The 56,988-nt window shown below is 63.5% G+C and carries 52 protein-coding genes (2 of these 52 running past the window's edge); 38 read left to right on the top strand and 14 right to left on the bottom strand.

The window, feature by feature from the left end:
- From AACH87_RS20740 to AACH87_RS20715, 6 genes are all read left to right on the top strand, one after another.
- Positions 1 to 897 carry the 3' portion of a DUF4178 domain-containing protein gene (locus AACH87_RS20740; protein ID WP_338796457.1) on the top strand. The gene continues 612 nt to the left of window position 1, outside the view, so only the last 897 of its 1,509 coding nucleotides appear in the window; the start codon falls outside the window, past its left edge; its stop codon occupies positions 895 to 897.
- A 56-nt stretch (positions 898 to 953) separates the two neighbouring features.
- Positions 954 to 1,175: a DUF350 domain-containing protein gene (locus AACH87_RS20735; protein WP_338796456.1), complete on the top strand. Its 222-nt coding sequence runs from the start codon at positions 954 to 956 to the stop codon at positions 1,173 to 1,175.
- A 152-nt stretch (positions 1,176 to 1,327) separates the two neighbouring features.
- Positions 1,328 to 3,496: a TonB-dependent siderophore receptor gene (locus AACH87_RS20730; protein ID WP_338796455.1), complete on the top strand. Its 2,169-nt coding sequence runs from the start codon at positions 1,328 to 1,330 to the stop codon at positions 3,494 to 3,496.
- Between the two features lie 183 nt (positions 3,497 to 3,679).
- A complete protein-coding gene (locus tag AACH87_RS20725; protein ID WP_338796454.1) occupies positions 3,680 to 5,248 on the top strand; it encodes a polyamine aminopropyltransferase in 1,569 nt (522 codons plus the stop codon).
- 159 nt (positions 5,249 to 5,407) lie between these two features.
- Positions 5,408 to 7,048, top strand: a complete 1,641-nt coding sequence (locus tag AACH87_RS20720) for an FAD-dependent oxidoreductase (protein ID WP_338799041.1) — start codon at positions 5,408 to 5,410, stop codon at positions 7,046 to 7,048.
- Between the two features lie 299 nt (positions 7,049 to 7,347).
- Positions 7,348 to 7,527 carry a hypothetical protein gene (locus AACH87_RS20715; protein ID WP_338796453.1) on the top strand — a complete coding sequence of 60 codons (180 nt, stop codon included), beginning with the start codon at positions 7,348 to 7,350 and terminating at the stop codon, positions 7,525 to 7,527.
- Here AACH87_RS20715 and AACH87_RS20710 read toward each other — a convergent pair.
- Complete coding sequence (locus AACH87_RS20710; RefSeq protein ID WP_338796452.1) at positions 7,497 to 8,495, bottom strand: LysR family transcriptional regulator; 999 nt, start codon at positions 8,493 to 8,495, stop codon at positions 7,497 to 7,499. The two genes, AACH87_RS20715 and AACH87_RS20710, sit on opposite strands and share 31 nt — an antisense overlap.
- A gap of 65 nt (positions 8,496 to 8,560) precedes the next feature.
- Between AACH87_RS20710 and AACH87_RS20705 the strand changes: the two genes are divergently transcribed.
- From AACH87_RS20705 to AACH87_RS20695, 3 genes are all read left to right on the top strand, one after another.
- Positions 8,561 to 9,535 (top strand): DMT family transporter, encoded by a 975-nt coding sequence (locus tag AACH87_RS20705; protein ID WP_338796451.1) that lies wholly within the window; start codon positions 8,561 to 8,563, stop codon positions 9,533 to 9,535.
- An 85-nt stretch (positions 9,536 to 9,620) separates the two neighbouring features.
- Positions 9,621 to 9,998, top strand: a complete 378-nt coding sequence (locus AACH87_RS20700) for a hypothetical protein (protein ID WP_338796450.1) — start codon at positions 9,621 to 9,623, stop codon at positions 9,996 to 9,998.
- Between the two features lie 473 nt (positions 9,999 to 10,471).
- The gene (locus tag AACH87_RS20695) at positions 10,472 to 11,845 is read left to right on the top strand and encodes an esterase-like activity of phytase family protein (RefSeq protein WP_338796449.1); all 1,374 of its coding nucleotides are present in this window, start codon (positions 10,472 to 10,474) and stop codon (positions 11,843 to 11,845) included.
- 27 nt (positions 11,846 to 11,872) lie between these two features.
- Here AACH87_RS20695 and AACH87_RS20690 read toward each other — a convergent pair whose 3' ends face one another.
- The 4 genes from AACH87_RS20690 to AACH87_RS20675 form a co-directional block, all read right to left on the bottom strand.
- Complete coding sequence (locus AACH87_RS20690; RefSeq protein WP_338796448.1) at positions 11,873 to 12,661, bottom strand: SOS response-associated peptidase family protein; 789 nt, start codon at positions 12,659 to 12,661, stop codon at positions 11,873 to 11,875.
- A 154-nt stretch (positions 12,662 to 12,815) separates the two neighbouring features.
- A complete protein-coding gene (locus AACH87_RS20685) occupies positions 12,816 to 13,547 on the bottom strand; it encodes an SPOR domain-containing protein (protein WP_338796447.1) in 732 nt (243 codons plus the stop codon).
- A gap of 55 nt (positions 13,548 to 13,602) precedes the next feature.
- Positions 13,603 to 14,454, bottom strand: coding sequence for a biotin--[acetyl-CoA-carboxylase] ligase (locus tag AACH87_RS20680; RefSeq protein ID WP_338796446.1), 852 nt, complete (start codon positions 14,452 to 14,454; stop codon positions 13,603 to 13,605).
- Positions 14,451 to 15,059 carry an SET domain-containing protein-lysine N-methyltransferase gene (locus AACH87_RS20675; RefSeq protein ID WP_338796445.1) on the bottom strand — a complete coding sequence of 203 codons (609 nt, stop codon included), beginning with the start codon at positions 15,057 to 15,059 and terminating at the stop codon, positions 14,451 to 14,453. The genes AACH87_RS20680 and AACH87_RS20675 overlap by 4 nt, the downstream gene beginning before the upstream one ends.
- A gap of 165 nt (positions 15,060 to 15,224) precedes the next feature.
- Between AACH87_RS20675 and AACH87_RS20670 the strand changes: the two genes are divergently transcribed.
- The 13 genes from AACH87_RS20670 (at position 15,225) to fosX (ending at position 33,646) form a co-directional block, all read left to right on the top strand.
- A complete protein-coding gene (locus tag AACH87_RS20670) occupies positions 15,225 to 18,140 on the top strand; it encodes a DNA topoisomerase III (RefSeq protein ID WP_338796444.1) in 2,916 nt (971 codons plus the stop codon).
- Positions 18,137 to 18,370 carry a hypothetical protein gene (locus tag AACH87_RS20665; RefSeq protein ID WP_338796443.1) on the top strand — a complete coding sequence of 78 codons (234 nt, stop codon included), beginning with the start codon at positions 18,137 to 18,139 and terminating at the stop codon, positions 18,368 to 18,370. Before AACH87_RS20670 ends, AACH87_RS20665 begins: the two co-directional genes overlap by 4 nt.
- Positions 18,371 to 18,441: 71 nt before the next feature.
- Positions 18,442 to 20,436: an ATP-dependent helicase gene (locus AACH87_RS20660; protein WP_338796442.1), complete on the top strand. Its 1,995-nt coding sequence runs from the start codon at positions 18,442 to 18,444 to the stop codon at positions 20,434 to 20,436.
- A gap of 89 nt (positions 20,437 to 20,525) precedes the next feature.
- The gene (locus AACH87_RS20655; RefSeq protein ID WP_338796441.1) at positions 20,526 to 20,879 is read left to right on the top strand and encodes a DUF4124 domain-containing protein; all 354 of its coding nucleotides are present in this window, start codon (positions 20,526 to 20,528) and stop codon (positions 20,877 to 20,879) included.
- 117 nt (positions 20,880 to 20,996) lie between these two features.
- Complete coding sequence (locus AACH87_RS20650; protein WP_338796440.1) at positions 20,997 to 21,980, top strand: glycerophosphodiester phosphodiesterase family protein; 984 nt, start codon at positions 20,997 to 20,999, stop codon at positions 21,978 to 21,980.
- A gap of 486 nt (positions 21,981 to 22,466) precedes the next feature.
- On the top strand, positions 22,467 to 24,092 hold the full coding sequence (locus AACH87_RS20645; protein ID WP_338796439.1) for a methyl-accepting chemotaxis protein: 1,626 nt from the start codon (positions 22,467 to 22,469) through the stop codon (positions 24,090 to 24,092).
- Positions 24,093 to 24,290: 198 nt separating this feature from the next.
- The gene (locus tag AACH87_RS20640) at positions 24,291 to 26,381 is read left to right on the top strand and encodes an alpha/beta hydrolase domain-containing protein (protein ID WP_338796438.1); all 2,091 of its coding nucleotides are present in this window, start codon (positions 24,291 to 24,293) and stop codon (positions 26,379 to 26,381) included.
- Positions 26,382 to 26,710: 329 nt separating this feature from the next.
- Complete coding sequence (locus tag AACH87_RS20635; RefSeq protein WP_338796437.1) at positions 26,711 to 27,565, top strand: DUF6216 family protein; 855 nt, start codon at positions 26,711 to 26,713, stop codon at positions 27,563 to 27,565.
- Positions 27,566 to 27,931: 366 nt separating this feature from the next.
- Positions 27,932 to 29,149, top strand: coding sequence for a hypothetical protein (locus tag AACH87_RS20630; protein ID WP_338796436.1), 1,218 nt, complete (start codon positions 27,932 to 27,934; stop codon positions 29,147 to 29,149).
- Positions 29,146 to 29,592, top strand: a complete 447-nt coding sequence (locus AACH87_RS20625; RefSeq protein ID WP_338796435.1) for a three component ABC system middle component — start codon at positions 29,146 to 29,148, stop codon at positions 29,590 to 29,592. The genes AACH87_RS20630 and AACH87_RS20625 overlap by 4 nt, the downstream gene beginning before the upstream one ends.
- Complete coding sequence (locus tag AACH87_RS20620; RefSeq protein WP_338796434.1) at positions 29,589 to 31,442, top strand: DUF3732 domain-containing protein; 1,854 nt, start codon at positions 29,589 to 29,591, stop codon at positions 31,440 to 31,442. The genes AACH87_RS20625 and AACH87_RS20620 overlap by 4 nt, the downstream gene beginning before the upstream one ends.
- Positions 31,443 to 31,721: 279 nt before the next feature.
- The gene (locus AACH87_RS20615) at positions 31,722 to 33,143 is read left to right on the top strand and encodes a DUF2130 domain-containing protein (RefSeq protein ID WP_338796433.1); all 1,422 of its coding nucleotides are present in this window, start codon (positions 31,722 to 31,724) and stop codon (positions 33,141 to 33,143) included.
- Positions 33,144 to 33,229: 86 nt separating this feature from the next.
- Positions 33,230 to 33,646: a FosX/FosE/FosI family fosfomycin resistance hydrolase gene (fosX, locus tag AACH87_RS20610; RefSeq protein WP_338796432.1), complete on the top strand. Its 417-nt coding sequence runs from the start codon at positions 33,230 to 33,232 to the stop codon at positions 33,644 to 33,646.
- 157 nt (positions 33,647 to 33,803) lie between these two features.
- Here fosX and AACH87_RS20605 read toward each other — a convergent pair whose 3' ends face one another.
- The 5 genes from AACH87_RS20605 to AACH87_RS20585 all read right to left on the bottom strand — a co-directional run bounded on the left by AACH87_RS20605 (position 33,804) and on the right by AACH87_RS20585 (position 39,158).
- On the bottom strand, positions 33,804 to 34,682 hold the full coding sequence (locus tag AACH87_RS20605; RefSeq protein ID WP_338796431.1) for an alpha/beta hydrolase-fold protein: 879 nt from the start codon (positions 34,680 to 34,682) through the stop codon (positions 33,804 to 33,806).
- Positions 34,683 to 34,921: 239 nt separating this feature from the next.
- Positions 34,922 to 35,827 (bottom strand): EamA family transporter RarD, encoded by a 906-nt coding sequence (gene rarD / locus AACH87_RS20600; RefSeq protein ID WP_338796430.1) that lies wholly within the window; start codon positions 35,825 to 35,827, stop codon positions 34,922 to 34,924.
- 362 nt (positions 35,828 to 36,189) lie between these two features.
- Entirely contained in the window at positions 36,190 to 37,278 is a 1,089-nt protein-coding gene (locus AACH87_RS20595) for an MBL fold metallo-hydrolase (protein ID WP_338796429.1), read from the bottom strand.
- A gap of 251 nt (positions 37,279 to 37,529) precedes the next feature.
- Positions 37,530 to 38,162 (bottom strand): flavin reductase family protein, encoded by a 633-nt coding sequence (locus AACH87_RS20590; protein ID WP_338796428.1) that lies wholly within the window; start codon positions 38,160 to 38,162, stop codon positions 37,530 to 37,532.
- Positions 38,163 to 38,237: 75 nt separating this feature from the next.
- A complete protein-coding gene (locus tag AACH87_RS20585) occupies positions 38,238 to 39,158 on the bottom strand; it encodes a LysR substrate-binding domain-containing protein (RefSeq protein WP_338796427.1) in 921 nt (306 codons plus the stop codon).
- Between the two features lie 193 nt (positions 39,159 to 39,351).
- Between AACH87_RS20585 and AACH87_RS20580 the strand changes: the two genes are divergently transcribed.
- The 10 genes from AACH87_RS20580 to AACH87_RS20535 all read left to right on the top strand — a co-directional run bounded on the left by AACH87_RS20580 (position 39,352) and on the right by AACH87_RS20535 (position 47,883).
- A complete protein-coding gene (locus AACH87_RS20580) occupies positions 39,352 to 40,101 on the top strand; it encodes a glucose 1-dehydrogenase (protein WP_338796426.1) in 750 nt (249 codons plus the stop codon).
- 213 nt (positions 40,102 to 40,314) lie between these two features.
- Positions 40,315 to 41,301 (top strand): TRAP transporter substrate-binding protein, encoded by a 987-nt coding sequence (locus tag AACH87_RS20575; RefSeq protein WP_338796425.1) that lies wholly within the window; start codon positions 40,315 to 40,317, stop codon positions 41,299 to 41,301.
- Positions 41,302 to 41,371: 70 nt separating this feature from the next.
- Positions 41,372 to 41,893, top strand: coding sequence for a TRAP transporter small permease (locus tag AACH87_RS20570; RefSeq protein ID WP_338796424.1), 522 nt, complete (start codon positions 41,372 to 41,374; stop codon positions 41,891 to 41,893).
- 43 nt (positions 41,894 to 41,936) lie between these two features.
- Positions 41,937 to 43,196, top strand: coding sequence for a TRAP transporter large permease subunit (locus AACH87_RS20565; protein WP_338796423.1), 1,260 nt, complete (start codon positions 41,937 to 41,939; stop codon positions 43,194 to 43,196).
- Positions 43,197 to 43,251: 55 nt separating this feature from the next.
- A complete protein-coding gene (locus AACH87_RS20560) occupies positions 43,252 to 44,106 on the top strand; it encodes a transketolase (protein WP_338796422.1) in 855 nt (284 codons plus the stop codon).
- A complete protein-coding gene (locus AACH87_RS20555; protein WP_338796421.1) occupies positions 44,103 to 45,122 on the top strand; it encodes a transketolase family protein in 1,020 nt (339 codons plus the stop codon). The genes AACH87_RS20560 and AACH87_RS20555 overlap by 4 nt, the downstream gene beginning before the upstream one ends.
- Positions 45,123 to 45,311: 189 nt before the next feature.
- A complete protein-coding gene (locus AACH87_RS20550) occupies positions 45,312 to 45,692 on the top strand; it encodes a VOC family protein (protein WP_338796420.1) in 381 nt (126 codons plus the stop codon).
- A gap of 111 nt (positions 45,693 to 45,803) precedes the next feature.
- Positions 45,804 to 46,409 (top strand): class I SAM-dependent methyltransferase, encoded by a 606-nt coding sequence (locus tag AACH87_RS20545; protein ID WP_338796419.1) that lies wholly within the window; start codon positions 45,804 to 45,806, stop codon positions 46,407 to 46,409.
- A 40-nt stretch (positions 46,410 to 46,449) separates the two neighbouring features.
- Positions 46,450 to 47,226, top strand: coding sequence for a tRNA-uridine aminocarboxypropyltransferase (locus tag AACH87_RS20540; protein ID WP_338799040.1), 777 nt, complete (start codon positions 46,450 to 46,452; stop codon positions 47,224 to 47,226).
- A gap of 240 nt (positions 47,227 to 47,466) precedes the next feature.
- Positions 47,467 to 47,883 (top strand): hypothetical protein, encoded by a 417-nt coding sequence (locus AACH87_RS20535; protein ID WP_338796418.1) that lies wholly within the window; start codon positions 47,467 to 47,469, stop codon positions 47,881 to 47,883.
- Here AACH87_RS20535 and AACH87_RS20530 read toward each other — a convergent pair.
- On the bottom strand, positions 47,841 to 48,590 hold the full coding sequence (locus AACH87_RS20530) for a DNA-3-methyladenine glycosylase (protein WP_338796417.1): 750 nt from the start codon (positions 48,588 to 48,590) through the stop codon (positions 47,841 to 47,843). The two genes, AACH87_RS20535 and AACH87_RS20530, sit on opposite strands and share 43 nt — an antisense overlap.
- Before the next feature lie 233 nt (positions 48,591 to 48,823).
- Here AACH87_RS20530 and AACH87_RS20525 point away from each other — a divergent pair, with 233 nt between their 5' ends.
- From AACH87_RS20525 to AACH87_RS20510, 4 genes are all read left to right on the top strand, one after another.
- Positions 48,824 to 49,075, top strand: coding sequence for a hypothetical protein (locus AACH87_RS20525; RefSeq protein WP_338796416.1), 252 nt, complete (start codon positions 48,824 to 48,826; stop codon positions 49,073 to 49,075).
- 187 nt (positions 49,076 to 49,262) lie between these two features.
- A complete protein-coding gene (locus AACH87_RS20520) occupies positions 49,263 to 49,766 on the top strand; it encodes a DUF1439 domain-containing protein (RefSeq protein WP_338799038.1) in 504 nt (167 codons plus the stop codon).
- A gap of 238 nt (positions 49,767 to 50,004) precedes the next feature.
- Complete coding sequence (locus tag AACH87_RS20515) at positions 50,005 to 50,988, top strand: SDR family oxidoreductase (protein ID WP_338799037.1); 984 nt, start codon at positions 50,005 to 50,007, stop codon at positions 50,986 to 50,988.
- Between the two features lie 67 nt (positions 50,989 to 51,055).
- Positions 51,056 to 51,424, top strand: a complete 369-nt coding sequence (locus tag AACH87_RS20510) for a hypothetical protein (protein WP_338796415.1) — start codon at positions 51,056 to 51,058, stop codon at positions 51,422 to 51,424.
- A 69-nt stretch (positions 51,425 to 51,493) separates the two neighbouring features.
- Here AACH87_RS20510 and AACH87_RS20505 read toward each other — a convergent pair whose 3' ends face one another.
- On the bottom strand, positions 51,494 to 53,107 hold the full coding sequence (locus tag AACH87_RS20505; protein WP_338796414.1) for a methyl-accepting chemotaxis protein: 1,614 nt from the start codon (positions 53,105 to 53,107) through the stop codon (positions 51,494 to 51,496).
- A gap of 428 nt (positions 53,108 to 53,535) precedes the next feature.
- On the opposite strand from AACH87_RS20505, the gene AACH87_RS20500 reads away from it, so the two are divergent.
- Both AACH87_RS20500 and AACH87_RS20495 read left to right on the top strand, forming a co-directional pair.
- Positions 53,536 to 54,600: a pirin family protein gene (locus AACH87_RS20500; protein ID WP_338796413.1), complete on the top strand. Its 1,065-nt coding sequence runs from the start codon at positions 53,536 to 53,538 to the stop codon at positions 54,598 to 54,600.
- Between the two features lie 148 nt (positions 54,601 to 54,748).
- On the top strand, positions 54,749 to 55,222 hold the full coding sequence (locus tag AACH87_RS20495; RefSeq protein ID WP_338796412.1) for a peptidylprolyl isomerase: 474 nt from the start codon (positions 54,749 to 54,751) through the stop codon (positions 55,220 to 55,222).
- An 83-nt stretch (positions 55,223 to 55,305) separates the two neighbouring features.
- Here the strand turns inward: AACH87_RS20495 and AACH87_RS20490 are convergent, their stop codons facing one another.
- Positions 55,306 to 56,166: a TIGR03915 family putative DNA repair protein gene (locus AACH87_RS20490; protein ID WP_338796411.1), complete on the bottom strand. Its 861-nt coding sequence runs from the start codon at positions 56,164 to 56,166 to the stop codon at positions 55,306 to 55,308.
- Between the two features lie 15 nt (positions 56,167 to 56,181).
- On the bottom strand, positions 56,182 to 56,988 hold the 3' portion of the coding sequence (locus tag AACH87_RS20485) for a putative DNA modification/repair radical SAM protein (protein ID WP_338796410.1). The gene runs 486 nt beyond the window's last position; only the last 807 of its 1,293 coding nucleotides appear in the window; its start codon lies beyond the right edge, outside the window; its stop codon occupies positions 56,182 to 56,184.

Below are 56,988 nucleotides of genomic sequence, written 5' to 3'. Positions count from 1 at the left end.
GTGCTGCTGGAAGACCTCAAGCTGCAGGGCCTGAAAGACGAATCCGCCAAGGAAGAAAAAGGCCGGCAGTTCAGCTGCCCCCATTGCGGCGCGCCGGTGCAGGTGCAGCTGTCCACCACCAAAAGCCTCACCTGCGGCTCATGCAACAGCCTGATCGACCTGGACAGCGGCGTGGGCGGCGAGTTGCGCGCCGCCGTGCAGGACGAGCCCGTGCAGCCCCTTATCCCGTTGGGTAGCAAGGGCCAGCTGCAAGGCGTGCAGTGGCAGGTGGTGGGCTTTCAGCACCGCATGGGCGTGGAGCCGGGTGACGACGAGCACTTTGGCTGGAGCGAATACCTGCTCTACAACCAGAAGCGCGGCTTCGCCTTTCTGGTCGATTCCGAAGAAGGCTGGAGCATGGTGCGCCCCACCACGGGCGCGCCACAACTCTCGTCCAACGGGCGCACGGCCACTTACCTGGGCACCAAATACGAGCTGAAATACAGCTACGAAGCCGAAACCACCTACGTGCTGGGCGAGTTCTACTGGCAGGTGAGCCGCGGGCAAAAAACCAGCAACCGCGACTTTGGCAGCGCCAAGGGCGTGCTCTCGCTGGAGCAAAGCCGCAATGAAGTGACCTGGTCGGCAGGCGACAAGATCGGCAGCGACGTGGTCGCCAAGGCCTTCAAGCTGGATGACAAGCAGGACCTGCTCAAGCGCGACGACCCGGGCCCGTTCGTGGCCAAGTCGGGCATGGGCTGCGGCACCATCATCCTTATCGCGGTGGTCATCATCATCCTGCTCATCCTCATGAGCCGCTGCTCCAGCTGCGACCCGCGGGTGGAGAACTGCTCATCCAGCTACCGCAGCTCAGGCGGCTCGTACGGAGGCTATTCCTCCGGCGGCGGCCACAAGTGATCAGCGCATGACATTGCAACGACATCGAAACAACCCGACTTTCACCGGAGAACAGCATGACCAAATTTGAATGGCTTCACCCCCTGTCCATCGGCGGCACGTTGCTCTACGCCCTGATGGGCATCGTCATCTTCTGGGTCGCCTTCATCATCATCGACAAGATCACGCCGTACGACCTGTGGCGCGAAATCGTCGAAAAGCAAAACCAGGCCTTGGGCCTGGTGGTGGCCGCCATGTGCCTGGGCATCAGCATCATCGTGGCGGCGGCGATTCACTGACCAGAAGGGCGCATACGTCCACTCCGTTCTGAACGTGAGTGTCAAACGTGTGTCCTTTTTGTAAATTTATAAATACAAACCATTCTCGTTTGCATTAACATGTGAAGTTTGTATCTGCTGCGCCATCCGGCGCATCTTTTCAGGACGTTCACATGATTTCGGATTTTGGTACGGGCGGCGTGGCTGCCCGTTTTCCTTTGGGCTGCCTGGTCGCAGCCATCTTGGTGGGTTGGGGCCACGGGGCAGGCAAGGCCCATGCGCAAGAGGCTCCGCTCCCCCACTCCACCGCAATGGAACTGCCTGCGGTGCAGGTCACGGGCGCGCAGTACGACCCCGATGATGTCCGGCCCGAGGGCGTGACCACCGCGACCAAGACCTACATGGCACCCAAGGACATTCCACAGACTGTAGATACGCTGGAGGTCAACAAGTACAAAAGCTACGGCATCAACGACCTGGCCACCATGCTCGATGGCGTGCCCGGCGTGAACACCAGCTACGACATGCGCGGCGAGGGCGTGATGATCCGCGGCTTTGCGGCAGATTCTGGCGACATCTACCGTGATGGCGTGCGCGAGAGCGGCCAAGTGCGCCGCAGCACCGCGAATGTGGAGCGGATCGAAATTCTCAAGGGGCCTGCGTCTGTCCTGTACGGTCGTAGCGCAGGCGGTGGGGTCATCAACCTGGTCAGCAAGCAGGCGCGTTTTGATGCCAAAAGCAGCGTGACCCTGCGTGGCGGCTCGTGGGACAACTACGGCGGCACGCTCGACATCAACAAGGTCATCAACCCCAATGTGGCCGTGCGTCTGACGGCCGACCGTGAGCAGGCGCACAGCTTTCGCAGTGGCATCCGCAACAAGAACGAGATGGTCTCGCCCAGCATCACTGTAGACACCCGCACCGGCTGGCGGTGGACCGGGCAATACACCTGGGACAACGTGTGGCGGGTGCCAGATCGGGGGCCTGCCTATGACCAGTTGCCTGCGGGTGTTTCCATACGTCAGGGCTTTGCCCAGGCGGGCGACTATGTGGAAGATCGTCTGCGCGTACTGCGATCCGACCTGAGCTATGACTTCAACCCGGCATGGAGCCTGCGTTGGGTCGCCAGCAAGCGTGAAGCGAGTCAGGACTTTGACCACTACTTTGCGGGCACCTACTGCAATGCGCAGGGGCGTACGTCTGCAGGCGCTACCTGTACCAATCCCGGGCTCATCCGCCAGAGCTACGCGTGGCAGCAGACCAGCAACAAAACGACAAGCCATACGCTGGATCTGACCGGGAGTACGGAGTTGGCTGGCATGCGGCACGAGTTGTTGATGGGGCTCGACTACAGCGAAGAGGTCCGCAATCCTCGTCTGTTCTCAACGGCCAGCAGCAACGGCTTTGTCAATCCGCTGCAACCTGTCTTCAACGCAGTTCGACCCGCTCAGGGCAACCCCTCGCAGCAAAACCTGCATGAGGCACATTCGCATGCGCTCTACGTGCAAGATCTGGTGCACCTCTCCACTCAGTGGAAATTGCTGCTGGGGGCGCGTCATGACAGTTTCGACTTCACTACACAGAACCAACTCACAAGAGCGCAGCGTGGTTCGACTGGCAATTCGGTCAGCCCCCGTGTGGGGGTGGTGTGGCAACCTGTCAAGGAACACAGCTTCTACACCTCTTACAACAAGAGCTTTTCGCCCTATGGCGGCAGAGGCTTGTTGGGAGTCTCTGTCGATCCCAATGCGGTTTTTGATGCAGAGCCTCAGCATTCGCGGCAGATAGAGGCGGGCGTCAAAAGCGATTGGCTGGACGGCAAGCTCTCTACCCAACTGGCTGTGTACCAGTTGGAGCACTACAACATCCGATACCAGCCTGACCCTGTCAACAACCCCCTGCTTTACATGGTGCGGGGCAAAGAGCGTTCTCGCGGGATTGAGTGGAGCATGGCGGGGCGTCTGGCTCCTTCGTGGTACGTGCGCGGCGGTGTAGGCCTGATGAGCGCCAAGGTGGTAGACGACCGTAGTGTCCCCGCCAATGAAGGAAATTACCTGCGCGATACCGCCAAGCGCAACGGCAACTTGTTTGTGCGTTACGCGCCCGAAGGTGCTTGGTATGGAGAGCTGGGCGTGACGCACACCAGCAGCCGTTACACCAACGAGGCGAACACCACCCGTCTGCCCGGCTACACCCGCTGGGACGCCCTGATCGGCTGGCGCGCTGCGCCCTGGAACGCGACCCTGGCTATCTCCAACCTGCTGGACAAAGAATACTGGCGTTCCACCAGCATGCCCGGCACTCCGCGCAGCTTGCTGCTCAGCGTGACCTACCAGTTCTGATCTCGCGTGGCGTGCGATGCGCGCCGCAACTGGTGTGGCATGGGCGCCATAGTGCTCCCGCTGGGTGGGGTTTGCAGCGGCGGGGGCTGGGCGTTCGCCCCCACAATACCGCCTTGGTTTCCTCTGAGGGCTTGGGCGGGAGCGTCAGCGCTGCTGCAAAGTCCATCTGCCCGGCCTCCACGCATGTCTTCCACACCTTTATCTGTAAACGCTACATCGGCCAGAGTCTCCACCCCAGGCCCCCGCCCCATCGACATCGCCCTGCTCGTCAGCGTGTTCGTGGTGGCAGCCTGCGGTCTGCTGTATGAGCTGGCAGCGGGGGCGCTCGCGTCGTATGTGCTGGGCGATTCGGTGCTGCAGTTCTCCACCATCATCGGCACCTATCTGTTTGCGATGGGGGTGGGTTCGTGGCTGTCGCGGTACTTTGAGCGGCAATTGCCCGCGCACTTTTTGCGCATTGAACTGTTGGTCGCTTTGGTGGGCGGCGCGATGCCAGCGGTGCTGTTCATGGCCAATGCCTATGTGCCCGGTGCTTTCCGGTTTCTGCTGTACGGCATGGTGCTCATGGTGGGCACGCTGGTGGGGCTGGAGATTCCGCTGGTCATGCGCATCCTCAAGCGCAATACCGTGCTCAAGGATCTGGTGTCGCAGGTGCTCACCTTTGACTACCTGGGCGCGCTGGCGGTGTCGCTGGCCTTTCCGCTGCTGCTGGTGCCGCACCTGGGGTTGATCCGCACGGGCCTGCTGTTCGGGCTGATGAATGCGGCCGTGGCGCTGTGGGCGGTGTGGCTGTTTCGCGGCGAACTGCGCCGCCTCAAGGCGCACGCGGTGGCGTGCGTGCTGGTGCTCGGCGCGCTGCTGGCCGGGTTTGCAGGGGCGGACCACATCACCACGCTGGCGGAAGACAAGTTCTACCAGGACCGCATCGTGTTCAGCACGGCGTCGCCCTACCAGCGCATCGTGGTCACCCAGGGGCGGGCGGGGCACCGCCTGTTCCTCAACGGCAACCTGCAGTTTGCCGAGCGCGACGAATACCGCTACCACGAGGCGCTGGTCCACCCCGCCATGGCCGCCCATGGCAACCCGCGGCGGGTGGCGGTGCTGGGCGGGGGCGATGGCATGGCGGTGCGTGAAATCCTCAAGTACCCCTCGGTGGAATCGGTCACGCTGGTCGAGCTGGACCCGGCCATGACCCGCATCTTTACCGACAACCCCACGCTGGCGCGGCTGAATGGCCAGTCGCTGCAGAGCCCGAAAGTCCACATCGTCAACACCGATGCCTTTCAGTGGCTGCAGCAAGGCGAGGACACTTTCGACGTGATCGTGGTGGACTTTCCGGACCCCACCAACTTCTCCATTGGCAAGCTCTACACCAACAGCTTTTATGCGCTGCTGGACAAGCGCCTGGCGGCCAGCGGCTACGCGGTGGTGCAGACCACCTCGCCCCTGGTGGCGCGCCAGAGCTTCTGGACGGTGGTGCAGACCATTGAATCGGTGGGGCTGCAGACCGCGCCGTACCACGCCCATGTACCCAGCTTTGGCGAGTGGGGTTATGTGCTGGCCAGCCGCCGCCCCTGGCGCGTGCCCGATGCGCTGCCCACGGGCTTGCAGTTCCTGAGCCCGCAGACATTGCCACTGCTGTTTGACTTTCCGCTGGACATGGCGCGCGTGCCTGCCGAGGTCAACCGCCTGTCCAACCAGGCCCTGGTGCACACCTACGAGCGTGAATGGGGTAAGGTCGTTGCGCATTGAGCTGTGACCACCAGTGTTCCTTCTCTGCCCCACGAATCCCATGCACGCCACCCCTTTGACCTCGCGTCTCATGACGCAGGCCCCCATCCCGCAGGCCGGAGGGGCAGCGTGATGCTGCAACGCCGCCAGTGGCTGGCCGGTGCCACTGCCTTGGCGGGCATGCCCTGGCTGTCGGGCTGCCAGCAGGCAGCGCCTGCGCTGGAATTCGCCTTTGCTGGCATCGACATGGAGCGCGGCCACACGCTGCGTGATCTGCTGGCCCGGGGCACCCTGCCTGCGCCCGCCGTGGTGCGGCGCGCGCAGGTGGTGATTGCCGGGGGCGGGGTGGCGGGGCTGGCGGCAGCGCGCAGCCTGCGGCTGGCCGGGGTGCAGGACTTTGTGTTGCTGGAGCTGGAAGACCAGCCCGGCGGCAACAGCCGGGGTGGCAACGTGAAGGGCCTGCCTTGCCCCATGGGTGCGCACTACCTGCCCGTGCCGGGGGATGACGCGCCCGAAGTGCAAGACCTGCTCGAAGAACTGGGCCTGCGCCAGCGTGTGGCCGGGCGCTGGCAGTACGATGAGCGCCACCTTTGCCACAGCCCCCAGGAGCGGCTGTACTTTGACCATGAATGGACCGAGGGCCTGCTGCCGGTGCACGGCGTGGGCGAAGACACCCTGGCCCAATACCGTCGGTTTGCGCAGGCGGTGGATGCAGCCAGCCGGGCGGCCCGCTTCACCATGCCGCAGTTTGCAGCATTGGATGCAAAAAAGGGCTTGGCGCCCGCCCATCAAGCGCTGGATGCTATTACTTTTGAAGCGTGGCTGCAGCAGCAGGGCCTGGATGACACGCACCTGCGCTGGTATCTGAACTATTGCTGCCGCGACGACTACGGCGCGGGTACCTCCCGCGTGTCGGCCTGGGCGGGGCTGCATTACTTTGCCAGCCGCCACGGGTTTCATGCCCCCGGCGAGCCCGTGGCCGAAGACCGTGAAGGCGTGCTGACCTGGCCCGAGGGCAACGGCTACCTCACCCACCGCCTGGCAGAGCCCTTGCGTGCCAGCGGCCAGCTCAGCACCGGCACCAGCGTGCTGCGCATTGCAGAAACGCGCCGGGTTGTGGAGGTGGATGCTTACAACCACCACACCGGCAATGTGGAGCGCTGGCAGGCCCCGCGCTGCATCGTGGCCCTGCCGGTGTTTGTGGCGGCGCGGGTGGTGCAGACGCCGCCTGCCTTCCTGGCGGAGGCGGCCCGGCGTCTGCAATGGGCTCCCTGGGCCGTGACCAACATCCACCTGGGCACTCCGCTCACCGACCGCCCGGGCGCGGCCCCCGCGTGGGACAACGTGATTTACGGCGACGCCAACCCTGGCGGCCTGGGCTATGTGGACGCCTCGCACCAAAAGCTCGACCCCCGCCCCGGCCCCACGGTGCTGACCTACTACCAGGCGCTGGGCGATGTGCCCGATGCCCGCCAGCAACTGGCCACCCTCAGTGCAGAGCACTGGGGCCGTGCGGCGCTGGCATCGCTGGCAGGCCCGCACCCCGATGTGATACAGCGCGCCACACGGGTGCAGACCACGCGGTACGGCCATGCCATGTCCATCCCCGTGCCCGGTGTGCAGCAGTTTTTAAGTCAAATCGGCTTGCAAAGCCCGCAGGGCAAGCGCAAGCTGCTATTGAATGGAGAGCGCCAGCGCGCGCTGCCCACGCCCGCTACGGCGCGGCTGGCCTTTGCACACAGCGACTGGTCGGGCTACTCGGTGTTTGAAGAAGCCTTTACCCGCGGGCACGCGGCGGGGTTGTGGCAGGGGCAGGGGTGATGGATCTGTCCAGCACTTTCGTGCACTGTTCGCGCTGAGCCTTCGACGCACTCAACCCGAACGGCTGGTGCAAGTTCAAGGGTGCCGACGCGATACAGCGCAGGTGCGAAACGCATGAAATCAAAGGGGGCGGGCCGCCTCGCCCGCAAAGCGCCGTTGTCTAGAGATCACGCGGTCATGGTTGTCACATGACAACGCACCAGCGGTGTTATCGGCGGTGTCATAGACCCGTCATAGCCGCCCGGCAAGCTAGGGGGCTACGCAAGTTTCATAGTTACCAGCTCAGCGATCTGACTGCCATGTCTTCTCCATCTGCCTTGTCCACCCTCTCGACTTCTTCCCTCGTTGGCCGTCTGGCCGCCAATGTGGCCACCGTGGCGCAGGCCAGCAACCAGACGGTGCTGGCTCTGCTCTCCGTCACCGCCCGCGCCTGGGCGCTACCAACTTCTCAGCTCTCCGTCAGCGCGCTGGCCAAGTAATCAATCCACACCCGTAACCGGTGCGGCAAAAACCGGTTGGGCGGGTACAGCAGCCAGGCCGTGCCGGAATACGCGGTGTCGTGTTGCCAGTCGGTCAGCACACGCACCAGGGCACCGCGGGCCAGTGCCGATTGCGCCGTAAACCCCGGCAGGCTGGCAATGCCCAGGCCCGCCAGCGCGGCCTCGCAGCGCACCTCGCTATGGTTGGCGACGTATCGGCCCCGCACCGACACGGTGACCTGCTCGCTGTTCCCTTGATTTCTTCCTTGATCGCTTCCTTGGCCTGATTCACCGGCCCTGCCTTTGGCGTGGGCGCTGGTTTTGCGTGGCAGGGTTCGTGTGAATCGCCAGCGCCGGTCGCTCGGGTCCTCCCCCAGGTAAATGCAGTCGTGCCCGGCCAGCTCGCTGGGGTGCTGTGGCGTGCCCCGGCGTGCCAGGTAATCCGGGCTTGCGCACACGATGTGCTCCACGGCATGCAGCGGCCTGCCCGCCAGCCCGGGCGGTGGCGTGTCGGTGATGCGGATGGCCAGGTCTACGTCCTCGGCAAACAGGTCTACCACCCGGTCGGTGATGAGCAGTTGCACATCCACCTGCGGGTACGCCGCCAAAAACGCGGGCACCAGCGGGTGAATGCGCTGTCGGCCATAGGCCTTGGGCGCGCTCATGCGCACCAGGCCCTGCGGTGCGTGGATGTGCTGGTCCGCCAGTTGCAGCACGTCGCGGGCGGCGGCCTCCAGCGCCTGACAGCGGCCATAGGCGGCGTGGCCCGCCTCGGTCAGGCGCAGCTTGCGGGTGGTGCGCTCCAGCAGGCGCACCTGCAGCAGCGCCTCCAGCCGAGCCACCTGCCGGCTCACGGCTGACGGCGTGGTGCCCAGCCCCCGCGCCGCGCCAGAGAAGCTGCCCGCCTCCACCACCCGTGCAAACACCGCCATGTCGGCCAGGTGGGGCAGGGCTTCATTGGTGCTCATGAGGAACAAATGTTGTGTGTCATGAATGGATTATCAACACACGAGCGCAAATCTACGATGGGTGTATGACGACTTCTGCCGCTCCTGCCGTTTCTTCCTCCGCTTCTTCTCCCGCCTCGTCGGCCCAGGCCTTCAAGCCGCACCCCTTGCTACGGATGGCCGATGTCACCCTGCTGCTGGTCGCCATCGTCTGGGGCACCAGCTACGGCGTGGCCAAAGGGGCGCTGGCCTATTACCCCGTGCTGGGGTTTCTGGCCGTGCGCTTTGTGCTCACCACCGCCGTGCTGGCCCCCGTGGCCCTGCGCGGTACCACGGCCTCGCAACGCTGGGCCGCTCTGCGCAAGGGTGTACCACTGGGGGCTTTGCTGCTGTCCATCTTTCTGTGCGAAACCTATGGCGTGGCCCACACCACGGCCAGCCGGGCGGCCTTTCTCATCAGCCTGTGCGTGGTGTTCACCCCCGTGGCCGAATGGGCGCTGATGGGCCAGCGCCCTAGCCGGGCCGTGTGGGGCTGCGTGGCCGTGTCGCTGGCAGGCGCACTGCTGCTGGCCGGGGGCTGGCAGGGCGGCTGGAGCGGGGGCGACGCCCTCATGCTGGCTGCCGCCGTGTTGCGTGCCCTCATGGCCTGCGCCATGGCCCAGGCGGCGCGCCATGTCTCTTCCCGTGTCGGGGCGGATGCGGCACCCGTGCCGGTGCTGCTGCTCACCACCGTGCAATCGGCCGTGGTGGGCCTGGGCACGCTGGCCCTGGGCTGGGCGCTGCTGCCGCAAGGCCTGCCAGCCCTGCCCACCTGGCACGACGCCAGTGCCTTCTGGTGGGCTGCGGTTTACCTGGTGCTGGGCTGCACCGTGTTCGCCCTGGTGGCGCAAAACTGGGCCCTCAAGCACACCAGCCCCAGCCGCGTGGGCCTGCTCATGGGCACCGAGCCCGCCTGGGGTGCGCTGTTTGCGGTGCTGTGGCTGGGTGAAAGCCTGGGCCCGCAAGGCTGGGCGGGCGGGGCGCTGGTGGTGGGGGCTGCGCTGTGGATGGCGCGGCGCTGAGGGGGGACTGCCGGGTATAGTTTTCACTGGCCCTCGATGGGTGCCTGTGGCACCGACCCATACCCGACGTTAGTTGAGGATACCCATGCAACGCGACCCGTTGACGATTACAGACCGATTGCAATATGGCCTGATTGCTCTTGCATTTGGCGCTGTGATTGGTGCCCTTGCCGCAGTGGCGGCGGTCGGTTTGTTTGCATCGTTGGGCATGGTGCGGCCGTTCAACCTGTGGCTGATTGGATTCAGCGCAGTCTTCTTTTTTGGCTTCGGTTACCTGCGGGGCTCAGAGGCAGCAGATACGGTCGCTGACGCGTTGATGGCCACGGGACTGATCGTATGGGCTGCGTTTGGCGCCTTGGGTGGCGGCGCAGCAGGGATGGACGGAAGCGTACGTCGGCGATCTGGGTTTGGATGGGTCGTCTTCTATATGGCCGCAATGGCGTTGTTGGCACTTTGTATCTGATGTGTTTGTGCGCGCCGCGCTCGCCCCGGAGAGCCCAAGATGATGCGGTGGGAGTTCGTTTTCGTTCTTGTTTGGCTGTTGCTTCCTCCTCTTGTTTTCGCTGTGTCGCTTTGGTTTTCCTCGGGCGAAGACGTACTCGTCACACCGTATGCCAGTGCGTGGTTGCGGTGGCGATTTTGGTAGTGGCTTCCGTCGCTTTGGCATCGGCGTTCGTCGCTTGGGGTCCTGTGGGTTCAGGGTCTAGCCTGGGTGTGCGCGATGAGCCAGTCATGTGGGCACCATTCGCATTCATTGCTGTTGCTCTGGCTTTTCCTATAGCGGCTTGGTGGGCCTTGAGGCGATAGCTACTGCACCGGGAGGAACTCACAGTCGGCCTGTGTCATAAACACGTCGCAGTCGCGCTTGTACTCGTCACACCCCCGTCACATCCCCCCGGCAAGGTTGCGCCTTTCATTTTGTGCACCCTTGCCACCATGTCTGCTTTCTTCTCTCTGAATCGTCTGGCTGCCAGCGTTGCGCTGGCTTGCGTTGCCCTGTCGCCTGCTTTCAATGCCCACGCGCAGCAAGCCTACCCCGCCACGCTGGCGGGCCATGCCGTGATGCCTGCCATGACGGTGATCGCTGCTCCCGCCGATGCACCGACTGATCTGCGCCATGCGGGCAAATTCACCACCGCGCAGCGCGTGGATAAGCTGGGTTCGGTGGCGGGCCTGTCGGCTGGGCGCCCCACGGGCATTGGTCTGCCGTTTGACGGCCAGCCGTTGCAAGGCCACTCGGGCATCAAGCGCATGGCAGATGGCAGCTTCTGGCTGCTGACGGACAACGGCGCGGGCTCCAAGGCCAACTCGCCCGACTTCATGCTGCACCTGAGCCACTACCAGGTGGACTTCAAGAGTGGCCAGTTCACCCGCCAAAAGACCATCTTCCTGCACGACCCCGACAAGAAGGTGCCTTTCCGCATCACGCAAGAGGGCACAGAAAAGCGCTACCTGACGGGCGCGGACTTTGACCCCGAGAGCTTCCAGTTTGCGGGCGGTGCGCTGTGGATTGGCGACGAGTTTGGCCCCTTCCTCATCAAGGCCGATTTGAACGGCAAGGTGCTGGCGGTGTTCGAGACGAAGGTGGACGGCAAGGTGGTGCGCTCGCCCGATGCGCCCGGCGTGCTGATGCCCGGCGCACCCGATGCCAAGCCCACCGCGTTCGACGTGAAACGCTCCAAGGGCTTTGAAGGCATGGCCGCCAGCAAGGACGGCAGCAAGCTCTACGCCCTGCTCGAAGGCGCGCTGTGGAACGACGCCGCCAAGGCCTACGAGAACGTGGGCGGCAAGCAGTACCTGCGCGTGCTCGAATTCGATGTGAAGACCGAGCAATGGACGGGCCGCCACTGGAAGTACGTGCTGGAGGCCAACCACCACGCGATTGGCGACTTCAACATGATCGACGCCAGCATGGGTCTCATCATCGAGCGCGACAACGGCGAAGGCACGGCCGACAAGGCCTGCCCCACCGGCCAGCAGCGCACGGATTGCTTCCACGACCTGGCGCAGTTCAAGCGTGTGTACAAGGTGGAGTTGAACGATGCCAACGTGGGCGGCGAAATCCGCAAGGTGGGCTACATCGACCTGATGAACATTCAGGACCCGCAGCGCCTGGCCAAGAAGCCGCTGAACAACGGCGTGCTCACCTTCCCGTTCTTCACCATTGAAAACGTGGATGTGGTGGACGAGCAGCACATCGTGGTGGGCAACGACAACAACCTGCCCTTCAGCTCCAGCCGCGACCCCAACAAGGCGGACGACAACGAACTGGTGCTGCTGAAGGTGCCAGAGCTGCTCAAGGCGCGTTGAGCGGCGGTGTGTGCGAGGCGGGCTGGCTCAGTCCAGCCAGCCCTTGGGCGCTTTGTCCGCCTTCTTCTCCACCGGGTTGGCCAGCAGTGATTGCGCTGGGTACAGGCGCAAGAACTCCTTGGCCTTTTCGACCCGTGCATTCAGCCACGCGTCGTAGGCACCTTCGTTCAGGATGGCGGGCATGCTCTTTTCGCTGCCCGGTGCCTGGTAGCGGTTCATCAGCCCGTGGGCATTGGCGTTCACGGTGATGAGCGCGTAGCTGATGATCTCTTCCCCCTCTGCGCCCTGCCAGCGCGCCCACAGCCCGGCCACGCCCATGGGCTTGCCATCCACGCGGGCAATGCGCGTGGGCACCGGCTTGCCGCCCTTGCGGTAGTCGTCCGCAAAAAAGGCCTGCATGGGTACGATGCAGCGCTGCCCGGCCAGCCAGGCGTCGCGGAAAGCCGTGGCCGTGGAGACCAGATCGGACTTGGCGGTGACCAGCTTGGGGGCGCGCAGCTTGGCATCGGATGCCGACTTGACCCAGTGCGGCACCAGCCCCCACTGCGCGGGCACCAGCAGGCGGGTGCGGTCGGCGGGTGCAGGGGCCGTTGGCTCGTCACTGCCGGGGCTGGCCTCTGCCTGTGCGGGGGCGGTGGTGTTTGCGGGGGTGTTTTCTGGCGGGCTGGGTTGCGCGTTCCAGCGGGCCTGGTGCACCACAAAGCCTGCGGGCTTGCGGGGCCACAGCAGCCGCTCCACAGGGGTGGCGGGCGGCTCTACGCCGAAGGCCTCGCGGTAGGTTTCTTCGGGGCGCAGGGTTTCGTACTGGGTGGTCATGGGGTGATCGTAGCCTGCGGCGTGCGCTGGAGCAGGATCTTGAGGGAATATTCGGCCCTAGCGCTCGTAAACCAAGCGCAGGCAGCTATCAAAAATGTAGTGATTCAGGGGCGTGCAGCGTGGGTGTGCATTACCCGCATGGGCGCAACGCCTGTCAGCCGCAGGCACCCAGCGTCTTGCCTGCCATGGCCGGGCGCAGGGTGTTCAGGAACTGCTGGCGCTGCGCGTCGGTCACGGCGGGCAGGCGCAGGGTGAAGCCGTTGGCGGCCTGGCGCTCCTGAATGACGCGCGCCGTGCGAACGCCCTGGGCGCTCAGCGCGGTCAGGCCGCGTTGTGCGGCCTCTTCGGTAGAAAAGCGGCCCAGCGACAGGCCCAGTTCCAGGGTGCCGCCCGCGCGGTCAAAGTCCACCTTGCGGGCGCGCAGCTCGGCGCGCTTCTTGTCCAGCGTGTCCTGGTCGTCAAAGCGGCCCATGTAGATCATCCAGCGGCCGGTGATGGGCGTGGGCTCCAGGCTCCAGCTGCCTGCGGGCAGTGCGGCGGCTGCAGTGCGCAGGGCGGCCGCCTGCTTGTCATCAAAAATGCCCGCCTGCAGGCATTCCCCGGCATCGGCGGGTGGGGTGGCTGCCGTTGTGGCAGAAGCTGTGGCAGACGCGCCAGAGTCAGCCTGCGCCGCAGAGGGGGCAGGCGGGGGCGGCGTGGGCACTGGCGCGGTGGCGCTGCCCTGGGTGCGCAGCACCTTCAGGGTTTCGGGGCGGATCTGCTGTTGCACCCGCTGGGGCTCCGCCTGCTCGGCGGGCATGAATCCGGCGCTGCGTAGCCAGCCCTGGGTCCAGGCGTAATAGCCAGCGTTGGCCAGCAGCAGGGCGATGACGACAAGGCGCAGCATGGGCGGGGCTTTTCCTGTTTTCCTGGCTAGGTGTCAGAGTGAATGAGTGGGCTGCTCACAGGGACGTGGAAACCACGGCAGGGCGAACGCTGATTTCCGCACTGGTCACGGCCTGCATGCCTTGGGCGGTGTGCACCAGCAAAGCGCCATCATCGCCCACGCCATTGGCCATGCCCGCCTGCCCATCGCTCAGGGTGACGGGGCGGCCCTGCAGCACATCGCGTGCGGCAAAGCGGGGTTGCACGGGCGCAAAGCCGCAGGCCTCAAAGCCCTGCAGCATGGCCACCAGCGGCGGCACGATGCGCAGCAGCGCAGCGGGCGCGTCCAGGCCCGGCTCCACATCCTGCAGGCAGCCGGGGGGCATGCTCATGCCCTCGGCGCTGCGCGGCAGCACGTTGATGCCAATGCCCACCACCACGTAGCGGGCAGCGGTGCCATGGGCTGTGGCTGGCTGCGCGGCCTGGGGGGCTACAAAGCTGGCGGTCTCCACCAGAATGCCGCCCAGCTTGCGGTCACCGCTCAGCCACAGGTCGTTGGGCCACTTCAGGCCGATGCGCGGGGGCTGGCCCGGTTGCGCCGGGGGCAGGGTGGGCTGCAGGCTTTCTGCCACGCTCACGCCCACGGCCAGCGACAGGCCTGACCAGTCCTTAGGGGCCATCGGCAGGCCCAGCGACAGCATTAAAGAAGCGCCGACATCGCTTTGCCACACCCGGCCCAGGCGGCCTCGCCCGGCGGTCTGCTGCTCGGCCACCAGCAGGGTGGGCTCGGTCTGCCCGGCGCGGGCGCGGCGCATCAGCTCGGTGTTGGTGGAGTCAATGGTGGGCAGCACCTCGACCGTAAAGCCGGGCAGCAACGGTGCCACAGCCTCCCAGACGGCCTCGGCGGGCCAGCGGATGGGGGTGGTCATGCCTTGCCGCCCTGGTTAGTTTTGTGGGCCTTGGAGGACTTGCCGGTCCTGGATGCCTTGGCTTTGCTCACTGCAGCGCGCGGCTCTGGCGGGGGCAGGTCCGGCATGGGGGGGCGCCAGCCGCGCTTGGGGGCCAGCAGCGTGCCGCGGCAGGTGGCTGCGCCGCACCAGCAGGGGTATTCGGCCTTGAGCTTCTTGGTGTAGCGCTCTTCAATGATGAGGCCGTAGTCGTAGCTCAGTTCTTCGCCCGCCTTGATATTGCGCAGCGCCGTGATGAAAATGCGCCCGTCCTGCTCGTCAGCAAAGCAGTTGGGGTCGCAGCTGTGGTTGATCCAGCGTGCGGAGTTGCCACCGTAGTTGGCGTCAATCACCCGGTCTTCATCCACATGGAAGTAGAACGTGTGGTTGGGCTGGCTGGGGTCGTGCGGGTGGCGGTCTTGCGCCTCCTGCCAGGTGATGATTTCGCCGGTGTACTCCACCAGCACCTCGCCTGCGGCGATGTCCTGCAGGGCAAAAACGCCTTTGCCATGCACGCCGGAGCGCCGGGTCTGGATGCGGCGGCCGGAGTGGGCGTTGGGGTCTGCAGGCGTTGCATTGCGGGCCATGGCAAAAACTCTGTTAACTTGATAGTGCACATGTGTGTGCGTGCGCGTGTATGCGTGTGCATGCGCGTGAGAGCCGGATTGTAGAAGCGCCCGGGGTGGACCTCGGGCTGCTGGAAGCTAGAACGATACGAGAACGACACCAGAACGACTGGCGAGAGCCCCAAAATGACCAAGACCCTGGTAATTGCAGAAAAACCATCGGTGGCGCAGGACATCGTGCGCGCCCTCACGCCCGTCTCGGGCAAGTTCGACAAGCACGAAGACCACTTCGAGAACGACCGTTATGTAGTCACCAGTGCCGTGGGCCATCTGGTAGAGATCCAGGCCCCCGAGCAGTTTGATGTGAAGCGCGGCAAGTGGAGCTTTGCGCACCTGCCGGTGATTCCGCCGTACTTTGACCTGAAGCCGGTGGACAAGACCAAGAGCCGCCTGAACGCGGTGGTCAAGCAGGCCAAGCGCAAGGACGTGACCGAACTCATCAACGCCTGTGACGCGGGCCGCGAAGGGGAGCTGATCTTCCGCCTGATCGAGCAGTACGCGGGCGGCAGCAAACCGCTGGGCAAGCCCGTCAAGCGCCTGTGGCTGCAGTCCATGACGCCCCAGGCCATCCGCGACGGCTTCAACGCCCTGCGCTCCGAGCAGCAGATGGCGGGCCTGGCCAGCGCGGCGCGCAGCCGCTCTGAGGCCGACTGGCTGGTGGGCATCAACGGCACGCGCGCCATGACGGCGTTCAACTCGCGCGACGGTGGGTTCTTCCTGACCACCGTGGGCCGGGTGCAGACGCCCACGCTGTCGCTGGTGGTGGAGCGCGAGGAAAAGATCCGCAAGTTCGTGAGCCGCGACTACTGGGAAATCCACGCCACCTTTGGCGCCCAGGCGGGCGAATACCCCGCCAAGTGGTTCGACCCCAAGTGGAAGAAGGGCGAGGATGCCGAAGCCAAGGCCGACCGCGTCTGGTCGCTGGCCGAAGCCCAATCAATAGCCAACGCCGTGCGCGGCAAGCAGGCCACCGTCACCGAAGAGAGCAAGCCCACCACGCAGGCATCGCCCCTGCTGTTCGACCTGACCAGCCTGCAGCGCGAGGCCAACGGCAAATTCGGCTTCAGCGCCAAAACCACGCTGGCCTTGGCCCAGAGCCTGTACGAACGCCACAAGGCGCTGACCTACCCCCGTACCGATTCGCGCGCCCTGCCTGAGGATTACCTGCCCGTGGCCAAGCAGACCTTTGAGATGCTGGCCGATGTGCAGTCCCACGGCATGCGCCACCTGGCACCGCACGCGCTCACGGCGCTCAACAACAACTACATCCGCCCGTCCAAGCGCATTTTTGACAATGCCAAGGTCAGCGATCACTTTGCCATCATCCCCACCACGCAGGCTCCGTCGGGCCTGAGTGAGGCCGAGCAAAAGCTGTACGACCTGGTGGTGCGCCGCTTCATGGCGGTGTTCTTCCCCAGTGCTGAATACACCGTGACCACCCGCATCAGCACCGTGGCCCCGCACAGCTTCAAGACCGAAGGGAAGGTGCTGGTCAAGCCCGGCTGGCTTACCATCTACGGTAAGGAAGCGGCTGACGAAGTAGAAGGCGGCAAGGACGGTGACAAGGGCCAGAACCTGGTGCCCGTCAAACCCGGCGAAATGGTCAACACGCTGCAGGTCGATCCCAAGGGCCTCAAGACCAAGCCGCCCGCCCGCTACTCCGAAGCCACGCTGCTCGGCGCCATGGAAAGCGCGGGCAAGCAGATCGACGACGACGAGCTGCGCGAAGCCATGCAGGAAAAAGGCCTGGGCACGCCCGCCACCCGCGCCGCCATCATCGAAGGGCTGCTGACCGAAAAGTACATGCTGCGCGAAGGCCGCGAAATCATTCCCACGGCCAAGGCCTTCCAGCTCATGACGCTGCTGCGCGGGCTGGAGGTGGAAGAACTCTGCCGCGCCGACCTCACCGGCGAGTGGGAGTACAAGCTATCGCAGATGGAAAAGGGCCAGCTCAGCCGTGAAGCCTTCATGCGCGAGATTGCCGCCATGACCGAGCGCATGGTGAAGAAGGCCAAGGAATACGACCGCGACACCATCCCCGGCGACTACGCCACGCTGCAAACCCCTTGCCCCAACTGTGGCGGCGTGGTCAAGGAAAACTACCGCCGCTACGCCTGCACAGGCGCGGGCGGACACGGCGAAGGCTGTGGCTTCAGCTTTGGCAAATCGCCCGCAGGCCGCACGTTTGAAACCGCCGAGGCCGAGCAACTGCTGCGCGACAAGAAGATCGGCCCGCTGGAGGGCTTCCGCTCCAAGGCGGGCTGGCCGTTCACCTCCGAAATCGTCATCAAGTACGACGACGAGGCGCACAACTACAAGCTGGAATTTGACTTTGGCGACGACAAGAAGGGCGAAGAGTCTGGCGAGATCGTCGAGTTTGAAGACGCATCCCTGGGCCCATGCCCCATCTGCGGATCGGACGTGCACGAGCACGGCAGCAACTACGTGTGCAGCAAGGCCGTGCCCACCGCTGCGCAGCCCACACCCAGTTGCACCTTCAAGAGCGGCAAGGTCATCCTGCAGCAGCCCGTGGAGCGCGAGCAGATGCACAAGCTGCTGGAGACCGGCAAGACCGACCTGCTCGACAAGTTTGTGAGCATGCGCACGCGCCGCAACTTCAAGGCCCACCTGGCGTGGGACAAGGAGGCGGGCAAGGTCAACTTTGAGTTTGCGCCCAGCAAGTTCCCACCCCGCAAGCCTGCAGCAGGTGCTGCAAAAACAGGAGCTACCAGCGCAGCAAAGACGGGCGCTGCAGCCAAAAAAGCCCCGGCAAAGAAAGCAGCCGCCAAAGCCCCCCGCAAGGCTGCGGCAGGCAAGGCCCCCAGCGCTGCCCTGGCCGCGGTGATTGGCAGCGAGCCGGTGGCCCGCCCCGAGGCCGTGAAGAAGATGTGGGAATACATCAAGACCCACAACCTGCAGGACCCCAGGGACAAGCGCACCATCGTCGCCGACGACAAGCTGCGCGCCGTGTTTGGCAAAGACAGCGCGGGCATGTTCGAGCTGGCAGGCATTTTGGGCAACCACCTGGGCGGCGAGGAATGACCGCGCAAGCCTGCGCACGTGCCTGGGCGCTGTGCGCAGCGCTGGGCCTGCTTGCGGGTTGCGCGGGCACGCCTTCGGCCGGGGGCGATGCCTCTGGCCCCCTGTACAAACGCAGTAGCGGCAATAGCAGCAGCGGCCCCCAAGGCAACGCTGTGACGGACGTGGGCGGCGGCAGCAGCGGCGTCACCGTCTATGGCGAGATTGACGTGGGCGTAGGTCGGCGGCGCTGAGCTCGCGCGACCAGGCCCCGCCCCGGCGCTCCCGCAGCGCCGTGCGGCCCCTGCACTCCTGAGGATTCCCGTTGGCGACCGTTCACCCGTACCAACCCAAACACATCACCCCCACTGACGAGCAGGTCGCCGTGCAGATGTCTGCCGAGCGCACGCTCATCATCGAGGCCAACGCCGGTGCCGCCAAAACCACCACGCTGGCGCTGCGCATGGCCCAGGCGTGGATGGGGGGCATGCCGCCCGAGCGCTGCCTGGCCCTGACCTACACCGACACCGCCTGCCAGGCCCTGCAGGCCGCGCTGCGCAAGATCGGGTTGCCCGCGCCAGTGGTGGCGCGCTTTCGCATTGCCAGCTTTGACGCCTTCTGCACCGCCATGCTGCAGGAGCCCTATGTGGCCCCCGTGGAGCAGCTCACCGACATCGAGGCCCTGCGCCCCTACGTGTGGGACGCCGTGCAGCGCGTGGAGGCCAGCGAACACGAGCGCTGGCCCGAAGAGCTGCAACTGCCCAGTGCGGGCGATGCCGGGTTTATCGAAGACTTTCTGGCCATGGCGCTGTGGCTCAAGGGCACGCTCAAGGACGATATGGAGCGCGAAGACCGCCCCGCATCGCCCGACTACGCGGGCGACCTGGGCGTGAGCTACACCCTGCTCAAGGTGTTTCGTGCGTATGAACGCATTCGCCGCCGCGAGCTGGCCGAGCAGCCGCTGTTTCGCGGCCCGTACGATGCCACCTACGACCTGGCCCGCCGCCTGCTGGAGGGCGACACCGCCGCCAGCCTGCCGCACTGGCCGCGCAATGTGCAGATGCTGCTGGTGGACGAGATGCACGACGTGAACGCGGCATCGTTCCGCGTGCTGCGCGAGCTGCTCGACTCCACCCTGTGCCAGTTCTGCGGCGTGGGCGACCGCGACCAAGTGATCTTCGGCGCGCACGGGGCTGATGCCGCCTACATGGGCGATGCGATTGCCACGCACACCAGCCGCCGCGTGGTGCGCCTGCCCCTCACCCCCAGCCACCGCTTTGGCCGCAAGCTGGCCGCCAAGGCCGGGCGGCTGGCAGGCAAGCCCTACGGCTCGCTGGCCGCGCATGAAACCGCCGTGCAACTGCTGGGCTACGAGGACGAGGCCCACTGCGTGGACCTGATCGCCCAGCAGGTGCAGCAGTGGCGCACCGCCACGCGCGGCAAGATGGCAGGCCTGGCCGTGCTGCTGCGCCATCCGGGCCAGTCCATCGCCATTGAAAACCGCCTGCTGGCCGACGGCGTGCCCTACACCGTGAGCGGCTTTGAAAGCTACCTGTTGCGCCCCGAGGTGCTGCTGGTGCGCGGCCTGCTGGCCGTGGCCACCGACAACTTCGACAGCGTGACCGAGCCGCGCACCCGCGAAAAGCTCATGCGTGCCCTGGTCTTCTTCTGCGGCGCACGCATTGTGGTCAAGGGGCGCGAGCACGAATCGCAGCACGAGCTGCTGGAAGACGCCATTCGCAGCGTGACGGACAACCCGCTGTTTCTGGAGAGCTTTTTCACGAACCAGATCGTGGCCAACGTGGAGCCCGCCATGCAGCGCCGCCTGCGCAACGCGCTGAAGGTGGCCCAGGAAGCCCAGGGCCCCGACACCCTGGCCCGCCTGCTGCAAGCCCTGCAGATCGAGACCGTGGTGCGCGAGGTGTTTGTCTCGCGCCAGCGCCGCGCCGACGCCCTGGCCAACCTGGTCGGGCTGAGCCAGGCCGCCCAGGCCTTTGCCAGCGCGCGCGACTACTTCTTGCACCTGAACGCGGCCGAGCAACGCCAGCGCGAGCTGCGCAGCACCGCTAGTCTGGTGCTGGCCCACATCGGCCACGTGAAGGGGCTGGAGTTTGAGCACGTGCTCATCCCGTACCTGGAGCAGGGCGCTTTCCCCGACCCCCAGGCCCCGCAGGAGCAGGAGCGCAACACGCTGTATGTGGGCATGACCCGTGCGCGCCAGCAGCTCACCCTGCTGGCCCACCAGCAGCGCCCTAGTGCGTTGGTGGCCCAGCTGGGTTACGCTGTGGCCCCGCCGCCGCAAGCGGCCAAAACGGCTTGATCCAGCGACCTGATTCCATGAGCTGATGGGTGGTGTGGTCAGATCGGCCTGCTGCCCTTCCCTCCACCAAATTCGCCTTCACACCGACCATGCGCCGTCCCTTGCAACGTGCCCTCTGGATACTGCTGGCCCTGCTGCTGGTGGCCGGTGCCGCGTGGTGGACGCACGACCACTGGGGCCGTTACGCCGCCGAGGCAGCCCCTTGGGCGCAGCGGGCCTGGGGCAAGCTCACGCGGCCGGGGCCTGACACATTGCCTGCTGACCGCAAGCCCCCCAGCCAGGCGGGCGGTCAGGGTGCACGCGGCGCGGCTTCAGCCCCCGTGGTGCCCACCCCCCGCAAATGCGTGCAGGACGGCCGCACCACCTACACCGACCAGCCCTGCCCACCCGGCAGCCAGGAGCAATTGCTGGATGGTGGCGCGGTGACTTCGCTGCCGCGATAGTCCTCGTTCTGCAAGCGGGCGCCCTGTCCTGAAGGTGTCAGCCCTGCGGCGCAATGTCACCACAATGTCATTGCGCGCTTCTACAGTCGCGCGTTTTTCCCACAACGGAATCACGCCATGAAAGCACTTTCTTCCTTTGCTGCAGTCTGCCTGTCTGCCCTTTTGCTGGTGGGCTGCGGTGGCAGCGACGACGCCCCCGCGCAACCCCAGGTGATTGCCCACCGCGGCGCCAGCGGCCACCTGCCCGAGCACACGCTGGGCGGCTACGAGCTGGCCATCCGCATGGGCGCGGACTACATCGAGCCCGACCTGCAGATCACCAAGGACGGTGTGCTGGTGGCCATGCACGACGACACGCTGGAGCGCACCACCAACATCGCCTCGCTGTTTGCCAAGCGCAATGGCGCCTACAAGGTGGCCGACTTCACGCTGGCCGAGATCAAGACCCTGACCGTGGTGCCCACCGGCACGGGCAAGACCAGCTACCCCGGCTTCACCCCCAGCGCAGCCACCCCTTTCACCGTGCCCACCTTTCAGGAAGTGGTGGACTTTGCCAAGAAGCAAAGCAGCACCGTGGGCCGCGAAGTGGGCATCTACCCCGAAGCCAAGCAGGCTGACCCGGTGATGGAGGACGGCATCCTCAAGACCCTGACGGCCAATGGCTACAACGCCTCCAGCAAGGTGTTCATCCAGTCGTTCAGCGATGCCACGCTGCGCAGCCTGCGCGCCAAGCAGGTCGCCCAGAACAACAAGATGCCGCAGATCCTGCTGGGCGTGGCCACCAAGGCCGCCGATGGCTCCCTGCGCATGGGCGTGGTGGGCGGCACCAGCGTGACCACCCTCACCCTGCAGGAGGTGGCCACCTTCAACGAAGGCGTGGGCGTGCTCATCAACAACACCACCTACCCCGTGACCAAGGAATTCATCGACCAGGCCCACGCCGCAGGCCTGAAGGTGCACGGCTGGACCTTTGCCCAGGCCGATGCCACCCTGGCAGCCACCGAGTTCCGCAAGTTCCTGGACATGGGCATGGACGGCATGTTTGCCAACTACCCCGATCTGGCCGTGACGGCCCGCAACGCCTACGTGCAGGGCAAGTAACACCCCCCAGCCACCCTGCTGGCAAAACGGGTGCGGCGGGCAAGGCGGGCGAGGGGGGCAACCTCCAACACGTCATCCCACAAAGGCAGCTTCGGCTGCCTTTGTTTTTGATGCTCTGCTTTTGATAGCTGCCTGCGCTTATTCATCAAGCGCTGGCAGCATTTTTTATGGTGGGAAGCCGCCACAGGGAGCACGCAATAAAGCAAAGAAAGCGAGGCAGATAACGCAATAAAAAACGTTGCACAAATGTCAAATAGAAATGTTTTGTTACTGATTTTGGTTAACAATCCGGCCTCTTGCGGTCTTTTATTGGTGTTAACCCTAGTGTTTGGTAACCCCCGCGTGCTTTGCAACCTGCGCCCTTGGTGCCCCGTTTGCATTCCGCGCTGGTGGTAGCCAACTGCTTGCAGGGGGCTCGCACATCAGGCCGCGCGCTGATTGCATTCCGTTCTTCACGCTGCACTGCCAGCCGACCTTGACCTTTCTATGCGACTGAAAACCAAACTGACATTGGCCCTGATCCTGATGTGGCTCGGGCTGTTCCTGCTGGGGGCCTGGGCGGCTTTCCATGCGCGCTCGCTGGTGACGGAAGAGCGCCAGGCCGCCGTGCGCCACATCGTGGACCTGGGCTACAGCCTGGTGGACTCGTACGCCGCCGAAGTGACCGCCGGGCGCATGGAACTGCCCGCCGCCAAAGAGCAGGCGCTGGCCCGCCTGTCCAAGCTCCGGTTTGATGGCGGCAAGAACTTCCTCTTCGTCATCGACTCCGCTCCGCTCATGCTGATGCACCCCACCGGCGGCAACCTCATTGGAACCAACGTGGGCGACCGCAAGGACCCCGATGGCGTGGCCTACTACCGCGAGCTGGCCGACATGGGCACCAAGAACGGGCAGGGCTTTGTCTCCTACCAGGCGGGCGTGACGCAGCCCGACGGCAAGGTCGAACGCATGCCCAAGATCACCTATGTGCGCTACAACAAGGCGTGGGACTGGCACATCATGGCGGGCGTGCTGGTGGGCGACATCCAGGCCGCCTTCTACAAAACCATCACCAGCCTGGCCATCATCGTGCTGCTGCTGGGTGCCATCATCCATGTGTCCATGCTGCTCATCATCCGCAGCGTGACGGGCAGCCTGGGCGGCGAGCCTGCAACCGCCAGCGAAGTGGCGGGCCGCATTGCCGAAGGCGACCTGACCGTGGTGGTGCCCACCGTGGGCAACAACACCCATAGCCTGATGCACGCCATGCACACCATGCAAAGCCGCCTGGCCCAGCTCATCGGCAACATCCGCAACGGCACGGAAGAAATCCGCCACGCTGCCGGCGAAATCGCCTCGGGCAACCTCGACCTCTCGGCCCGCACCGAATCGCAGGCTTCATCGCTGCAGCAAACCGCCGCCAGCATGGAGCAGCTGACCAGCACCGTGACCCAGAACGCCGACAACGCCCAGCGCGCGGGCGAGCTGGCCAACAACGCCGCCAGCATTGCCGAGCGCGGCGGCGCCGTGATGGGCAACGTGGTGGAGACCATGCGCGGCATTACCGACAGCTCCAACCGTATCTCCGAAATCATTGGCGTCATCGACTCCATCGCGTTCCAGACCAACATCCTCGCCCTCAACGCCGCGGTAGAGGCCGCCCGCGCGGGCGAGCAGGGCCGGGGCTTTGCCGTGGTGGCATCGGAAGTGCGCAGCCTGGCCGGGCGCAGCGCGCAGGCCGCCAAAGAGATCAAGAGCCTGATCGATGCCTCCGTCTCCAAGGTGCACGATGGCTCTGAGCTGGTAGACCGCGCAGGCACCACCATGACGGAAATCGTCAGCGCCGTGCAGCAGGTGCGCGTCATCATCGAAGAGATCACCGCCGCATCGCAAGAGCAGCGCGCAGGCATCCATCAGGTCAACCAGGCCGTGGCGCAGATCGACCAGGTCACCCAGGAAAACGCTGCGCTGGTCGAGGAATCTGCCGCCGTGGCCAACTCCCTCAACGACCAGGCCCGCCAGCTGGCCGAGCTGGTGGCTTTCTTCCGCGTGGCCGGTCTGGGCGGCGCTGCAGCGCAGCCTGCACGCGCCGCCAGCCAGGGCAGTACCGAGCCCACCTTGCGCCTGACCTGAGGCCTTGCACCCGTCCTGGCCGCCAGCCTTTCTCATCCCCACTGATGCCTCAGCGTCAGCCCGGCATCATCACTGGCGCAGGGCTGGCGCAGTGCACGCACAGGGCGGGTGAGGGCCGGGCGGCCTTCGGGTTTCACCCCGCTGCGCTTTGTCGCCGCGTCCCTATCCTTTGCCCACACCCCTTTCAGGAGTTGACCCATGCGCAGCCGCTTGCAGCCCGCCGCCCCTTGCCACCTTACGGCACCGCAGGCTTTGCCCGCCGTGCTTTCCCAGTCCAAGTCACAGCGCTCTGCGTGGTCACTGGGCACCAAGCTCGCAGGGTGGGCCGTAGCGGCAGCCTTCATGCCCAGCCTGGCGCAAGCCCAGGTCTCCCGGTTTGAAGTGCTGGCCACCGAGGCCCCCGCGCTGCAGGCCCGCAGTTTTGGCGACCGCGGCACCGCCACCAAAACCCTGGCCCGCGCCACGCTGGCGCTGGACCCTGCCGACCCCCGTAACGCTGTCATTGCCGACCTGGCCCTGGCCCCGCGCGATGCAGCAGGCCGCGTCACGGCCGTGGCCGATGTCGTCATCCTCCAGCCCCAGCGCCCCAACGGCACCCTGCTGGTAGAGGTGCCCAACCGGGGCCGCAAACTCATCGGCCCCGGCTTTGACAACGCCCCGCCCACCTATGGCCGCCTGGGCGAGGCCGCCGATGCAGGCACCGGCTTCCTGCTGGCACAGGGCTACACCCTGGCGTGGATCGGCTGGCAGGGCGACCTGCCGGCCAGCGGCGGCAAGGGCGCAGCGGCACTGGGCATCAACCTGCCCACGCTGCCCGGTGTGACCGGCCCCTCGCGGGATGAATGGGTCTTTACCCCCAAGCAGACCGAGGCCGAGCAAACCGTCAAGCTCGCCTACCCCGCCGCCAGCCGCGAGGGCGCACAGCTCACCGTGCGTGCCCGCCTGCAAGACCCCCGCAGCCAGCCTGCGGGCCTGGCCTTCCGGTTTGTGGACGACCAGACCATCGCCATCACCCGCCCTGCAGGGCAGCCTGCAGACGCCATCTACGAATTCACCTACACCGCGCGCGATGCCAAGCCCATGGGCATGGGGCTGGCGGCGCTGCGCGATGTGGCGCACTTTCTGCGGCACGACACCAGCGCCGCCAACCCGCTGGCTGCAGGCGGCAAGCCCACCATGCAGACCCTGCTGGGCACCGGCATCTCGCAATCTGGCCGCGTGCTGCGCGACTTTGTGTACCTGGGCCTGAACGAAAGCGCAGACCACCGCCCCGTGTACGACGGCCTGCTGCTGCAAATACCCGGCGCGCGCCGCAGCTACACCAACGCCCGCTTTGCCCAGCCCGCCCGCAACCCCGGCCCCAACAGCGACGACCTGTACCCCGTAGACCAGTTCCCCATGGCCTACGCCACCAGCACCGATGCACAAACCGGCCGCACCGACGGCCTGCTGCAGCGCTGCACAGCCACCAGCACCTGCCCACGCATCATGCAGGTCGATTCGGAATACGAAATGTGGGCATCGCACGGCAGCCATAGCGTGACCGACCCCCAGGCCCAACACCTGCCCCTGCCCGCCAACGTGCGCGCCTACCTGGTGGCAGGCACCCCGCACTTTGCCGCGTTTGATGCGGTCGCCAAGGCCGAGGCAGGCTGCCTGCTGCCCACATCGCCCATCTACGCAGGCCCGCTGATGCGCGCCCTGCTCACCCGCATGGACGCCTGGGTGCGCAGCGGCACCGAGCCACCGGCCAGCCAATACCCCAACGTGGCAGACGGCACCCTGGTGCCCGCCGACCACACCATCTTCCCCGGCCAATACCACGGCCTGCGTGCGCTACTGGGCTACCAGGGCTACGCCACCCCATCGTGGCGCACCGACAGCGCCAGCGGCCTGCCCACCGTGCTGGGCCAATACCCCGTGCTGGTGCCCCGCACCGACGCCGACGGCCTGGCCCTGGGCGCTGTGCGCCTGCCCGCCGTGGCCGTGCCCCGCGCCACCTACGTGGGCTGGAACGCCAAGACCACTGCGCCCATCGATCCACAAAACCCCTCCGGCATCTGCACCCAGCAAGGCGCCACCTTGCCCCTGGCCGCCACCCGCGCCGAACGCCTGGCCCGCAAAGACCCCCGCCCCTCCATCGCAGAGCGCTACCCCACGCCAGACCACTACATCGCCGCCGTGCGCGCCGCCACCTGGCGCCTGCAGCAACAGGGCCTGCTCCTGCCCGCCGACGCCGAGGCCGCCGTGCGCGAGGCCCAGGCAGGCACCCTGGCCCGCTTGCCTTGATGCGCTATTGAAAAGATAGCTGCTTGCGCTTGCTGGATGAGCGCAAGCACTGTTTTTGACCTCCATGGCCCGGTGCAGGCACTTTGGGGCTTGACCTACCAACTTTGGTAGTTGTGCAGAGCCCTCCCCCTGCATAGATTGGGGGAAACATCTGCATACAACTGACCTTTGGGAGCGCGCCCCTGCATGGCGACATTGATACCGGCCCTAGGTGCGTGCCTGCCGCGCATGACCCCTGGAGAAAAACGACTGGCTGAGCGACGGGAAGAACAAGCCCGCAGCGCCATTTACCTTTGCCTCACATGGCGCTTTGATCAGCCTGCCGCGTGATGGACTTCGCCACCATCACGCAGTTCGGCGGCGCACTGGCCGCTTTGGTGCCAGTGGTGCTCATCGCAGGCTTTGTCATCGTCATCTGGCGCACCGTGTCGCTGCATACCCTGCTGCGGCGCCTGTGGCTGCTGGTGCACGGCAGCGATGAAATTTCAGACCCAGCGATCCGTGCGTATGTGGATGAGCAAACCAACCTCATGTCCTTTCGCATGTTCTCTGGCGTGCAGGCGGCCAGCCTGGAAGAAGCGCACCAGTTGATTCAGTGGGCACAAATCAATCGCGTTGACCTGCGCCAAATTGCTGCTTGCGGGCGCTACTTTGACACCGGGCTGCGGCAGGTGCGCAAGCAAGACTTGCCCTCACGCCCCTATCTTTTTGCCCAGATTACGGTGTTTGCCGTGTCCCTTGTCGGTTCGCTGGCCTTAGCTTGGCTGATGCTGATTCCGCAGGTGCCGTTCACCCTCAAGTCGAGCGAGCGGACCTTTCTCGCAACAGAGTCCAGCGCACAGACCTTGTGGCCCCCTGTCGTCTTCAACAGAAACCCATTGAAAAAGAGCGACTGTGATCAGCCGCTGGCCGCGAATGCCGCACGTACCTCTTTCACGGAGGCCGAGGTGAAAACGTTGTGCGAGTTTTTACCAACGGACGAGTGGCCGCCGCACCTAGCAAGCAAGCTGAAAGAACAGCGCTGGTCTCTGTTTGTCTGCCTGCTGTTCCTTCTGGCGCTGCTTGCTCGCGCGGTTGTGGTTTTGAACAAGGTCGTCAGCGCCAAGGATTTGCTCGCTCGTGGATTGCCATCAACCTTGCCGGGGGCGCAGGCCGAGCTGGATTTCTATGGTGGAAAAGACTGACATGACGCACTTCGACAGGTCAAAACGGAGGCGGGTTGGTATGACCGCGCTAAGTGGTGAAGCGGTGCGCTGCGCTCGCACCTTGGCGCAACACAAGTTACCGGTAGAGAACGGCATCAGCCCGGCCACTTTGACCCCACCAGCAACAAGATCAAGGTGATGACAATGAAGGTCAGCAAAGGCCTGGAGTTCCCTGTGGTGGCGCTACCCGGCACGGGCATGGGGCACTACCTGTGGCGGGGAGGACGAGAAGCAGGCGGCGCGAGTGTTGTATGGGGCGGCTACGCAGCGGTTGGTGACGGGGGTGGGGATGGTTTCTTCACCAAGATAACTCTGTCAAGTCAAGTAAATCACTTGAGATAAAAAATGAATAGAACTTTTACAGACAAAACAAATGCTATAGACAAAAGCATCGGTTTTGACTTTCAATTTTTTTACTTCTTGGATGCCATTCTTAATATGAAAGTCGGTGAATCGGTTGGCATTGAGGTAAAGGATGATGTCCACACCGAATTAAATTCGGACAAGCAGATTCTTATTCAGCTGAAACACACCACGCAAAAAGCGGCCAATGGATTTCCGATTGCGCTTAGCGAGCTTGACATAGACCTTTGGAAAACCATCTCCAATTGGGCAAAGGTTATTTGCGATGCATCAGATGGAAGAAAAGATATTGATAAGCAAATTGAATTTGTGAAAAAAACCACTTTCTTATTGGCAAGCAATAAGTCAGAAAATGGTGGAAATTCATTTATAAATACACTAAACGCTTATCATTTTGATAGCAGTAAGTATGTAAGCGTAGTGGAAAAGCTTACTTTCTTTGAGTCAAAGACTGACAATCAAACAATTAAAGGTTATCTAAATAGCATCCGATCCTTAAACGAGGAAGTATTAAAAATATTCCTTCTGCATATTAAATTTGAGCTAAACGAAGATGACATCATTGGCAGGGTAAAGAAATCTATCCTCAACAAGGTGATTGCAGCGCACAGAGTGGATGAGGTATTTGCAAAATTACACTCCAATCTACATAAAGACAACTATCTAGCCACCAAGGCGGGGTGTGCAATAACAATCTCGTTCCAAGATTTCATCACCAAATATTCGAAAATTTTTGATGATACGCGTGCAACAAAACTAGTGCGACACAAATTTTCTTTTGTACCTCCTGCAAACCTCACCGATCAGACCTTCATCCGACAACTATTAGAAATTGGTGATTTCGCGGACAAAGACACTGATGCCATTATTAGATACACGACCGAAAAAGTGATGTTGGAGAATCACTTGACCAAGTGGGTCGCAGATGGGTTATTGACTGCGGACGATGTCGATCACATGTACGACGAAACCCAATCCATCTGGTATAGCCGATTTAGACAGGCTTATCGATTTGCTGACGCAATGAGTGCAGATGAAAAAAAGACCCAGGCACTCGCAATGATTGATGAATTGCGACGTAGCGCCTTATCAGTCGACATGAATCCCTTAGAAACTAGGCTGAGCAATGGTGTTTTTTATTATTTATCTGACCTACCTACCATTGGATGGGATCATGAGTGGGAGAGTAAATTCAAATGAATTTTGACCACTTTAATAATATAGGATTAGCTGCGATTGCCATTTCCGAAACACTAGCAAAAGCAACCAATGGCATGACGTTATCAAAAGTGCCGCTCATTTTTCCGACGGTTATGCATCGGCAAACACTAAGTTATCTTTCACGAAAAAATATAAATATTTCAGGTTTTACATCGCTGTTCATTGAGCATCCTGAATTTTTTACAAACTTTTGGCGTCGATATGAGGTATCACTCGCAACGTCCTTCAATGCAATACTTCTTTTAAACGAAATCGGAGTGACTCATTTAGAGGGTAGGACACTTTCTTTTATTCGACCCATCACTGCTATTGACTCCATGGGTGCCCGTGCGCAAAAAATCAGTAGAGCGGCATCGAACGTTGAGCGAATGCTCGAATCTTCACCGGAAGAACTTTACCTAAATCTGCGAATTAAATTATGAGATTCAGTATTGATAGCATATGTCTCTGGCTTAAAAATGGGCGCCGGAGAACAATCGAATTTCTTCCAGGGAAAATCAATATCGTTACAGGAAAAAGCGGAACAGGAAAAACTGCAATCTTAGATATATTTGATTATTGTTTGGCTTCGAGTAAGCATACAATATCCGAAAGTATTATCAATGAATCTGTGGCGTGGTATGGCGTTCGGTTTCATATTGGCAATAAGCACATAACAATATGTAGGCGAAGCCCAATCGGTAGCGTGGTTTCGGATGAATATTTTCTGTCCACAATCGGCGAGCTTCCGGATAAGCCATCGAAAAATACAAATGAAACGGCTGTAAAAAAACTTCTTCAAATTGAATTTGGCATTGACGATCGGATAAATACTCCATATGGAGGCCAAAGCATTAGAGCTGGCTCTCAATTATCTTTTCGGTTTTTCCTGCTGTTCTGCAGCTTGTCTGAAGACATCATTACAAGCAGTACTGTTTTTTTTGATAAGCAGTCACAAGACCGATATCGCGAGGCATTGCCCCGAGTATTTGACTTGGCAATGGGTATAGACGATGCGCCCAATATTTTGGCGCGCGAGAGACGGGCAGCACTTGAGATACAACTACAGAAGCTTCAGAAGCGATTGCGTACTAGATTTGAGAATGCAAGCAAGTCGGCTCCGGAATTGGAAAAGCTAGCAACTCGCGCAGCAGCTTTGGGCTTGGCCGTGGAAGCTGATACGAGTGACCCAGTCAGAGCACTTTCCTCGGCAATCCAGGAAGAAATACTCAGCAAAGATAAGCCGACTTCTTGGAGAGGAAAATATCAGGAAATTAGTGCTGCCATATACGAAATTGATAGAAAAATACGGAACCTTGATCGATTTAAGAGTGAGTACGCTAGTTACAAGAAAACCTTATCCGAGACTGAAGATAGTCTACGGCCTATCGATGTCCTTGCGGAAAGCGAACCATCACTAATTCGGTCATCTGCCTTCTCATCGCTTTTAGAGGCTTTACGCGATGACTTTAGCCGCTTAAAAATTGCCATTCGCAACCGAAATCCTGTTGATATTCAAATTGCCGAAATACGAAGAGGTTATGAGGCTGAAAGGCTTCGACTTAGGACTGAACTTCAGGCCCTACCAATAGATCAGGAAGCATTTAAATCCGATCGCGAAAGATGGATGTTCATCGGTGAGGCAAAGGGAAAATTAGAAGTATTTGGCAATACACCAAAAGTAGCTGACATTGACTTAGAGGGTGAAATTAGGCGAATTGAAGAGGAGCTTGAAAAAATTAGAGTAACTGACGTGGAGGAGAGGCGTGACTTAGCGATTCGAAATATTGAGCAAAATGCTCAACGTCTACTTAATCAAGTCAGTTCCTCTCTAGAGAATTATGCAAACTATGAGGCTATTTTTAGCTACTCCGATAAGAGATTGCGACTAAGAAAGCCGGCATCAATGCATATTGAAAATGTTGGCAGTAGTTCAAACCACATGTTTCTTCACTTAATAAATATGCTTGCTTTGCAAGAGCTTGCCATTAGCAATCAATCTGCGTTCGTTCCACCCTTAATAATTATTGATCAGCCTAGTCGCCCCTACTATGGTGATGAATCTATTCAGGAGCAAGAACTTAGTAGTAGTGACACTTCCAAAATCACGTCAGCAATGAAGATGTTGAATGATTTTGTGGCTCGCATGATTAATAATTATTCAAGTGAATTTCAGATGATTATTTTTGAACATATTCCACCCTCGATTTGGAAAGGATTGGACTACGTTCATCTGGTAGAAATATTCAGAGATGGAAATGCCCTTATTCCCAGCGATGGGGCTTCGGAATAAGACGCTCTTCCAAGGCATTTTTAAGCTGTTACGCGATACAAAATCATGCTGCCTCATGTATTCGGGTAGCAGCCCATACGCTAGTCGGAGTTTGATGCTTCTAGCGCCACATCTGCGGTGATTTTGTTTGTCACTCACTTGCCACCCCACCCATCTATTACAACTTTTATCGGACTTTCCGGCTTGCCCGCTATCCTGCGTTGGCTCATTTGTGGTCACCCGCCCTCTCATAACGACCGATATGCTCAGGCCCGTACCAGTCCAAACAACATCACCCCCATGCACGAAATCATCTGCCCCCACTGCAGCAAAGCCTTCAAAATCGACGAAGCGGGGTATGCCGACATCCTCAAGCAGGTGCGTGATGGCGAGTTTGAGCAGCAGTTGCACGAGCGTCTTGAACTGGCCGAGCGGGAAAAGCGCGACGCGATTGCCCTGGCCAAGGCCGAGGTGACCAATGCGCTGCAAAAGGCTGCGGCAGCTAAAGACACGGAGATTCAGGCGCTGAAAGCCCAGCTGGACGCGGGGGAGGTGGAGCGCAAGCTGGCCGTTACAGAAGCCTTGGGCGCGGTGAGCAAGGAGCGCGATGCGCTGGCCAACGAGCTGGCCCAAGCGCGCAGCGCGCAGCAGGCCGCAGCCCAGTTGGCCGAGGCCAAGTTGGCCCATGCGCTGCAGGCCGAGGCCGCTAAAAAGGACGCCGAGATTCAGGCGCTGCAAGCCAAGCTGGCGGCCAGCGATGTGGCGCGCCAGTTGGCGGTGACGGAGGCGGTGAACCAGGCCGTGGGCGTGGTCGCCCAGGAGCGCGATGCCTTGAAACATGACCTGAGCCTCATCACCGTCAAAAACCAGCTGGAAGAGAAAGCCATCAAGGAGCAATTCGCCTTGCAGCTGCGCGACCGCGAAAACGAGATTGAGCGCCTGCGCGACATGAAGGCCCGACTATCGACCAAGATGGTGGGAGAGACGCTGGAGCAGCACTGCGAGATTGAGTTCAACCGCATCCGTGCGGCGGCGTTTCAGCGTGCGCACTTTGACAAGGACAACGACGCGCGCACCGGCAGCAAGGGCGACTACATCTTTCGTGAGGCGGATGAGCACGGCACCGAGATCGTTTCCATCATGTTTGAGATGAAGAACGAGAGCGATGAGACGGCCACCAAAAAGAAGAACGAAGACTTCTTGAAAGAGCTGGACAAGGACCGCACCGAGAAGGCGTGCGAGTACGCGGTGCTGGTGTCCCTGCTGGAGCCGGAGAGTGAGCTGTACAACAGCGGCATCGTCGATGTGTCGCACCGCTACCCCAAGATGTATGTGGTGCGGCCGCAGTTCTTTGTGCCGCTGATCACGCTGCTGCGCAATGCCGCGTTGAACTCGCTGAAGTACAAGTCCGAGCTGGCAATGGTGCGTTCGCAGAACCTGGACATCACCAAGTTTGAGACGCAGCTCGACGAGTTCAAAACGGCGTTTGGCCGCAACTGGCGCCTGGCGTCAGACGGGTTTGAGGAGGCCGTCAAGCGCATTGACGAGGCCATCAAGGACCTGGAGAAGACCAAGGAAGCGCTGCACAAGTCAGCGAACAATTTGCGCTTGGCCAACGACAAGGCCGAGGACCTGACGATCAAGAAGCTCACGCGCGGCAACCCGACGATGGCGGCCAAGTTCGCGGAGCTGAAGCAGGTGGAGATTTCGGACGGTGAGTGATGCTCGCCCATGGTTACGGGCGGTGTATCCGGTCGCTGAAGCCATAGCTGGCCGATATTCAGTGACCCGCACATAGACTTACCAGCATGTTCTCCTCGCCCATCCTCGGCTTCAGCCACCTCACCTTCATCGTCCGCGATGTAGACCGCACTGCCCGCCTGTTCTGCGAAGGCTTGGGCGCGCAAGAGGTGTACGACAGCCAGGGCCGCAACTTCTCCCTCTCGCGCGAAAAGTTTGTGCTGCTGGGTGGGCTGTGGCTGGCGTTCATGGAGGGCGAGCCACCGGCACAGCGCAGCTACCGCCATGTTGCCTTTGCTGTGGCTGACGAGGATTTGCCCGCTTGTGAGGCGCGGCTGCGGGCGCTGGGGGCCGAGGTGAAGCCGCCCCGCCCACGGGTGGAGGGCGAGGGGCAGTCGCTGTACTTTTACGACTTTGACAACCACCTGTTTGAGCTGCACACCGGCACGCTGGCGCAGCGGCTGGCGCGGTATGCACAGGGGTAGGGAGCGGCAGCTCGGGCTGCGGGGGTTGGGCCTGTTGCTGGCTTGGCTGTCAGGTGTGTGGCGATATTCGCCGCATTTGGTGCGGTGAATATCGCCGCAGTCCGGCCCATCTACCGCTTACAGGCAAGCTGGGCACTGCCTTCGTCGAAACCAGCGCTTACCTGGCCGTGACTTGCGGGCGGCTGACGGTGCTGAACACGTACTTCAGGCTGTCGCCCAGCGTGGTCTCCCACACCATCCACTCGTGCTTGCCGTTGACGATGCGCAGCTCGGCGGGCTGCTTGGCCTTGCGCAGTTGGGCGTAAAGAATCGCGGCTTCCGATTCGATGGCGAATTCGTCGTCGTCGCCAGAGTTGATGTACATGGGCACCTTGATACCTTTGGCCAGGAAGGCGTCCATCAACGGTGGGTAGTTGTACTGCTGCCATACGGTCTTACTGTAGGCCCCGTTGGTGTTGGGCTCTGCAAAGACTTTGACGCTGCGCGCCGACGAGTCTGCCGGGGGCTCGGTGCTGTAGATGGCGGGGGACAGCAGGGCCGCGGCCTGGAATTTCTCGGGGTACTTCAGCACGAAGCGCAGCGCGCCGTAGCCGCCCATGGACAAGCCTCCAATCACCCGGCCTTCGCGGGTGTTGATGGTGCGGTAGGTCTTTTCTACGTGGGGCATCAGGTCGTTGAGGAAGGCGGTCTCCATCTTCTCCTTCAGGTCCACGTACCAGTTGGTGTTGGCGTCGGGCATCACGTAGATGGCGGGGGGAATCTCGCCGTTCTCCACCAGGGTGTCCACGGTCTTTTGCATCTTGCCCTTCACCACCCAGTCGTTGCGCACGCCCCCGTTGCCGTGCAGCAGGTACATGAGGGGGTAGCGCACGTTGGGGTGCTCTGCGTACCCGGTGGGCAGGTACACGTTGTAGGTGAGCGCGCGGCCCAGTGCGGGGCTTTGTACTTCGGCAGACAGCACTTCACTGGCTTGGGTGTTGCTCGCCAGGGCGCCCAATGCCAGGGCTGCTGCGGGGATGAGTTGGGTGATGCGCAAGATAGGGTCTCCAGAGTTTGATCGCCGGAAAATTATGCGAAGTGCTCGCCAAAACACCATCTTTATTTGCGCATGGGCGTGGCCGTGGGTTGAGGGGGCGCGCTGTGCTCAAAGCAAGCGCCAGCGCGCCGCCGCCATGTGCTGTGCCCGCCGTGCGGGCAGTTGGTAGCTGAACGCTTGCACTACCGCTGCGAATGCCCTGCAGCCAGAGTTGGCGGGGCTTGGAGCCCGCCAGTGGTTTACGCAGTTTCGGCGGCCAACTTCTTGCCAGCGGCGGCGCGCCGCCCCGTCCACAGCCCTTCGGCCGAGTACAGCACCAGCGCCGTCCAGATGAACGCGAAGCCCACGGCGCGGGGGCCGACGAAGGGTTCGTTGTAGAGGAAGACGCCCATCAGCGCCAGGATGGAGGGCGTGATGTATTGCAGGAAGCCCATGGTGGACATGGGAATGCGCCGCGCGCCTGCTGCAAACAGCAGCAGCGGAATGGCGGTGACGGGGCCGCTCAGGATGAAGAACAGCCAGGTGTGCGCATCGTGTGCGGGCCAACTGCTGCCAGGGCCGGTGGGGCCGCCCCACAGCAGGGCCACCATGGCCAGCGGGGCGAGCAGCAGGGTCTCCAGCGACATGCCTTCCAGCGCGCCCAGCGTGGCTGTCTTGCGCATCAGCCCGTAGAAGCCGAAGGTCAGCGCAATCAACAGCGCCAGCCATGGCACGCGGCCTGATTGCACCGCCATCCACAGCACACCTGTGGCGGCCAGGGCAAAGGCGGCCCACTGGGCCTTGCGGGGCCGCTCGTGCAAGAAGATGAAGCCCAGCGCCACGTTGATGAGGGGCAGGATGAAGTAGCCCAGGCTGGCGTCCAGCACATGCCCGTTGTTCACCGCCCAGATGTAGCTGAGCCAGTTGCCCGCCAGCAGCAGGGCCGACACGGCAAACTTGCCCAGCAGCACGGGGCTGCGCCGCACATCGCCCAGCCAGGCAAACCGCCGCAACACCGCCAGCACGATGAGCACAAAGGCCAGCGACCACACCATGCGGTGCAGCACCACTTCCAGCGCGCTGGCAGCTTGCAGTTGCTTGAAGAACAGGGGGAACATTCCCCACAGGACATAGGCCGACAGGCCGTACAGGATGCCGCTGGACATGGTGATAGACAGGCGTGTAGACAGCTAGTAAAGAGGTCGAAATCTTCGTCAGGCTAGGCGCAAACCACAGCGATAGCCGTCGCTATCGCGAGGATTTGCAACGCAGCATGGCGGAGATTCTCGACGTCTTTATGAAACGAACTTCTCATTCGGGACACTAGGGGTGGCTGAAGAATCGTGGCGACCGGGGGGAAGGGCGCGCACCGGGGTGGTGCGCGAGAGGTTTCCTGTGACGGTAACACGAATGCACCAAAGCCTGCAGACCGTGCTGCAGGTGCTTTGGTGTGCTCACGTTTTGATAGCTGCCTGCGCTTTGTCCATAAGCGCTAGGGGCCCCTAGGGCCGGGGTCAGCCGCTGGCGCTTACTTGCCGCTTTGCCATGCCACCTGGGTGGCCTGGGCGCACTCGTTCATCACGGTCAGCGCGCGCTGCGTGGTGTCTGCGCCGATGACGAAGGGGTTGGCCTTGAGCCGCTTGCCTTGCTGCTGGGCCTGCTGCATGAGAGCCAGCTTTTCTACGGCCTGGTCAAAGCCGTTGTGGTTGGAGATGAACACATCCACGTTTTGCGCGCGGGCCAGGGTGCGTACGCGGGCCGTGGCATCGATGTAGGCCTGCAGCCGTTCCATGCGGTTGGGCTGGCGGCCAAAGTTGAAGGATGTGCCGCCCCACAGCAGCGTGCGGTGCACCTGCTGGCCCTGTTTGGCGCTGAACAGCAGCGACACGGTGCCCATGGTGTGGCCGGGGGTCATCACGATGTCGATGGCGGTGTCGCCCAGGCGCAGGCGGTCGCCGTCTTTCAGGGCCAGGTCGGTAGCGGGGTTGCGCACGGGTGGGCGGCCCCAGTCGGGGCGGTCAAACTCCAGCTTGGTGGCGGTCATGTCCCAGTCGGGCGCACCCATGTGCACGGCGGGCGCGTAGCGGCGGCGCAGGTAGCCCACGCCACCGTAGTGGTCGCCATGGCCGTGGGTGACGATCACCATCTTGATCTGCGCCGGGTCCAGGCCCAGCTTGCGCATGCCCGCGTCGATGATGTGCTCGGCCTCGTCGTCGTTGTCCATCGCATCCACCAGGATCAGGCCCTGGCTGGTGGCAATGACCCAGGCGCTCACCCACTTGTTGCCCACGAAGTACAGGTTGTCAAACGCCTGGCCGGGTGGTGGGGCGGGCAGGCGCATGAGCTGGTCGCGCGGCATGGCGTTGGGGTCGGCCATGGCGGGGTCGACCACCTCGCCCAGGCGCAGGTAGGCCAGCAGGTCGGTGCCCGCGGCCTTTTTGGCAGCGGCCAGATGGCTTTGCACGCCGGGCAACTGCGCTGCAGCGGGGCTGATGCCACCGGCCACCATGGCGCAGCAGGCACAGCCCATGGCCAGCATGCGGCGGCGGCCGGGGTTCATGCCTTCAGGGGCGGCTGCAGTAGTGGGGGCTCCCTCCAGAAATCGGAACAGCTTCATGGGCAAGTTTCTCCAGTCATCACGGTTGTGTGGATGTACCACCTGTGCCTGCAAACGGCAGGCAGATGGTTATATGAAATACCGAATGCTGGAGTGCCCCTGACTGGCAAAGTTCCGCATGCGCGCGGGTGCAGGGGTTGCCCCACCCCGGCGAGGGAATCTGGGTCTAATGACTTGGTGCTATGTATTTGATAGCTTACTGCGCTTGTCTGGTGAGCGCTATGTGGCATTTTGGTTGTGTACGCCGCAGTTCAGACCTTGACCGAAGCCCCCGTGGCATAGAACTGCCCGCCCGCCACGTAGTGCAAGGTGCGCAGGCTGTCGGGGGCGGAATCAAATTCCCAGTGTCCGTTGCGGAACACGCGGTCGTCTGCCCAGGCGGCCACCACTTCGCCAATGAACAGGTCATAGGTCTGCTGGTTGTGCGGCTCGGGGATCACCCGGCACACCAGCCAGGCAGCGCAGCCTTGCACCAGGGGTGGGGCGTTGTCGGCGGCGATGTTCGGCAGCGCAGGTGCGTCAAACAGCGGCACGGCGTGGCGCTGCAGTTTGTCGGGGTGGGTGTGGGCGCTGTCGGTGCCCACGGCTTCGGTCAGCGCGGCCATGGGCACGGTGGGCAGCTGCAGGGCAAAGTGGCCGCTGGCCTCCACCAGTTCGCGGGTGCGGGTGGCCTTGTCGAGCACCACAGTCACCTTGGGCGGGGCAAAGTCCAGCGCGCAGGCCCAGGCAGCGGCCATCACATTGCGCTGGCCCGCGTGCGTGGCCGACACCAGCACCGTGGGCCCGTGATTGAGCAGGCGGTAGGCTTTGTCCAGCGGCACGGGGGCGATGTGTGCAGGCAGTGGAGTGGCAGGTGGGGATACAGGGGCGGCGGTGGATGGCATGCGTTCTCCGTCAGCGGTGATGTGATGGGGGTGTAAGTGGCAAGGGGCTAGTCGGTCAGGTCGGTAGAGCTGTGCTCAAGACGGGACAGAAGGAGCAGAGGGATCGGGCTGCCCGGTCTGCCCTGTCTGTACCCGAAGCCAGTCCAGAAAAGCTGCGACCGGTTTGCGCACGGCGTGCCGGGCGGGGTAGACGACAAAGTGTGCCTGCACCGCAATGCCCGACTCCATGCCAAACAGCGGCACCAGCTTGCGGTCGGCCAGGTGCTGCGCGGCAATGGTGGCGCTCTCCAGCGCCACGCCCAGGCCTTGGGTGGCGGCGTCCAGGGCCATCTGGGCGCGGTCAAAGCGCACGGCAAAGCGCTCGGGCGCACGCTGGGTGGTAAAGGCGGCAAACCAGTCAGACCATTGCACCACGCTCACTGCGCTCTGAATCAGCGGTACATCCAGCAATTGCTCGGGCTCCTTGAGCTTGTGGCGGCGGATGAAGGCGCGGCTGGCCAGGGGCAGCACTTGCTCGGTGAACAGAGGGTGCACCTCCAGGTGAGGCCACTGGGGCACGCCGTAGCGTATGTCGATGTCTGCCTGGCCCAGGCCGAAGTCGCTGGGGGTGTGGGCGGCAGACAGATACAGCGATATGTCGGGGTGGTGCGATGCAAAGTCCGCCAGCCGGGGCATGAGCCACAGGCTGGCAATGCTGGGCGATGAGTGCAGGTACAGGCTGTTGCTCACGCCGTGGCGCAGGTCGTTGGTGGCGCTGCCAATGGCCTCCAGCGCGCCGCCCACGCGCGAGAGGTAGCGCGCCCCGGCTGCACTCAGCGTCACGCCGTGGGCGCTGCGCTCAAACAGGCGCACGCCCAGGTGGTCTTCCAGCCGCGCCACCTGGTGGCTGATGGCCGAGGCGGTCAGATGCAGCTCTGCAGCCGCCAGCGCAAAGCTCTTTCTGCGGGCCACACATTCAAAGGCTTGCAGGCAGGCCACGGGAGGAAGGGATGCCATCGCGCGCAGGGTTTAAGTTGAAGGTTCTTCATCTTAAGCTGACGCAATGTCGCTTGTCATCAACATACGCTGCTTTCAGAATTTGCAGCACTACAGGAGACAACGCGCCCGCCACGAGGCCCGACACCACAGGCATCCACCCGCTAGGGTGGGGCGTGCTCCTGCATGTTCAACACAACAGGAGACACAGCACATGCTTCTCAAAGACAAAGTGGCCGTCATCACCGGTGGCGCAGGCATCAACGGCTTGGGCTTTGCCACAGCGCGGCAGATGGCCGCCCAGGGCGCCAGGGTGGTCATCCTGGACCTGGAACGCGCCAACCCTGCCGCGGCTGCCGCCCAGCTGGGCAGCGGGCACCTGGGCTTGGTGGCGGATGTGACCGACAAGGCATCGTGCGACGCCGCTATTGCCCAGGTGCTGCAGACCCTGGGACGTGTGGACGTGCTGCTGAACAACGCGGGCATCACCCAGCCGGTGAAAACGCTGGAGATCACTGGCGCTGACTACGACCGCATCCTGGACGTGAGCCTGCGCGGCACGCTGTACATGTCGCAGGCGGTGCTGCCCGCCATGCGGGCGCAAAAGCAGGGTTCCATCATCTGCGTGTCGTCCGTGTCAGCGCAGCGCGGGGGCGGCATTTTTGGCGGCCCGCACTATTCAGCAGCCAAGGCGGGCGTGCTGGGCCTGGCCCGTGCGATGGCGCGCGAGTTTGGCACCGAAGGCGTGCGCGTGAACTGCATCACCCCCGGCCTGATCGAGACCGACATCACCCAGGGCAAGCTCACCGACGCCAAGAAGGCCGAAATTGCCGAGACCATTCCGCTGGCGCGCCTGGGCCGCCCTGCCGACGTGGCCGGTGCCTGCGTCTTCCTGGCCAGCGACCTGTCGGCCTACTGCACCGGCATCACGCTGGACGTGAACGGTGGCATGCTGATCCACTGATCGGGCATACCCTGCTGCGCCGTTTCAAGTGAGAGCGGCTCACACAACGCAGCGCAGCGTCCTGGGCCAGGCGTTCCGTCGCAGGCGGTGCCAGGCAGCACGCCGGGCACGACAAGACGGAACAACGACGCCAAGGGAGTTGGGTTAGCCGCCCTCAACCAGCGCGCCGCCAGCAGCGCGCGCCACAGACCACAACATCAAGGAGACAACACCATGCAACGCAAGACATTCCATCGCATCCTGTGCGCCGCCGTGTTCACCGCCGCGCTGCCCCTGGCGGCCCAGGCCCAGCAGGCCATCAAGCTCACCCTGGGGCACGGCGCTGCGCCCGGCAACCCCCGGCATGAGGCGGCTGTGAAGTTTGCCGAAGTGCTCAAGGCCAAAACGGCTGGCCGCATCGAGGTGCAGGTGGCCCCATCGGCCCAGTTGGGTGACGATGCCGCCATGGTGACCGCGCTGCGCACCGGTGCCCTCGATATGTCTGCCAACTCGCAAGGTGCGGTGGCCAATGCCGTGCCTGAATACGCAGCTTATGGCATGCCGTTCCTGTTCTCCACACCCGAGCAGGCCTTCAAGGTGCTGGACGGCCCGCTGGGCAAGGAACTGGCGCAGAAGTCTTCTGACAAGGGGCTGGTGGTGCTGGGCTACTGGGACAACGGCATTCGCCACATGACCAACAGCAAGCGGCCCATCACCAAGGTGGAGGACCTCAAGGGCCTGAAGATGCGCACCCCGCCAGATGCCGTGCTGGTGGACATCATGCAGGCGCTGGGCGCAGAGGCCCAGCAGATCAAGTTTGCGGAGCTGTATGTAGCCTTGCAGCAGGGCGTGGTGGACGGGCAGGAAAACCCCCTGGTCAACTTCCACGCCAGCAAACTGTATGAGGTGCAGCAGCACCTGGCATTGACCAGCCACATGTTCCAGATGACGCCTTTCCTCATGAGCAAGCGCACCTGGGGCCGCCTCTCCGAAGCCGACCGCAAGGCGGTGCAGGAGGCTGCCGATGAAGCCACGGCCCTGCAACGCAAGCTCTCGCAGGAGGCAGACGAGAAGCTGCTGGCCGACCTCAAAGCCAAGGGCGTGCAGGTCACCACCATCGACAAGGCCGCGTTTGCCAAGGCCACCGCATCGGTGGAAGACAAATGGCTGGCTGGCCCCATCGGCCCCTACGTGAAGAAGGTGGTGGCCGCGGCTCGCTGAACGGCAAGCCGCAGTCTTCCCAACCCTGCGCTGCGGGCCCCGAGCCCGCAGCGTGCCAAGGAGCTGAGTGATGAACTTTCTGGAACGTGCCGTACTCGGCCTGTGCCGCGTAGTGCTGTGGGTCAGCACCGTGGCCATCTTCGCCATCCTGGTGGCCAACACCGTGCTGCGCTATGCCACCGGCACCAGTCTGCAGTGGGCCAACGAAGTGCCCGAGCTGATGTTTCCGTGGCTGGTGATGGCGGGCGTGGTGCTTGCCGCAGCCCAGGGCGCGCACATCACCACCACCTTTCTGATGGATACCCTGGCCCCCGCGTTGCGGCGCTGGGTCAGCGTGCTGGGCTGGCTGGTGGTCTGCGCCCTGTATGGCACGCTGGCCTGGTCCACCGGGCAGATGCTGGAGATCGTGCATGACGAGAAGTCGCCCATCTTGCAGATTCCTGGCTCGGTGACCTACGCGTGCGTGATGGTGGGCCTGGCAATGCTCGCGCTGCTGGCACTGCTGTCGGCCTGGCGGGCATGGAGTGCCCCGGCTGCATCGCGCTCGCTGCCTGCGCAGGCAGACGCCCCGGTGCCTGAAGCGCATTGGTAAGCACCCTTCTCACACTCCCCAACCTTGACCGAAGAGGCTTCCCATGAGTGCCATCATTCTTCTTGTATTTCTGGGAGCGGCGGTGGTGGCCATTCCCATCGCCCATGCTTTGCTGATTGCCGCGATGGCAGCCGTGGCCACCACGGACCAGGTGCCGCTGGATCTGCTGGTGCAGCAGATGGTGGCGCAGGTGCAGAGCTTTCCGCTCATTGCCATTCCGTTTTTCATGCTGACCGGCTCGCTCATGATGGGCGGGCGCCTGGGGGGCGCGCTGGTGGGCGTGCTTTCGGCCCTGATTGGGCGCTTTCACGGGGGGCCTGCCCAGGTGGGGGTGCTCTCGTCCACGCTGTTCGGTGGCGTTTCAGGGTCTGCCGTGGCCGATGCGTCGGCGATTGGCTCCTTGCTCATCCCATGGCACAAGCGCCTGGGGTATCCGCCTGCTTTCTCTGCCGCCACCTTGGCAGCCGCCGCCACGATCGACATCCTCATCCCGCCTTCGATTCCGATGATCCTGTTCGCGCTCACGTCGAACGCGTCCATCGCATCGTTGTTCGTGGCGGGCATCCTGCCGGGCATCCTCATGTGCGGTGGCTTCATGGCCATGTGCTGGTGGGTGGGCCGCCGCCGCAACTTCCCGCGCGACATCACGCCCATCGAATGGGCCACCTTCCGCAAGCACCTGTGGTACGCATCACCTGCCTTGCTGCTGCCGGTGCTCATCGTGGTGTTTCTTCGCTTTGGCATTGCCACACCGACCGAGGTGGCCGTGCTCTCGACCTTGTACGCAGCCGCTGTGTCTGCGGTGTTCTACCGCGATCTTTCCTGGGCGCGCCTGAATGATGCGGTGGTGCACGCCGGTCTGGCCACCGGTGTGGTGCTGCTTGTGATCATGTCGTCTGCCGCCATTGGCTGGTTGTTGACGTTTGACCAGATGCCCAGCGGCGTGGCTGCGTGGATCACGCAGAACGTGGGGCAGCCCTGGGTGGTGATTCTCATCATGAACCTCATGATGCTGTTCATCGGCATGTTCATTGATCTGCCTGCCGCTGTGCTGCTGCTCACGCCGGTGTTTGTTCCGCTGGCGCAGTCCATTGGCATGGACGTCGTGCAGCTGGGAATCATGATGGTGGTGAACCTGGCTGTGGGCCTGTACACCCCGCCCGTAGGCACCACGCTGTTCATCACCAGCGCATTGGCCAAGGTGAAGGTGGGGCAGACGGTGCGCGAGCTGGGGCCGTTCTATCTGGTCGCCTTCCTGGTGCTGGCCCTGGTGTCCTATGTGCCCGCCAGCATCTTGCGCTGACGCCGCTTTGTCTCGCGCTTAACGCTTTTCCCGCAGTCTTTTTCAGGAGAGTTTCATGACTACAAACGCAGCGTCTGTGCCTGCGCTGGCAGCGTGCGCCCATCGCATCCGCCGCTATGCCGTGCGCATGGGTGAGGTCCAGGGCCAGGGCTACATCGGCCAGGCCCTGGGCTGGGCCGATGTGCTGGCCGTGGCCTATGGGCACGCCCTCAACCTCCGGCCTCAAGAGCCCGAATGGGAGGGCCGCGACCGGTTCCTGCTCTCGCACGGCCACTACGCCATTGCGCACTACGCGGCGCTGATCGAAGCGGGCGTGATTCCGCAGGACGAGCTCGAAACCTATGGCAGCGACGACAGCCGCCTGCCCATGTCGGGCATGGCCACGTACACGCCGGGCATGGAGATTTCTGGCGGATCGCTGGGCCAGGGGCTGGTGATTGGCGTGGGCATGGCGCTGGGGCTCAAGCAGAAAAAGAACCCTGCCTTTGTCTACAACAGCATGAGCGATGGCGAGCTGGACGAGGGCTCCACCTGGGAGGCCGCCATGGCTGCAGCCCACCACCGGCTGGACAACCTGATCTGCCTGGTGGACATCAACAACCAGCAGGCCGATGGCCCTTCCAGCAAGGTGCTGGGCTTTGAGCCACTGGCCGACAAGTGGACCGCCTTTGGCTGGCATGTGCAGCGCGTCAACGGCAACGACCTGCCCGCGGTGCTGGCGGCCTTTGACGCCGCGCGTGCGCTGAAGGAACCCAAACCCCGCGTGATCCTGTTCGACACGCTGATGGGCAAGGGCGTGCCTTTCCTGGAAACGCGCGACAAGAACCACTTCATCCGCGTGGACCCGCCCGAGTGGCAGCAGGCCCTCGCCATCTTGGACCAGACCGCCCCCGAAGGAGCTGCCGCATGAACGCCATCGCCAATCCTGTGGCCGAGAAAAAGCCACGCCTGACCACCTCGGCCATGATCGCCTCGATTGCGGGCGAGGGCCAGCGCGTGAAAGCCGCTCCCTTTGGCAAGGCCCTGGTGGAGCTGGCCGCGAACCGTCCCGAGATCGTGGGCATGACCGCTGACCTGGCCAAGTACACCGACCTGCACCTGTTTGCGCAGGCCCACCCCGAGCGCTTCTACCAGATGGGCATGGCCGAGCAGCTGCTGATGGGCGCTGCAGGCGGCATGGCCAAAGAGGGGCTGATCCCGTTTGCCACCACCTACGCCGTGTTCGGCACGCGTCGCGCCTACGACTTCATCCATCAGGTGATTGCCGAGGAAAACCTCAACGTCAAGATCTGCTGCGCGCTGCCCGGCCTGACCACCGGTTACGGCCCCAGCCACCAGGCCACGGAAGACCTAGCCATGATGCGCGGCGTGCCCGGCCTCACCATCGTGGACCCCTGCGATGCGCTGGACATTGAGCAGGCGGTGCCCCAGATTGCAGACCACTCCGGCCCGGTCTACATGCGCCTGCTGCGCGGCAATGTGCCGCTGGTGCTGGACGAAATCGAGGGCTACCGGTTTGAGCTGGGCAAGGCCAAGCGGCTGGTGGATGGCAACGATGTGCTGATCATCTCCAGCGGCTTCATGACCATGCGCGCACTGGAGGCTGCGCGTGCCCTGCAGGCCGACAACGTGGGCGCTGCCGTGCTGCACTGCCCCACCATCAAGCCGCTGGATACCGCCACCATCCTGGCCGAAGTGCAGCGCAAGCCGCGCCTGGTGGTGGTGGCAGAGAACCACTCCGTCATCGGCGGGCTGGGCGAGGCCGTAGCCAGCGCCTTGCTGCAAAACGGCGTGGCTCCCCAGCGCTTTCGCCTGGCGGGCCTGCCCGACGCGTTTCTGGATGCGGGGGCTCTGCCCACCCTGCACGACCGCTACGGCATCAGCACGGAGGCCCTGTCCCGCCGCATCAAGGGATGGCTGGGTTGACGGGCTGTTGAGCACCCGGCGGCAGGCCCCTGCTGCCGCGTTTACCATCGCAAGGTCGGCGCGCACATGCGCCGCGCAAATCCCCCCGGCCCGGGCCTGGGGGATTTGTCGTTTGGGGAGCGCGGCCACCGTGGGCGCTCCTCTGTGACCAGCCCGCAAGGGTGCTCAAAGCCATCAAGGAACCGCTGTATGTTCAGTCATGTGATGCTGGGTGTGAACAACCTGGAAGTGTCCAAGAAGTTTTATGACGCCGTCCTCGGCACGCTGGGCGTGCCCGCAGGCGTGGCCAACAAGAACCGCTACTTTTACCGCAGCCCCACAGGCACGTTCTGCATCACCACCCCCATCAATGGTGAGCCCGCCACACACGGCAACGGCGCAACCACCGGCTTTCTGGCCGAGTCGCCCGAGCAGGCCGATGCCTGGCACGCCGCTGGCGTGGCCAACGGCGGCGTGACCTGCGAAGACCCACCCGGCTATCGCGAAGGCCCTGGCGGCAAGCTGTACCTGGCCTATCTGCGCGACCCTGACGGCAACAAGCTGTGCGTGCTGCACCGCCCGAAAGCCTGAAGCCGCCAGTCTGCTGAAGCAATATTTGCTATATTTTTAAGAGCTTCCCGCGCTTGATGTGTGAGCGCTGGAAGCTCTTTTCATTGAAATCTCCCGAGGAAGACCCCCTGCATGCAATCCGCCAGTGCCACCCTGTTTGACGAGGCCTACTACCAGCGCTTTTACTTCGACAAGAAAACCAGCGTGGTAGACCCGCAGCACATGGAGCGCCTGGGCACGTTTGTGAGCAGCTACCTCAAGTACCTGCGCGTGCCGGTGCAGCGCGTGCTGGACGTGGGCTGTGGCATTGGTTTGTGGAAGGGCATCATCGAGCAGCATTTTCCGGGGGCCAGCTACCAGGGGGTGGAGTTCAGCCCCTACCTGTGCGAACGCTTTGGCTGGCAGCAGGGCTCGGTGGTGGACTATGCGGCCAGTGCGCCGTTTGACCTAGTGATCTGCCAGGGCGTGCTGCCCTACCTGAACCCGAGCGACCTGAAAGCCGCGCTGCACAACCTGGGCCGCCTCTCCAAAGGCGCGCTGTATGTGGAGGCCGTCTCGCGCGAGGACTATGAGCAGGACATCATCGACGAAGACCTGACGGACAACCGCGTGTTCCGCCACCGTGCCGAGCTGTACCGGCGCGGCCTGCGCCAGGGCTTTGTGGAAGTGGGCGGCGGCGTGTGGCTCAGCCGCGAGGCCGAGGTGCCCATGTTCGCGCTGGAGCATGTGGGTGGCTGAACACGCAGCGGACTCTGGCCCTGCACCCGTTGCGCCCGAGGTGCCTCATACGCCCCATACACCCCAAACGCCGCCCCGGGCACCCCATGCCGTATCGCGCCTGCGCACCGCACGCCTTGCCCGCAGTGCCAAACCCTTTCTGGCCCGGGGCGGCCCGCGCGGCGAGCGCTGCCCCGGCTGCCGCCTGGTGCCCAGCCACTGCCTGTGCAGCCTGCAGCCGGTGATGCCCACGCGCGCTGGGGTATGCCTGCTGATGGCCGACATCGAACCCCTCAAGCCCAGCAACACCGGCTGGCTGATTGCCGATGTGGTGCCAGACACCTTTGCCTTTGGCTGGGCTCGCACCGAGGTAGATCCGGGCCTGATCGCACTGCTGGCCGATCCGCAGTGGCAGCCCTATGTGGTGTTTCCGGGCGAGTTTGTGGAGCCTGCGCGGGTGGTGACGGAGGTCGCTGAGCCAGATGCGGACACCGCTAATGGCAAGCGCCCTCTCTTCATCCTGCTCGACGCCACCTGGCCCGAGGCGCGCAAGATGTTCCGCAAGAGCCCGTACCTGGACCGCTTTCCGGTGCTGAGCCTGCAGCCCGAGCAGATCTCGCGCTACCAGCTGCGCCGCTCGCGCCGGGACGACCACTTCTGCACCGCCGAAGTGGCGGGCCTGTGCCTGGACCTGGCGGGCGAGCCGCAGGCCGCGCAGGTGCTGCAGGCTTACCTGGACGTGTTCACCCACCACTACCTGCAGGCCAAGCACCAGCTGCCGCCGGACTGGGAGGGGGATGCGCACCTGCAATTGCGTGAGGCACTTGGGAAGAGCTAGCCCCTTTTTGCAGGCATTAGCTGGACATCCACTGCGCAACAAAGAGGTCCGGCACACATTCCCGGCGGTTCAGTGACGGATTGCACAGCGCCATGCGCTGTGGTTGCAACTGGTGACGTTTTTGCGGGCCTCTCGTGGGCACAATCCGCAGCGCTTCAACGCTCCTGCAACGCTGTGGAGCTTGGCTCACCTGGGAGGGGTGCGCTGGACCTGAAGCACCGTCTTAAAAAAGGAAAAACCGTGAAGAAGAATGTGCTCTGGATTGCCGCCTTGTCGCTGGCTTGTGTCACCGTGGCCCATGCAGGCAAGGCTGAGCGGGACTTTTACACCGCTGAAGTCGAACCTGCCCTGAAAACCGCCACCACCACGCTCAAGCAGTCGTGCGGCTGCGATGTGAAGGTCAACGTCAAGCAAGACAGCTTCCAGACCGTGGACCATCTGCGCCAGGTGCGCTACTCGGCGGGCACCATCATCGACAACGCCCCCCGCTACTGCAACGACGCGCCTTCCAAGGCCGCTGTGTGCAAGCTCAAGACCCTGGAGTACGCACGCACAGGCACCACGGCCTTCAAGTTTGCGGCAGGCAAGGGCGTCATCACCCTGGACGAAAGCTCTTACCCCAGCTGGGACATGCTGGCCGCAGAGCTGGACAAGTAACCGGTTCTCGCAGCGCAAGGTGCCATGCACCTTGTGCAAGCCCCCATGCAAAAGCCGCATCGCTCATGTCGATGCGGCTTTTTTTTTGGGGTCACGGCACCAAAGCCGCGGCTCAGATAGCGCGATCCCTGCAGGCCAAAGCGCCAGGGCACGTCCACGGCTTTGGAGATGCCGATGCGCGGGCCAGCCACCACAGTGATGGAGGGTGGCAGCCCCGTCTCCGGTTCCAGCAGGGCGAAGGGGGGCTCTTGCAGCGGCTGGTGGTTGTGGCGTGCGTCAATGCCCAGCGCCTGGGCCAGCCTGCCCGGCCCTGCGCACAGCAGGCGCGCATCCTGCACCCCACGGCGCTGGCGCATGGTGTCCAGGCCATGCGTGGGTTCCAGCGCGCGCAGCAGCACGCCCGCGCCATGGCCCCTCTCGCAGCATACGGTGTTCACGCACCAGTGCAGTCCGTAGGAGCGGTACACATAAGCCCTGCCGGGCGGGCCAAACATGGCGGCGTTGCGCGCAGTCAGCCCACCAAAGGTGTGCGACGCCGGATCGCTCTGGTCATAGGCCTCGGTTTCCACAATTCGCCCGCCCACGCCGTCGACGAGCAGCGTCAGCCCAATCAGCCGTCGGGCCACCTCATGGGCGGGGGCGTTGAAGTCCACCACGGCGGGGCGAAGCGGAACTCCGGATGCATCAGGATCAGCAGAGGCAGGCATGGGCCGCATGGTATCGGGAGCGTGGGCGGGTGCGGGTCAGGCACAATCACGCCCCCACTTCCACTGTGTGCATGTGGCCTGAGCGCGGCTCAACCCCCTTGCCGTTGGATGCCGTGTTGGATGATGTGAGCCTCGCGGTGCGTGCAAATGCTTCTGTTTTGATAGCTGGTTGCGCTTTATCCACGTGCTTTCGAGCAGACTCTCCGGCCAAGAATTCTTCTGAAAGACCACCCATGACCAAAGACCTGGCCCGCCAACGTGAGCTGCAACCCATGACGCTGTGCGAGCCCTGCCAGGGCATCCAGCGCAACTGGCGCAAGGCCCCTGGCCACGCCGAACTGGTGCAGCGCGGCAACCGCAAGGAAGACCGGCCTCAGGGCACCGTCACCTTCACACGCTATGTGTGTGACCGCTGCGGCACCGCCTGGGAATACGAGAACGACAAGAACAACCAGCACGCGGGCTGGTCTGTGGTGGGGCGTTGAGGCGAGAGCATGGTTTCTTTGGGGCCAACTGCCCCTGTCTCGGGCACCTTTTGGCGCGGGGTGCATCTGACATCACCTGTTTTGAGCTGACCAGGAGCCTCTGATGCACGCACACCGTTTTCGCCGCCGCGACTGGATTCAACGCACGCTGGGTTATGGCCTCATCGCGTCAGGGGCCTTGGCGTTGATGGCGGGCACGGCCCATGCGCAGCCCAGCTACACCGTGTCTGCCGAGCAGCTGCAGGACATGGTGGCACACAAGTTTCCCCGCAGCGTGCCCCTGGCTGGCATGGTAGACCTGACCCTGCAGGCCCCCCGCCTGCGCATGCTGCCTTCAGTGAACCGGCTGGGCGCCACCATGGAGGTTGAGGCCGCAGGCCCCGCCCTGCGGCGCAGCCACCCGGGTTCGTTTGATGTGGAGTTTGCGCTGCGCTACGAAGCCAGCGACCGCACGCTGCGCGCCCACCAGATACGGCTGGGGCGGCTGGAACTGGCAGGGCTCAAGCCCGCCGCCAACGAACTGCTCAACGCCTACGCTCCGGCCCTGGCCGAACAATCCCTGCGCGAGGTGGTGCTGCACCAGCTGCGCCCGCAAGACACCGCCGTGTTTGACGGCCTGGGCCTGGAGCCCGGCCCCATCACCGTGACGGACAAAGGCCTGCAGGTCGCCTTTGTGCGCAAACCCGGCTGATCGCGCACGCGGGGCGCGTGAGCCCACTGCACCGTGCAGGACACGGGGCGGCGCGCATTGCGGGCTCCGTCCTACACCTGCGCAGTGCACTGCGCCTTACAAACAGCCATGGGCTGCTGCGGGGTGACTACCCAAAGTCACCTCAGTGCCGCAGCCGGTTTTGCCTGACTTTGTGTTTGCACCCATGGCTCTGACTTCTTCTCATCCCCCTCTCACCAGCACCACCACCCCCCCCGGCATGGCCCCTGCGGGCGTGCAAGTTGTGGTGGTCACTGGCGCCTCCAGCGGCATCGGGCAGGCCACCGCACTGGCCTTTGCCCGCAAAGGTGCCAGCGTGGTGCTTGCCGCCCGCAACCCCGACACTCTCGCACCCGTGGCTTTGGCCTGCCGCAAGGCAGGGGCCAGCGCAGCGCTGGGGGTGCCTACCGACGTCACTGATGCAGATGCAGTGCAGCGTCTGGCCGACACCGCGCTGAGCCACTTCGGGCGCATTGATGTGTGGGTCAACGGTGTGGGCGTGGGGGCCGTGGGGCGGTTCGACAAGACGCCCCTGCCCGCGCACCGGCGGGTGGTAGAGGCCAACCTGCTCGGTCACCTGTACGGTGCCCACGCGGCCCTGCGCCACTTTCGCCAACGTGGGCGGGGTGTGCTCATCAACATGATCTCGATGGGGGGCTGGGTCCCCTCACCGTACGCTGCGGCCTACACCGCCAGCAAATTCGGTCTGCGCGGCCTGTCGGCAGCGCTGCGCGCCGAGGTCTCCGACCTGCCCGAGGTGCATGTCTGCGACATCGCTCCCACGTTTGTCGATTCGCCCGGCCTCTCGCACGGTGCCAACTACACCGGCCGCAATCTGCAGCCGCGCATTCCTTTGCTTGACCCGCAAGCGGTGGCAGCCTCCATCGTCTCTGTGGCCGAGAAGCCGCGCCCCATCACCTGGATGGGCCTGGGTGCACGCCCGGGCCGCCTGATGCATGCGCTGGCACCGCATTGGCTCGGTGGCGTCATGCGTTGGGTAACGGAGCGCGCATTGCACAGCGCGCGGCCCGTAGCGCCATCGCAGGGCAACCTGTTTGCCCCGTCGCGGGGCACAGGCATGGATGGCGGTCAGCGCAAGGCCCATCGCAGCGCAGCAGCCCGGGTGGCCGTGTTTGGCGTGGTGGGTTTGGCGCTAGGCATCTGGGCCGCCCGCCAGCCCGAACCCGGCCGTACCTCGCGTTGACGAACTGAGGCCACTGCCCCTCTCTGCTCCCCTTGCAGGTTCTGCAACTACCGCCAGGAGTTCATCCGTGAGTGCTTCCTCCACTGCCCCCACCTCTCCCGCGCCCAACCCTGCGCCAGCTTCAGCCCATGGTGTGCCCTTTGTCCTGTACGCCCTGCGAGGGCGCGTGTACGCCACCAACGTGAAGCAAAAGCTCATCGACCTGGGTGAGATCACACGCGGTGCAGACGGGCAGTATTCCTACCTGCTGGATGGCGACAAAACCACCGGCAGCGACTTTGCCACCCCCGAGGCCGCACTGGCCCATGTGGCAGCCATGGTGAGTTTTCTGTTTCTGGATGGGCAGTTCACCGCGCTGGAAGACCTGGGCGGTGCCGACCGCCCCGATCTGGTGGATGCCCCGCAACTGGAGGTGATGCTGGAGCCGCCGGTGTAGCGCGCCTCAAAGATCTCTTTAGCCACACTTTCAGGAGCTTGGCGCCCCCGCTCAGGGAGAGTGCCCAGTTCAGCGTGCCGATGCAAGGCGTGGCACAGAAGGTCTTGTTGCGTCAGGGGCGAGCCGGAACAGTGCGACCGAGTCCACCAGCCCTTGCGCCTGATGGTTGAGGTTCTGTGCAGCCGATGCCATTTGCTCTACCAGCGCTGCGTTCTGCTGCGTGCTCTGGTCCAGTTCTGCCACGGATGAGCCAATGTGCCCGATGGTGGTGGATTGCTCTCGGGTTGCTGCACTGATCTCACCGATCAGGTCCGCCACACGTCTCACCTCGTCGACGATTTCGGTCATTGCACTGCCTGCGGAGTTGACCAGGGCGGATCCGGCCTCGACCTTGGAGACGCTGGCTTCAATGAGCGCCTTGATTTCCTTCGCGGCTTCTGCACTGCGCTGGGCCAGTGTGCGCACTTCCCCGGCCACCACGGCAAAGCCGCGGCCTTGCTCACCTGCTCGGGCGGCCTCCACGGCGGCGTTCAGCGCCAGGATATTGGTCTGGAACGCGATGCCATCAATGACGCTGATGATGTCAGCGATCTTGCGAGAGCTGGCGGTTATGTCCGTCATGGTGACCACCACTTGCTCCACCACTGCGCCGCCGTTGGTAGCGGCTGAGCGGGCTGATGCCGCCAGTTCGCTGGCTTGCAGGGCAGTGTCTGCGTTGTGCTTTACGGTAGCCGTCATCTCTTCCATGGAAGAGGCGCTTTGCTGCAGGTTGGTCGCCTGTTGTTCCGTGCGATGGGAGAGATCAACGTTGCCTGCAGCGATTTCGCGCGAGCCTGCCTCCAGCGCCGTGGAGGTGGTACGGACCTGGCTGACGATGCTTGCCAGGGCCATCTGCATGTCGCCCAAGGAGGCCAGCACACTGTTGGCAGGGGCCGCTGCCGCCCCTTCCACCGGGCTCAGGTCACCCGACGCCACCCTGCCTGCGGCAGCGCGCAGTTGTGCCGGGTCTGCCCCCAGTGAGCGCATGAGGCTGCGATTGATGAGCGCTGCCAGCAGCACGGCAGCGCCAATGGCCAGCAGCGATGCAATGATCAATTCAAGGCGCTTGGTGCGGAACTTCTCTGCAGACTTCTTGATTTCCTGGGCCCCCGATGCGGCGATGAGCCTGGTGTATTCAGAGGTGGTTCCAATCAGTTGCTTGAGCAAAGGCTGGCACTCCGCATTCATCTTGGCGGTGGCCTCTTCCTTCTGCCCGGCAAGGGCCTTGGCCACAATGTCCAGCGCCACCGGGCCATAGCGCGACTCCAGCTGTTCCAGCTTGCTGAAAAGTGCCCGCTCTTCACTGGAGGCATCTTTGGCCTCTGACAGCGTCTTCTTCAGCGTGGCAATGCGCTCCTGTACACGCTCGTGCGCGGCCTTGACGGCCTCGGTTTCCGAGCGGACATCCTCCGCTCCACTGAGCAAAATCAGATTGCGTGCCGAGATGGCGCGGGAACTCGCTGCGGCACGAATGTCCCGCGCCAGGCTTCCCCGGCTGAATTCGTCGCTCACAAATCCGTCGAAATCCTGCTGTGACTCACTGAGGCTGGCAACGGAGAGCGTTGACACCCCGATGAGAATGGCAACGAGTACGGAGAAGGCCAGAAACAGCTTGCGGGTAACGGTTTGATTGTGAAAGTCCATGGGGTTCAGAAGATGCGAGGGGCGGAAGTGTGAACTCCGGGTTGGCAACGTCGCGCATTGTGCAGCGGCCAATCATTTTTAGTATTTTGTTCAATTGTGTCCCAGCAAACTCCCGGGCCATTTCTGCTGGGGCGGCCCCGTGAGGGTTTTTATGGCACAGCGCGGCAGATGCTGACAAACACGGCCTACACCGGAATTACAACCAGGCGTGAACGATGGTTGCTACGTTTTTAATAGTGTTCTGCGCAATCTGCATAAGCGCTACAGCCGTTTCCAAAGGGGCAGTTCTGTTGTAACGCCTGTCCGTAGTTTCACTGTCCTACCATTCAAAATCACTGTTGCATCCATCAGCCTTTTGTCTTGGCGCGTGGCCCCTACATTTGTTAGGCCGCTGCCCGACGGGTTGCAGCGCCCAACCAGGAGCCCGAATGTCATCTGCTGTCCCAGCATCCGCCACCCACCCAGTGCTGCAGGCCCAGCCCCTGGGTCCGCTGTGGCCCACGATGGATCCCTTTCTTTTCTGCGCCCACCATGACGATGCCTACCCGGCAGGTGACGGCGCCTTTGCACCCGCCGTGTCGCTCGAAGGCCGCCAGATCGGCAGCGACTTCAGCCGCAAGGACGGCTGGAGCATGTACCACGGCGACACCGTGCCTGGTTTTCCGGGCCACCCGCACCGGGGCTTTGAGACGGTGACGCTGGTGCGCAAGGGACTCATCGACCACGCGGACTCGCTAGGCGCTGCCGCCCGCTTTGGCGGCGGCGACGTGCAGTGGGTCACCGCGGGCAAGGGCATTCAGCACTCGGAGATGTTCCCGCTGCTCAACGCCACCGAGCCCAACCCGCTCGAACTCTTTCAGATCTGGCTGAACCTGCCCGCCCGGAACAAGATGGTGGAGCCGCACTTCACCATGCTGTGGAACGAGCGCATCCCGCGCCTGGAGCACCGCGATGCCAACGGCCACCTGACCACCGTGACCGTGGTGGCCGGGGCATTGCCCGGCGCTGCTGCGCCGCTGAGCCCACCGCCCGAATCCTGGGCGTCTCAGCCTGAGGGCGATGTCGCCATCTGGACGCTGCGCATGGCTCCCGGTGCGCGCTGGACGCTGCCTGCCGCCGCAGGCCAGGGCACGCGCCGCATGCTGTACTACTTTGTGGGCAACGGTTTCACCGTGGGGCCGCAGGCCATCCCCGGCCATGCGGCGCTGGAGATCGTGGCCGGGCAGAGCTGGGAGCTGGTCAACACCGGCACCAGCGAAGTGGAATGCCTGCTGCTGCAGGGCCGACCCATTGGCGAGCCTGTGGCGCAGTACGGTCCGTTCGTGATGAACACGCAGCAGGAAATCATGCAGGCCATGCAGGACTACCGTCGCACCCAGTTCGGCGGCTGGCCCTGGGCCGAGAGCGACCCGGTGCACGGGCCTGAGGCGCGGCGCTTTGCGCGTTACCCGGGGCAGACGCAAGACGAAGTGCCAGAGGCATCGGGGCGTTGAATGCCCTGATGGCACCGGTCGCCGCAGCGACGCCTCCACCGCAATGGCGTTGGGGGCATCGCTGCGTCGTGGACAATGCGCGCTTCGATTTCGCTGGTGTGCAGCCCCGTCTGCACGCCCCCGCAACCGGTTCCAAGGCACATACCGCATGACAACCATCACCAAAGACTCTGCAGTCACCATCACCTACAAGGTGACCACGCCCCAGGGCAAGCCGCTTGATTCCGGCAGCCTGGCCTACCTGCACGGTGGCTATGAAAACATCTTCCCCAAGGTTGAAGCCGCGCTGGAAGGCCAGACCGTGGGCTTCACCGCCAACCTCGATTTGGCGGTGGAAGACGCCTTTGGCGCGCGCGACGAAAGCCTGGTGCGCACCATCCCCAAGAGCGAGTTCCCGCCCGGCGTAAAGGTGGGCGGCCAGCTGCAAGGCGTGGGCAATGACGGACAGCCCGCCATCTTCAACGTCGTCAAGATCAAGGGCCCTGAAGTGCATCTGGACGGCAACCACCCCCTGGCGGGCCAGGCGCTGAAGTTCAGCTGCAAGGTCACGGCAGTGCGTGCCGCCACGGCAGAAGAAATTGCCCACCGCCATGTGCATGGCGCGCACGGCCACCAGCATTGATGCAGAGGGTTATCGGCTGAACTGCTGAATTGCAGACTCGCTGAGTTATCTTCCGCCCACAGCCACCCGCCGGGTGGCTTTTTTTACGCCTGCGCTGGCTTGCCTGCAATGCGCCTGCGCGGCACGGTGGGCTCGGCCGCCACCATCTGCGCGCTGCGCTCGTGCGCTGTCTGCGCCAGTTCGGTAATGAGCGCGGCCTCGGGCAGGTTGTGCCAGTAGCGCGTGGGCATCTCCTTTTTCATCATGGCCAGCTTGAGCCGCGCGGGGTTGAAGATGTGGCGGTAGTAGGTGAGCCACAGGGCCTCGCCCGCATCAGGCCCCGGCGCGTCGCTGCGCTGCGCGCCGGGGCCGGTGTGCAGCTGCCGCCCATCCCAGCGCACGCTGGCGTCGGGCGTGAGGATGGCCCAGCGCATCTGCGTGAAGCGGCGGATGAAGAAGCCCGCATTGGCCTCGGTGATGTAGTGGTCGGGCTCGAACCAGGCCATGTGCAGGGTCTCGCCATCGGGCTCCACCACGGGCCGAAAGCGCACAAAGGCGTGCATCTTGTGCATGTCGCGCCGCACGGCGCGGACCATGTGGTGGGCCAACATGCGGTCGGCGTCCAGCGGGTCGTGCCGCGCGGCTTCGGCCTCCGTGCCGCCTTGCGCCATGCGCCACAGCAGGCGGTACATCAGTGCAAAGCGGGCCGGGTCGCGGTGCAGGATGAGCTGCTCGCACAGGTGCACAAAGTCGGGTGGCACGCGCAGCGTGGGCGCATCGGGGGCTGGCGGTGGCAGGGCGTTGTGGCTGTGGGGCTCTGGCGCAAACAGGTCTTCAGCCGCATCGGCCTGGCAGCGCCAGTCCACGGCTTGCGGTAGCACATTGGCTTGCACCAGGGCGCGTGCGGCGGTGCGAAAGCCTTGCCAGTCGGTGGGGTGCTCCAGCGTGATGGTGTGGCGCTGCATGTGTTCCGCTCCGGCTCAAAACAGGCTGCGTTGCACGGGCGGGGGCGCCAGTTGCGCAGCCAGGTCAGCAGCCTCCAAAGCACGCCCGGGCCGGTAGTCGGCCGCCTCCACAAATGGCAGCACTTTCTTGAGTGGCACATGCAGCCGCGCCAGGTCCGCATGCCGCAGGCGGCGCACGCGGCGGGCGGCCAGCAGGCGGTCTACCGTCTGCACGCCAAAGCCGGGTACGCGCAGCAGCAGTTCGCGCGGGGCGGTGTTGAGATTGACCGGAAAGCGCTCGCGGTGCGCCAGCGCCCAGGCCAGCTTGGGGTCCATGTCCAGCGCCAGCATGCCCACCTGACTTCCCTGTGCGCCTTGGTTGGGCGGCACGATCTCGTCGTGGGTGAAGCCATAAAAGCGCATCAGCCAGTCGGCTTGGTACAGCCGGTGCTCACGCACCGTGGGCGGCGCGGCCAGCGGCAGGGCGCGGGCGGCGTCTGGAATGGGGCTGAAGGCAGAGTAGTACACGCGCCGCAGCCGGTGCACGCCGTACAGCCGCGCGCTGGTGGCGAGGATGGTGCGGTCGTCCGTCGCATCGGCCCCCACGATCATCTGCGTGCTTTGCCCGCCGGGCGCAAACAGCGGTGCGCTGGCCCGGCGCGTGGTGCGCGACTGCGGCATCGACACGATGGTCTGTGCGGCTTGCTCCTTGCGGGCCGCGCGCGATTCGCCAATGTGCACAGCCATGCGGGCCATGGACCGGTCGATGGCCGCGCTGTTTTTCTCAGGCGCCAGGGCCGTCAGGCTCTCGGCCGTGGGCAACTCGATGTTGATGGACAGGCG

The sequence above is a fragment of the Acidovorax sp. DW039 genome, from assembly GCF_037101375.1.
Classification (GTDB): Bacteria; Pseudomonadota; Gammaproteobacteria; order Burkholderiales; family Burkholderiaceae_C; genus Acidovorax.
The sequence above is the reverse complement of the archived record's forward strand: the minus strand, read 5'-3'. Positions and strand labels throughout refer to the sequence as shown.

Bases quoted from the DNA above. Each gene is read 5' to 3' on its own strand.
- AACH87_RS20585 (WP_338796427.1), bottom strand. From the start codon at position 39,158: ATGGCATCCCTTCCTCCCGTGGCCTGCCTGCAAGCCTTTGAATGTGTG.
- AACH87_RS20635 (WP_338796437.1), top strand. From the start codon at position 26,711: ATGGACTTCGCCACCATCACGCAGTTCGGCGGCGCACTGGCCGCTTTG.
- AACH87_RS20625 (WP_338796435.1), top strand. From the start codon at position 29,146: ATGAATTTTGACCACTTTAATAATATAGGATTAGCTGCGATTGCCATT.
- AACH87_RS20675 (WP_338796445.1), bottom strand. From the start codon at position 15,059: ATGGCCCGCAATGCAACGCCTGCAGACCCCAACGCCCACTCCGGCCGC.
- AACH87_RS20685 (WP_338796447.1), bottom strand. From the start codon at position 13,547: ATGCTGCGCCTTGTCGTCATCGCCCTGCTGCTGGCCAACGCTGGCTAT.
- AACH87_RS20705 (WP_338796451.1), top strand. From the start codon at position 8,561: ATGACGACTTCTGCCGCTCCTGCCGTTTCTTCCTCCGCTTCTTCTCCC.
- AACH87_RS20730 (WP_338796455.1), top strand. From the start codon at position 1,328: ATGATTTCGGATTTTGGTACGGGCGGCGTGGCTGCCCGTTTTCCTTTG.
- AACH87_RS20735 (WP_338796456.1), top strand. From the start codon at position 954: ATGACCAAATTTGAATGGCTTCACCCCCTGTCCATCGGCGGCACGTTG.
- AACH87_RS20545 (WP_338796419.1), top strand. From the start codon at position 45,804: ATGCAATCCGCCAGTGCCACCCTGTTTGACGAGGCCTACTACCAGCGC.
- AACH87_RS20595 (WP_338796429.1), bottom strand. From the start codon at position 37,278: ATGAAGCTGTTCCGATTTCTGGAGGGAGCCCCCACTACTGCAGCCGCC.
- AACH87_RS20575 (WP_338796425.1), top strand. From the start codon at position 40,315: ATGCAACGCAAGACATTCCATCGCATCCTGTGCGCCGCCGTGTTCACC.
- AACH87_RS20555 (WP_338796421.1), top strand. From the start codon at position 44,103: ATGAACGCCATCGCCAATCCTGTGGCCGAGAAAAAGCCACGCCTGACC.
- AACH87_RS20715 (WP_338796453.1), top strand. From the start codon at position 7,348: ATGTCTTCTCCATCTGCCTTGTCCACCCTCTCGACTTCTTCCCTCGTT.
- AACH87_RS20670 (WP_338796444.1), top strand. From the start codon at position 15,225: ATGACCAAGACCCTGGTAATTGCAGAAAAACCATCGGTGGCGCAGGAC.
- rarD (WP_338796430.1), bottom strand. From the start codon at position 35,827: ATGTCCAGCGGCATCCTGTACGGCCTGTCGGCCTATGTCCTGTGGGGA.
- AACH87_RS20695 (WP_338796449.1), top strand. From the start codon at position 10,472: ATGTCTGCTTTCTTCTCTCTGAATCGTCTGGCTGCCAGCGTTGCGCTG.
- AACH87_RS20550 (WP_338796420.1), top strand. From the start codon at position 45,312: ATGTTCAGTCATGTGATGCTGGGTGTGAACAACCTGGAAGTGTCCAAG.
- AACH87_RS20680 (WP_338796446.1), bottom strand. From the start codon at position 14,454: ATGACCACCCCCATCCGCTGGCCCGCCGAGGCCGTCTGGGAGGCTGTG.
- AACH87_RS20520 (WP_338799038.1), top strand. From the start codon at position 49,263: ATGGCGGGCACGGCCCATGCGCAGCCCAGCTACACCGTGTCTGCCGAG.
- AACH87_RS20615 (WP_338796433.1), top strand. From the start codon at position 31,722: ATGCACGAAATCATCTGCCCCCACTGCAGCAAAGCCTTCAAAATCGAC.
- AACH87_RS20525 (WP_338796416.1), top strand. From the start codon at position 48,824: ATGACCAAAGACCTGGCCCGCCAACGTGAGCTGCAACCCATGACGCTG.
- AACH87_RS20720 (WP_338799041.1), top strand. From the start codon at position 5,408: ATGCCCTGGCTGTCGGGCTGCCAGCAGGCAGCGCCTGCGCTGGAATTC.
- AACH87_RS20560 (WP_338796422.1), top strand. From the start codon at position 43,252: ATGACTACAAACGCAGCGTCTGTGCCTGCGCTGGCAGCGTGCGCCCAT.
- AACH87_RS20565 (WP_338796423.1), top strand. From the start codon at position 41,937: ATGAGTGCCATCATTCTTCTTGTATTTCTGGGAGCGGCGGTGGTGGCC.
- fosX (WP_338796432.1), top strand. From the start codon at position 33,230: ATGTTCTCCTCGCCCATCCTCGGCTTCAGCCACCTCACCTTCATCGTC.
- AACH87_RS20700 (WP_338796450.1), top strand. From the start codon at position 9,621: ATGCAACGCGACCCGTTGACGATTACAGACCGATTGCAATATGGCCTG.
- AACH87_RS20515 (WP_338799037.1), top strand. From the start codon at position 50,005: ATGGCCCCTGCGGGCGTGCAAGTTGTGGTGGTCACTGGCGCCTCCAGC.
- AACH87_RS20620 (WP_338796434.1), top strand. From the start codon at position 29,589: ATGAGATTCAGTATTGATAGCATATGTCTCTGGCTTAAAAATGGGCGC.
- AACH87_RS20690 (WP_338796448.1), bottom strand. From the start codon at position 12,661: ATGACCACCCAGTACGAAACCCTGCGCCCCGAAGAAACCTACCGCGAG.
- AACH87_RS20655 (WP_338796441.1), top strand. From the start codon at position 20,526: ATGCGCCGTCCCTTGCAACGTGCCCTCTGGATACTGCTGGCCCTGCTG.
- AACH87_RS20645 (WP_338796439.1), top strand. From the start codon at position 22,467: ATGCGACTGAAAACCAAACTGACATTGGCCCTGATCCTGATGTGGCTC.
- AACH87_RS20650 (WP_338796440.1), top strand. From the start codon at position 20,997: ATGAAAGCACTTTCTTCCTTTGCTGCAGTCTGCCTGTCTGCCCTTTTG.
- AACH87_RS20505 (WP_338796414.1), bottom strand. From the start codon at position 53,107: ATGGACTTTCACAATCAAACCGTTACCCGCAAGCTGTTTCTGGCCTTC.
- AACH87_RS20580 (WP_338796426.1), top strand. From the start codon at position 39,352: ATGCTTCTCAAAGACAAAGTGGCCGTCATCACCGGTGGCGCAGGCATC.
- AACH87_RS20725 (WP_338796454.1), top strand. From the start codon at position 3,680: ATGTCTTCCACACCTTTATCTGTAAACGCTACATCGGCCAGAGTCTCC.
- AACH87_RS20490 (WP_338796411.1), bottom strand. From the start codon at position 56,166: ATGCAGCGCCACACCATCACGCTGGAGCACCCCACCGACTGGCAAGGC.
- AACH87_RS20630 (WP_338796436.1), top strand. From the start codon at position 27,932: ATGAATAGAACTTTTACAGACAAAACAAATGCTATAGACAAAAGCATC.
- AACH87_RS20640 (WP_338796438.1), top strand. From the start codon at position 24,291: ATGCGCAGCCGCTTGCAGCCCGCCGCCCCTTGCCACCTTACGGCACCG.
- AACH87_RS20710 (WP_338796452.1), bottom strand. From the start codon at position 8,495: ATGAGCACCAATGAAGCCCTGCCCCACCTGGCCGACATGGCGGTGTTT.
- AACH87_RS20665 (WP_338796443.1), top strand. From the start codon at position 18,137: ATGACCGCGCAAGCCTGCGCACGTGCCTGGGCGCTGTGCGCAGCGCTG.
- AACH87_RS20500 (WP_338796413.1), top strand. From the start codon at position 53,536: ATGTCATCTGCTGTCCCAGCATCCGCCACCCACCCAGTGCTGCAGGCC.
- AACH87_RS20530 (WP_338796417.1), bottom strand. From the start codon at position 48,590: ATGCCTGCCTCTGCTGATCCTGATGCATCCGGAGTTCCGCTTCGCCCC.
- AACH87_RS20495 (WP_338796412.1), top strand. From the start codon at position 54,749: ATGACAACCATCACCAAAGACTCTGCAGTCACCATCACCTACAAGGTG.
- AACH87_RS20590 (WP_338796428.1), bottom strand. From the start codon at position 38,162: ATGCCATCCACCGCCGCCCCTGTATCCCCACCTGCCACTCCACTGCCT.
- AACH87_RS20570 (WP_338796424.1), top strand. From the start codon at position 41,372: ATGAACTTTCTGGAACGTGCCGTACTCGGCCTGTGCCGCGTAGTGCTG.